This window comes from Micromonospora qiuiae (assembly GCF_016863555.1).
In the GTDB taxonomy this organism is placed as follows: Bacteria; Actinomycetota; Actinomycetes; order Mycobacteriales; family Micromonosporaceae; genus Micromonospora; species Micromonospora qiuiae.
In genome coordinates, this window is record NZ_BOPC01000027.1 from 1 (window position 1) to 57671 (window position 57671).

At 70.8% G+C, this 57671-nt stretch carries 51 protein-coding genes, 1 other RNA gene and 1 pseudogene (1 of these 53 running past the window's edge); 45 read left to right on the forward strand and 8 right to left on the reverse strand.

The window, feature by feature from the left end; translation table 11 throughout:
* Positions 1 to 147 precede the first annotated feature (147 nt).
* The 5 genes and pseudogenes from Vqi01_RS10490 (at position 148) to Vqi01_RS10510 (ending at position 5673) form a co-directional block, all read left to right on the forward strand.
* Positions 148 to 2658: a bifunctional FO biosynthesis protein CofGH gene (locus Vqi01_RS10490; RefSeq protein WP_204034549.1), complete on the forward strand. Its 2511-nt coding sequence runs from the start codon at positions 148 to 150 to the stop codon at positions 2656 to 2658.
* Positions 2659 to 2812: 154 nt separating this feature from the next.
* Positions 2813 to 3094 carry a hypothetical protein gene (locus tag Vqi01_RS10495; RefSeq protein ID WP_204034550.1) on the forward strand — a complete coding sequence of 94 codons (282 nt, stop codon included), beginning with the start codon at positions 2813 to 2815 and terminating at the stop codon, positions 3092 to 3094.
* Positions 3095 to 3192: 98 nt separating this feature from the next.
* Positions 3193 to 4586, forward strand: a pseudogene (locus Vqi01_RS10500) (DUF4331 domain-containing protein).
* Positions 4587 to 4601: 15 nt separating this feature from the next.
* Positions 4602 to 4946: a phospholipase gene (locus Vqi01_RS10505; RefSeq protein WP_204034551.1), complete on the forward strand. Its 345-nt coding sequence runs from the start codon at positions 4602 to 4604 to the stop codon at positions 4944 to 4946.
* 469 nt (positions 4947 to 5415) lie between these two features.
* Positions 5416 to 5673, forward strand: coding sequence for a WhiB family transcriptional regulator (locus tag Vqi01_RS10510; RefSeq protein ID WP_204034552.1), 258 nt, complete (start codon positions 5416 to 5418; stop codon positions 5671 to 5673).
* Between the two features lie 63 nt (positions 5674 to 5736).
* Here Vqi01_RS10510 and Vqi01_RS10515 read toward each other — a convergent pair whose 3' ends face one another.
* On the reverse strand, positions 5737 to 6186 hold the full coding sequence (locus tag Vqi01_RS10515; RefSeq protein WP_204034553.1) for a metallopeptidase family protein: 450 nt from the start codon (positions 6184 to 6186) through the stop codon (positions 5737 to 5739).
* Between the two features lie 151 nt (positions 6187 to 6337).
* Here Vqi01_RS10515 and Vqi01_RS10520 point away from each other — a divergent pair, with 151 nt between their 5' ends.
* The 14 genes from Vqi01_RS10520 to Vqi01_RS10580 all read left to right on the forward strand — a co-directional run bounded on the left by Vqi01_RS10520 (position 6338) and on the right by Vqi01_RS10580 (position 19796).
* Positions 6338 to 6706, forward strand: a complete 369-nt coding sequence (locus tag Vqi01_RS10520) for a DUF3499 domain-containing protein (protein ID WP_204034554.1) — start codon at positions 6338 to 6340, stop codon at positions 6704 to 6706.
* 636 nt (positions 6707 to 7342) lie between these two features.
* On the forward strand, positions 7343 to 8113 hold the full coding sequence (locus Vqi01_RS10525) for a helix-turn-helix domain-containing protein (RefSeq protein ID WP_204034555.1): 771 nt from the start codon (positions 7343 to 7345) through the stop codon (positions 8111 to 8113).
* Positions 8104 to 8298 carry a DUF397 domain-containing protein gene (locus Vqi01_RS10530; protein WP_204034556.1) on the forward strand — a complete coding sequence of 65 codons (195 nt, stop codon included), beginning with the start codon at positions 8104 to 8106 and terminating at the stop codon, positions 8296 to 8298. Before Vqi01_RS10525 ends, Vqi01_RS10530 begins: the two co-directional genes overlap by 10 nt.
* A gap of 130 nt (positions 8299 to 8428) precedes the next feature.
* Positions 8429 to 9601: a polyamine ABC transporter substrate-binding protein gene (locus Vqi01_RS10535; protein ID WP_204034557.1), complete on the forward strand. Its 1173-nt coding sequence runs from the start codon at positions 8429 to 8431 to the stop codon at positions 9599 to 9601.
* A 2-nt stretch (positions 9602 to 9603) separates the two neighbouring features.
* Complete coding sequence (locus Vqi01_RS10540) at positions 9604 to 10752, forward strand: ABC transporter ATP-binding protein (protein ID WP_204034638.1); 1149 nt, start codon at positions 9604 to 9606, stop codon at positions 10750 to 10752.
* Positions 10749 to 11654, forward strand: a complete 906-nt coding sequence (locus Vqi01_RS10545) for an ABC transporter permease (RefSeq protein WP_204034558.1) — start codon at positions 10749 to 10751, stop codon at positions 11652 to 11654. Before Vqi01_RS10540 ends, Vqi01_RS10545 begins: the two co-directional genes overlap by 4 nt.
* Complete coding sequence (locus Vqi01_RS10550; protein ID WP_204034559.1) at positions 11651 to 12445, forward strand: ABC transporter permease; 795 nt, start codon at positions 11651 to 11653, stop codon at positions 12443 to 12445. The genes Vqi01_RS10545 and Vqi01_RS10550 overlap by 4 nt, the downstream gene beginning before the upstream one ends.
* A gap of 53 nt (positions 12446 to 12498) precedes the next feature.
* Positions 12499 to 13164 (forward strand): response regulator transcription factor, encoded by a 666-nt coding sequence (locus Vqi01_RS10555; protein ID WP_204034639.1) that lies wholly within the window; start codon positions 12499 to 12501, stop codon positions 13162 to 13164.
* Positions 13161 to 14219: a HAMP domain-containing sensor histidine kinase gene (locus Vqi01_RS10560; RefSeq protein ID WP_204034560.1), complete on the forward strand. Its 1059-nt coding sequence runs from the start codon at positions 13161 to 13163 to the stop codon at positions 14217 to 14219. The genes Vqi01_RS10555 and Vqi01_RS10560 overlap by 4 nt, the downstream gene beginning before the upstream one ends.
* Before the next feature lie 98 nt (positions 14220 to 14317).
* The gene (locus Vqi01_RS30670; RefSeq protein ID WP_239098306.1) at positions 14318 to 15523 is read left to right on the forward strand and encodes an acyltransferase family protein; all 1206 of its coding nucleotides are present in this window, start codon (positions 14318 to 14320) and stop codon (positions 15521 to 15523) included.
* Entirely contained in the window at positions 15475 to 16509 is a 1035-nt protein-coding gene (locus Vqi01_RS30675; RefSeq protein ID WP_239098307.1) for a threonine ammonia-lyase, read from the forward strand. The genes Vqi01_RS30670 and Vqi01_RS30675 overlap by 49 nt, the downstream gene beginning before the upstream one ends.
* Positions 16506 to 17681, forward strand: a complete 1176-nt coding sequence (locus Vqi01_RS10570) for a D-alanine--D-alanine ligase family protein (RefSeq protein WP_239098308.1) — start codon at positions 16506 to 16508, stop codon at positions 17679 to 17681. Before Vqi01_RS30675 ends, Vqi01_RS10570 begins: the two co-directional genes overlap by 4 nt.
* Positions 17678 to 18340, forward strand: coding sequence for a M15 family metallopeptidase (locus tag Vqi01_RS10575; RefSeq protein ID WP_204034561.1), 663 nt, complete (start codon positions 17678 to 17680; stop codon positions 18338 to 18340). The genes Vqi01_RS10570 and Vqi01_RS10575 overlap by 4 nt, the downstream gene beginning before the upstream one ends.
* A gap of 16 nt (positions 18341 to 18356) precedes the next feature.
* Entirely contained in the window at positions 18357 to 19796 is a 1440-nt protein-coding gene (locus Vqi01_RS10580) for an aldehyde dehydrogenase family protein (RefSeq protein ID WP_204034562.1), read from the forward strand.
* Positions 19797 to 20334: 538 nt separating this feature from the next.
* Here the strand turns inward: Vqi01_RS10580 and Vqi01_RS10585 are convergent.
* Positions 20335 to 21567, reverse strand: coding sequence for an SUKH-3 domain-containing protein (locus Vqi01_RS10585; protein ID WP_204034563.1), 1233 nt, complete (start codon positions 21565 to 21567; stop codon positions 20335 to 20337).
* A 22-nt stretch (positions 21568 to 21589) separates the two neighbouring features.
* On the opposite strand from Vqi01_RS10585, the gene Vqi01_RS10590 reads away from it, so the two are divergent.
* The 16 genes from Vqi01_RS10590 to hpf all read left to right on the forward strand — a co-directional run bounded on the left by Vqi01_RS10590 (position 21590) and on the right by hpf (position 40035).
* Complete coding sequence (locus Vqi01_RS10590; RefSeq protein WP_239098309.1) at positions 21590 to 22060, forward strand: YbaB/EbfC family nucleoid-associated protein; 471 nt, start codon at positions 21590 to 21592, stop codon at positions 22058 to 22060.
* Positions 22060 to 22398 (forward strand): hypothetical protein, encoded by a 339-nt coding sequence (locus Vqi01_RS10595; protein WP_239098310.1) that lies wholly within the window; start codon positions 22060 to 22062, stop codon positions 22396 to 22398. Before Vqi01_RS10590 ends, Vqi01_RS10595 begins: the two co-directional genes overlap by 1 nt.
* A gap of 21 nt (positions 22399 to 22419) precedes the next feature.
* Positions 22420 to 25518 carry a toxin glutamine deamidase domain-containing protein gene (locus Vqi01_RS10600; RefSeq protein WP_204034565.1) on the forward strand — a complete coding sequence of 1033 codons (3099 nt, stop codon included), beginning with the start codon at positions 22420 to 22422 and terminating at the stop codon, positions 25516 to 25518.
* 202 nt (positions 25519 to 25720) lie between these two features.
* Positions 25721 to 26257 (forward strand): cupin domain-containing protein, encoded by a 537-nt coding sequence (locus Vqi01_RS10605; protein WP_204034566.1) that lies wholly within the window; start codon positions 25721 to 25723, stop codon positions 26255 to 26257.
* A gap of 124 nt (positions 26258 to 26381) precedes the next feature.
* Entirely contained in the window at positions 26382 to 27011 is a 630-nt protein-coding gene (locus tag Vqi01_RS10610) for a polyadenylate binding domain-containing protein (protein WP_204034567.1), read from the forward strand.
* 69 nt (positions 27012 to 27080) lie between these two features.
* Entirely contained in the window at positions 27081 to 28460 is a 1380-nt protein-coding gene (locus tag Vqi01_RS10615; protein WP_204034568.1) for a phosphomannomutase/phosphoglucomutase, read from the forward strand.
* Positions 28461 to 28522: 62 nt separating this feature from the next.
* Positions 28523 to 28705, forward strand: coding sequence for a Trm112 family protein (locus Vqi01_RS10620; protein WP_204034569.1), 183 nt, complete (start codon positions 28523 to 28525; stop codon positions 28703 to 28705).
* Complete coding sequence (locus Vqi01_RS10625; protein WP_204034570.1) at positions 28702 to 29898, forward strand: SIS domain-containing protein; 1197 nt, start codon at positions 28702 to 28704, stop codon at positions 29896 to 29898. The genes Vqi01_RS10620 and Vqi01_RS10625 overlap by 4 nt, the downstream gene beginning before the upstream one ends.
* The gene (locus Vqi01_RS10630) at positions 29895 to 30848 is read left to right on the forward strand and encodes a cation diffusion facilitator family transporter (protein ID WP_204034571.1); all 954 of its coding nucleotides are present in this window, start codon (positions 29895 to 29897) and stop codon (positions 30846 to 30848) included. Before Vqi01_RS10625 ends, Vqi01_RS10630 begins: the two co-directional genes overlap by 4 nt.
* A gap of 1 nt (position 30849) precedes the next feature.
* Positions 30850 to 32013, forward strand: coding sequence for a mannose-6-phosphate isomerase, class I (gene manA / locus Vqi01_RS10635; protein WP_204034572.1), 1164 nt, complete (start codon positions 30850 to 30852; stop codon positions 32011 to 32013).
* A gap of 292 nt (positions 32014 to 32305) precedes the next feature.
* Positions 32306 to 33832, forward strand: a complete 1527-nt coding sequence (gene ahcY, locus Vqi01_RS10640) for an adenosylhomocysteinase (protein WP_204034573.1) — start codon at positions 32306 to 32308, stop codon at positions 33830 to 33832.
* A gap of 364 nt (positions 33833 to 34196) precedes the next feature.
* Positions 34197 to 34886: an MtrAB system response regulator MtrA gene (gene mtrA / locus Vqi01_RS10645; RefSeq protein ID WP_013731734.1), complete on the forward strand. Its 690-nt coding sequence runs from the start codon at positions 34197 to 34199 to the stop codon at positions 34884 to 34886.
* Positions 34887 to 34898: 12 nt separating this feature from the next.
* Complete coding sequence (gene mtrB, locus Vqi01_RS10650) at positions 34899 to 36659, forward strand: MtrAB system histidine kinase MtrB (protein ID WP_204034574.1); 1761 nt, start codon at positions 34899 to 34901, stop codon at positions 36657 to 36659.
* Positions 36656 to 38455 (forward strand): LpqB family beta-propeller domain-containing protein, encoded by a 1800-nt coding sequence (locus Vqi01_RS10655; protein WP_204034575.1) that lies wholly within the window; start codon positions 36656 to 36658, stop codon positions 38453 to 38455. The genes mtrB and Vqi01_RS10655 overlap by 4 nt, the downstream gene beginning before the upstream one ends.
* Before the next feature lie 4 nt (positions 38456 to 38459).
* Positions 38460 to 39158, forward strand: a complete 699-nt coding sequence (locus Vqi01_RS10660) for a ComF family protein (protein ID WP_204034576.1) — start codon at positions 38460 to 38462, stop codon at positions 39156 to 39158.
* Positions 39159 to 39405: 247 nt separating this feature from the next.
* Positions 39406 to 40035 (forward strand): ribosome hibernation-promoting factor, HPF/YfiA family, encoded by a 630-nt coding sequence (gene hpf / locus Vqi01_RS10665; protein WP_204034577.1) that lies wholly within the window; start codon positions 39406 to 39408, stop codon positions 40033 to 40035.
* A gap of 102 nt (positions 40036 to 40137) precedes the next feature.
* On the opposite strand, the gene Vqi01_RS10670 is transcribed toward hpf, so the two are convergent.
* Positions 40138 to 41250, reverse strand: a complete 1113-nt coding sequence (locus tag Vqi01_RS10670; protein ID WP_204034578.1) for a GNAT family N-acetyltransferase — start codon at positions 41248 to 41250, stop codon at positions 40138 to 40140.
* A complete protein-coding gene (locus Vqi01_RS10675; protein ID WP_204034579.1) occupies positions 41247 to 42410 on the reverse strand; it encodes a GNAT family N-acetyltransferase in 1164 nt (387 codons plus the stop codon). The genes Vqi01_RS10670 and Vqi01_RS10675 overlap by 4 nt, the downstream gene beginning before the upstream one ends.
* 169 nt (positions 42411 to 42579) lie before the next feature.
* Here Vqi01_RS10675 and secA point away from each other — a divergent pair, with 169 nt between their 5' ends.
* Positions 42580 to 45513, forward strand: a complete 2934-nt coding sequence (gene secA / locus Vqi01_RS10680; protein ID WP_204034580.1) for a preprotein translocase subunit SecA — start codon at positions 42580 to 42582, stop codon at positions 45511 to 45513.
* Between the two features lie 434 nt (positions 45514 to 45947).
* Here secA and Vqi01_RS10685 read toward each other — a convergent pair whose 3' ends face one another.
* Positions 45948 to 46556 carry an Rv3235 family protein gene (locus Vqi01_RS10685; RefSeq protein WP_204034642.1) on the reverse strand — a complete coding sequence of 203 codons (609 nt, stop codon included), beginning with the start codon at positions 46554 to 46556 and terminating at the stop codon, positions 45948 to 45950.
* 115 nt (positions 46557 to 46671) lie between these two features.
* Entirely contained in the window at positions 46672 to 46899 is a 228-nt protein-coding gene (locus Vqi01_RS10690; RefSeq protein ID WP_204034581.1) for a helix-turn-helix domain-containing protein, read from the reverse strand.
* A gap of 176 nt (positions 46900 to 47075) precedes the next feature.
* Here Vqi01_RS10690 and Vqi01_RS10695 point away from each other — a divergent pair, with 176 nt between their 5' ends.
* Positions 47076 to 47594: a DUF6912 family protein gene (locus tag Vqi01_RS10695; RefSeq protein ID WP_204034582.1), complete on the forward strand. Its 519-nt coding sequence runs from the start codon at positions 47076 to 47078 to the stop codon at positions 47592 to 47594.
* Between the two features lie 9 nt (positions 47595 to 47603).
* Here the strand turns inward: Vqi01_RS10695 and Vqi01_RS10700 are convergent, their stop codons facing one another.
* On the reverse strand, positions 47604 to 48689 hold the full coding sequence (locus Vqi01_RS10700; RefSeq protein WP_239098311.1) for a hypothetical protein: 1086 nt from the start codon (positions 48687 to 48689) through the stop codon (positions 47604 to 47606).
* Positions 48690 to 48990: 301 nt separating this feature from the next.
* Between Vqi01_RS10700 and pruA the strand changes: the two genes are divergently transcribed.
* From pruA to Vqi01_RS10740, 8 genes are all read left to right on the forward strand, one after another.
* On the forward strand, positions 48991 to 50619 hold the full coding sequence (gene pruA, locus Vqi01_RS10705) for an L-glutamate gamma-semialdehyde dehydrogenase (protein WP_204034583.1): 1629 nt from the start codon (positions 48991 to 48993) through the stop codon (positions 50617 to 50619).
* Positions 50620 to 50830: 211 nt separating this feature from the next.
* Positions 50831 to 51346 (forward strand): PadR family transcriptional regulator, encoded by a 516-nt coding sequence (locus Vqi01_RS10710; protein ID WP_204034584.1) that lies wholly within the window; start codon positions 50831 to 50833, stop codon positions 51344 to 51346.
* A gap of 154 nt (positions 51347 to 51500) precedes the next feature.
* Positions 51501 to 52622 carry a peptide chain release factor 2 gene (gene prfB, locus Vqi01_RS10715; RefSeq protein WP_204034585.1) on the forward strand — a complete coding sequence of 374 codons (1122 nt, stop codon included), beginning with the start codon at positions 51501 to 51503 and terminating at the stop codon, positions 52620 to 52622.
* Between the two features lie 118 nt (positions 52623 to 52740).
* The gene (ftsE, locus tag Vqi01_RS10720) at positions 52741 to 53421 is read left to right on the forward strand and encodes a cell division ATP-binding protein FtsE (protein ID WP_204034586.1); all 681 of its coding nucleotides are present in this window, start codon (positions 52741 to 52743) and stop codon (positions 53419 to 53421) included.
* Between the two features lie 68 nt (positions 53422 to 53489).
* Complete coding sequence (gene ftsX / locus Vqi01_RS10725) at positions 53490 to 54365, forward strand: permease-like cell division protein FtsX (protein ID WP_204034587.1); 876 nt, start codon at positions 53490 to 53492, stop codon at positions 54363 to 54365.
* Positions 54366 to 54518: 153 nt separating this feature from the next.
* Positions 54519 to 54998, forward strand: coding sequence for an SsrA-binding protein SmpB (gene smpB / locus Vqi01_RS10730; protein ID WP_204034588.1), 480 nt, complete (start codon positions 54519 to 54521; stop codon positions 54996 to 54998).
* Between the two features lie 132 nt (positions 54999 to 55130).
* Positions 55131 to 55512: a transfer-messenger RNA gene (ssrA, locus tag Vqi01_RS10735) on the forward strand.
* Between the two features lie 90 nt (positions 55513 to 55602).
* Complete coding sequence (locus tag Vqi01_RS10740) at positions 55603 to 56547, forward strand: hypothetical protein (protein WP_204034589.1); 945 nt, start codon at positions 55603 to 55605, stop codon at positions 56545 to 56547.
* 55 nt (positions 56548 to 56602) lie between these two features.
* On the opposite strand, the gene mdlC is transcribed toward Vqi01_RS10740, so the two are convergent.
* Positions 56603 to 57671, reverse strand: the 3' portion of a protein-coding gene (gene mdlC, locus Vqi01_RS10745; protein WP_204034590.1) for a benzoylformate decarboxylase. 527 nt of this gene lie beyond the right edge of the window; 1069 of the gene's 1596 nt are visible here — the last part of the coding sequence; the start codon falls outside the window, past its right edge; its stop codon occupies positions 56603 to 56605.

Below are 57671 nucleotides of genomic sequence, written 5' to 3' on the forward strand. Positions count from 1 at the left end.
TGCCGAGCCGACCCAGGCCATTCCGCGCGCCGGCGCCGGCGGCGACGCCACCCAGCGCATCGACTTGAGCTGACCGCGAAATCCCGTATCGAGGGCGACCGCGCACGGGCCGATTGTGGGCCGGGCGGTAGCGCATAGGCTGGACGAATGGTTGATCGGAGCGAGCCGGCGCTGAACGAGGCAGGTGTGCGGCGAGCGTTGCACCGGGCCGCCACCGGGCGGGCGATCGACGTCGGCGAGGCGTCGGCGCTGCTGACCGCCCGGGGCGCGGCACTGGAACAGCTGTTCGACATCGCCGGAGCGATCCGCGACGCCGGCCTGCGGGACGCCGGCCGACCGGGCGTGGTGACGTACTCCAAAAAGGTCTTCATCCCGTTGACCCGGTTGTGCCGGGACCGTTGCCACTACTGCACGTTCGCCACCGTGCCGCACCGGTTGCCGGCGGCGTTCCTCGACCGCGACGAGGTGCTGGCCATCGCGCGCGCCGGTGCGGCCCAGGGGTGCAAGGAGGCGCTGTTCACCCTCGGCGACCGGCCCGAGGAGCGCTGGCCGGCGGCCCGGCGGTGGCTGGACGAGCGGGGGTACGAGTCCACCCTGGACTACCTGCGGGCCTGCGCGGTCGCGGTGCTGGAGGAGACCGGCCTGCTGCCGCACCTGAACCCTGGCGTGCTCTCCTGGTCGGAGCTGCATCGGCTCAAGCCGGTCGCGCCCAGCATGGGGATGATGCTGGAGACCACGGCGACGCGGCTCTGGTCGGAGCCGGGCGGCCCGCACTACGGCTCGCCGGACAAGGAGCCGGCGGTGCGGTTGCGGGTGCTCGACGACGCCGGCCGGGTCGGTGTGCCGTTCACCACGGGCATCCTGATCGGCATCGGCGAGACCCACGCCGAGCGGGTGGACGCGATCTTCGCGATCCGGCGGGCCATGCGGGAGTACGGCCACCTCCAGGAGGTGATCGTGCAGAACTTCCGGGCCAAGCCGGACACCGCGATGCGCGGGATGCCCGACGCCGAGCTGCACGACCTCGCCGCCACCGTGGCGGTGGCCCGGGTGCTGCTCGGGCCGAAGGCCCGCATCCAGGCGCCGCCGAACCTGATCGCCGGCGAGTACGACCTGTTGCTGCGGGCCGGCATCGACGACTGGGGCGGGGTCTCGCCGGTGACCCCGGACCACGTCAACCCGGAGCGTCCCTGGCCGCAGCTCGACGAGTTGGCGGCCCGTACCGCCGCGGCCGGGTTCACGCTGCGCGAGCGGCTGACCATCTACCCGGAGTACGTCCGGGCCGGCGAGCCCTGGCTGGATCCGCGCCTGCTGCCGCACGTCGGTGCGCTGGCCGATCCGGAGACCGGGCTGGCCGTGGAGGCGGCCCGGCCGGTGGGACGGCCGTGGCAGGAGCCCGACGAGACGTACGGCGGGCGTACCGACCTGCACGTCACCATCGACACCACGGGGCGTACAAAGGATCGGCGGGGCGACTTCGACCACGTGTACGGCGACTGGTCCGAGGTCGCCGGGAAGATCGGCCGGCAGGCGAGCGTCGGAATCGGCGACGCCGACCTGCGGGCCGGCCTGCGGCTGGCCGCCGAGGATCCGTCGGCGCTGCTGGAACCCCGGCATGCCGACGCCGCGCTGGCGCTGTTCGCGGCGGACGGCGCGGCGCTGGACGAGCTGTGCCGCACGGCCGACGAGCTGCGCCGGGACGCCGTCGGCGACGACGTCACCTACGTGGTGAACCGCAATATCAACTTCAGCAACGTGTGTTACGTGGGGTGCCGCTTCTGTGCCTTCGCGCAACGGGAACGCGATGCCGACGCGTACCGGTTGTCGGTGGAGCAGGTCGCCGACCGGGCCGAGGAGGCGTGGGCGGCCGGTGCCGGCGAGGTCTGCATCCAGGGCGGCATCGACCCGAAGCTGCCGGTGACCGTCTACGCCGAGCTGATCCGCGCGATCAAGACTCGGGTGCCGCAGATGCACGTGCACGCTTTCTCGCCCATGGAGATCGCCACCGCCGCGGCGAAGGCCGGCGTGTCGGTGCGGGAGTGGTTGACCGGGCTGCGCGACGCGGGGCTGGACACCATTCCGGGCACCGCGGCGGAGATTCTCGACGACGAGGTGCGCTGGGTGCTGACCAAGGGCAAGTTGCCGACCGCCGCCTGGGTCGAGGTGGTCAGCACGGCCCACGAGCTGGGCATCCGGTCCAGCTCCACGATGATGTACGGCCACGTGGACCATCCCGGGCAGTGGCTGGCGCACTTCCGGGTGCTGGCCGGCGTGCAGGACCGCACCGGCGGGTTCACCGAGTTCGTGGCGTTGCCGTTCGTGCACACCAACGCCCCGATCTACCTTGCCGGCATCGCCCGGCCCGGTCCGACCTGGCGGGAGAACCGGGCGGTGCACGCGATGGCCCGGGTGCTGCTGCACGGCCGGATCGACAACATCCAGTGCTCGTGGGTGAAGCTGGGCGACGAGGGCACCGCCGAGATGCTGCGCAGCGGCTGCAACGACCTGGGCGGCACGTTGATGGAGGAGACCATTTCGCGGATGGCGGGTTCGGACAACGGCTCGGCGCGTACCGAGGAGCAGCTGCGGGCGATCGCGGCGGCGGCGGGACGGCCAGCGCGTAGGCGTACGACTGCGTACGGTCACGTCGCCGCGTAGCGTCGAACCTTCGCCGGACGGCAGCCGTACCTGTCGATGCCGGCGGCGGTAGCGGCGAGGACCGCCGCCGGTCACCCTCGCGGGGGCCGGCGGCCGTCGTCCCGACCCCTGCCCGCCATCGCGGGCGCGTGCGCGCGCCGCCGGAAAGGTTGCCATGAGAACTGAGACGCGTAAGCGGCGCTGGCCGAAACTTACCCGCCGACAGACGTTGACGGCCGCGGCCAGCGCCACCCTCGGCGCCGCTGCGCTCGCCGTGCCCGGTCTGTCTGCCGCTGGCGATGGCGACAAGGGCGCGGCCGCCGGTCCGGACGAGACGATCATCGTGCATCTGCGCGACGCCCGGAACGGCACGATGGACGTGTTCGTCGGCGAGTCCCGCCTCCAGGTGCGTGACAAGGGCCTGGCGGACCGGCTGCGCAAGGCCGCGCGGCGTTAGCTTTCCGGCCCGCTCCGCCCCGCCCCTGGCCCGGCCCCGGCTCTCGGTGGCCGGCCAGCTATCCAATTCACCATTTCGCCCAGTGAGGTGGATTCGCCATGTCTTCACATCGTGAGGCGCCGGAGATCGCCAAGGATCCGGTCGCCGATTCGTCGGACCTCTACGCCTTCGTCACCCCGAACAAGCCGGACACGATGACGTTGATCGCCAACTACGTACCTTTGCAGCTGCCCTCGGGTGGGCCGAATTTCTTCGAGTTCGGTGACGACGTGCGGTACGAGATCCACATCGACAACAACGGCGACGGCGAGCCGGAGGTCACCTACCGCTTCGAGTTCACCACCGAAATCACCAACCCGAACAGCTTCCTCTACAACACCGGCCCGATCGAGTTGCTGGAGAGCGAGAACTGGAACCGGCGACAGTTCTACAGCCTGACCCGGATCGCCGACGGCCGGACGCGGCTGTTGGCCCGCAAGCTGCCCTGCCCGCCGAGCAACGTCGGTCGGCTCTCCATCCCGCGCTACGACGACCTGGTCCGTCAGGCCACCTTTTCGCTCTCCACCGGGGAGAAGGTCTTCGCCGGGCAGCGTGCGGACGGCTTCTACGTCGACCTCGGCGCGATCTTCGACCTCGGCACGCTGCGGCCCTTCCAGCAGCTGCACGTGGCCGGGCGAAAGCTTTTCCGAAATGCCGGCGAGCCGGTCAATGCCCTCGACCGGATGAACGTGCACAGCCTCGCCCTGCAGGTGCCGCTGAACAAGGTGCGGCGGCGGGCCAACCGCTACCACTGGCAGGAGCCGGCCTCGGTGATCGGGGTGTGGACGTCGGCGTCCCGCCGCCAGGTGAAGGTGCTCGGGGACAGGGCGGCGGGCGACACCGACGCCGGGCCCTTCACTCAGGTGTCGCGGTTGGGCAACCCGTTGTTCAACGAGGTCATCGTGCCGATGGCGCAGAAGGATCTGTGGAACACCCTGCCGCCGACGGAGGACAAACGGTTCGCGAAGTTCGTCGAACAGCCGGAACTGGCCGCCCTGCTGCCGGTGCTCTATCCGGGGGTCTTCGACAACCTCGCCAAGCTGAACAGGTCGAAGAAGGCCCGGGCCGACCTGGTCGCCATCCTGCTCACCGGCATTCCGGAGGGATTGATCAACGGTTTCAGCAACGCCACCGGTGACGTCCAGGCCGACATGCTGCGGCTGAACACGGCCATCCCGCCGGCTCGCCGCCCGAACCGGCTGGGGGTGCTCGGCGGCGATCTGGCGGGATACCCGAACGGGCGCCGAGTCACCGATGACGTGGTGACCATCGCGTTGCGGGCCATCGCGGGGCTGACCGTGCCGCTGGTGGACAGAAATTCACACCGGACGACGCGGCGGCGGCAGTGACCCCGGGGCTGACCGAGGCGGACGTGACCGCGCCCTTCCTGCGCAACTTCCCGTTCCTCGGTACGCCCTACGACGGGTTCAACAACCCGCCGGCACAGGCCTGAGTCGGAGACGGGAGCGTGACCGAGCACTCGCACGCCTACGGGCCGACGGGTAGCGGGACGGTGCTGCTCAACGTGGGTGGCGACACCGGTGCCCTGATCATCCATACCGGGCGACAGTTGCTCGGCCGGGAGATCGAGGTGAGCCGGGCCGACCGGGCGGGCGAGCCGCGTACGCATGCCGCGGTGCGGGAGCGTCAGGTTCGCGACGGCACCTTCCACAGTGCGGTCTATCCAGACCTTGCCGCCGGCTTCTATACCGTTTGGTGGGACGCCGACACGCCGGTCGGCGCGGTCACCGTAGCCGGCGGCGTAGTCGCCGAATTCATTTGGCCCACCAGCGCATATCCGGCTGCCGACTGACCGGCGAGGCCCGCCGACGACCGCGTCCCGTCCACTATGTGGGCGGGACGCGGTCGTTGTGCCCCCGCTCGGCGAGCAGGGCCGGCGAAGGCGGGTTAATCTTGCGGCTCAAGATCAACGGATCTTGACGGGTGGCTCTCCCGGGGGTTGGTGCCGGGTCCTACCGTGCCGGTGGGGCGCTCCGCCACGGGAGAAAACTCCGGCAACTCGCCGGGGAGGGCGTTACTCGGCCGGGGTCTGAATCGATAGGGCAAGGCGAGACGGGGTGGTCCGGGCCAATCGTCCGGGCGCGTGTCGGGAGGGCGACTCCAATATCAAGTTTGGCTTGACGGCGCACGCATTACACGCGTGTAATTTGAATGGGGTTGTTCGCACGGAACGCAGCAAAACGGGTCCGGACGGACAAACACGCCTTTCGCGTGGGGGGTTGCAGCGGCGATGACGCCGGTGCGCGACAAGGAGGCAATTGATGGACGGCCAGCTCGAGGCGGCCGACCTGCTCGGGAACGCGCCGGAGTGGCAGGAGCGGGCGCTGTGCTCGCAGACCGACCCGGAAGCGTTCTTTCCCGAGAAGGGCGGCTCGACCCGGGAAGCAAAGCGGATCTGCTCGCGGTGCGAGGTCAAGACGGAATGTCTCGAGTACGCCCTCGGCCAGGACGAGCGGTTCGGTATCTGGGGTGGGCTCTCCGAGCGGGAACGGCGCCGACTGAAGCGCCAGGCAGCCTGATTCGTCGGGCCGGGGCGGTTGGGGGACCGCCCTGCCCGACGAGGCGTGCCGCCGGAGGCGGCCTCAGGCCAACTCGTCCGGGTCCACGCCGAGCAGGTTCGCCACCTGCTCAATGATCACGTCGTGCACCAGGTCGGCGAGATCCTCCCGATCCATGGCCCGGAACTCCAGCGGCCGCCGGTACAGCACGATCCGGGGCGGCAACTCCTGGCGGCCGGGCCGGCCCGGAAGCAGCCGGGCCAACGGCACCTCGCCGTCCTCGAGCACGTCCGAGTCGTAGACGTTCAGTTCAGGCGGGACGTCCTCGACGGCGAACTCCACCCCGGCCAGCTCCTTGGCGAACCGGCGTTCGAGCGTCTCGACGGTGTCCAGCACGAGATCGTCGAAGATCTCCGCCTTGGTACGCGCCAGCGGCACGGTTGCCGGCACCAGCCGCCCGCGCAGGCCGCGACCGTGGCGATCGCGATGCACCCGCCGGTTGACTCCGGGGCGGCGGTTGTCCGGGATCGTCATGAGGCAAAGGGTAGCCCCCGGGCGGGACGGGGCCACAACAGCTCGGAACCACGGCGAGCCGCGCCGTGGCGGCGAGAATGTGATCACTCATACGGGCGTGTCGCAACGCGAACCAGTGCGCCCGACCCGGTAATGGAGATACCCTGCGCCCGTGAGGTCACCACGGCGCTGCTCCCGTAACGGCTGCCCCCGGCAAGCGGTCGCGACGCTGACCTATGTCTACAACGAGTCAACCGCCGTGGTGGGCCCGCTGGCAGCCTTCGCCGAGCCACACACGTACGACCTCTGCGAGCCCCACGCGCGCAGCCTCACCGCCCCTCGGGGGTGGGAGGTGGTCCGGCACGAGGGCGAGTTCGAACCGCCGCCGCCCACCACCGACGACCTGGTGGCGCTGGCCGAAGCGGTCCGGGAGGCGGCCCGCCCGACCCCCCGTCCGCCTCAGGACGACCAGAACCAGCCGCCGAACATGCCGGCCACCTCCCGCCGCGGTCACCTCCGCGTCATCCCCCCACCGCACTGACCCCGCCCCGCTTCTCACCGTCTCTCGGTGGGCCCTTTGGCGGGGCTGGCTCTGTCGAGCTGAGGGCGGGAGTGGGTCGGGGCGTGTGGTGGGGCTGGCCGTGTCGAGCTGAGGGCGGGAGTGGGTCGGGGCGTGTGGTGGGGCTGGCCGTGTCGAGCTGAAGGCGCGAACGGGTCGGGGCGTTTGGCGGGGCAATGACGAGCGGTCGGTCCGTCGGGTTGGGTGCGGTGCTGGCGGGGCGGTGCGTTGATCTCGGAGGCCACCAGCCCCGGGGTCATCGTGTGATGGCGTTAACGGTTCAGCTCGACAGGGGCAACAGGAGCGAGCGCCGCCGGGTACGAGCTGACCGGCCTGGTCCTCGGCGGCAGTGAGGTGCTGAGCCTCGCATCACGTCGACTGGCCGTCGGGCATCACGTCGACTGGCCGTCGGCGGTCGCCAGGGGTGGGGCTTGCCGGGGCCGGTCGTCCGGCGGCAGTGGCCGCCCGGGGCGTGTTCGGGGCGTTTCGGGGGCCTCTGTGGCGCACCTCGGATATGGCGAAACAGTCTCGGCGGCGACACGCCGGCGCGAGGCGGCAAGCGCCACTCAGAGTGGCTAGCGTGCGGCGGAGGGTGATGTCCATCGGGAGAGGTCGACGGTGAACGAAATACTCCGGTTGGCGATGGCGGACAAGGGCGAGACCGCCGAGTCGTTGGCGGCGAAGGTCGGGGTCGACCCGAAGACGGCGGGCCGGTGGCTGACCGACGATCGGATCCCGCATCCACGGACCCGGATCGCCGTCGCCACGGTCCTCGGGTGCGAGGCCAAGAAGCTCTGGCCGGAACCGTTCCGGCGGCGGGACCTGCCCTGGTTCCAGGAGTGGGCGGATCTGGAACAGAAGGCCAAGTCGATCCGGTCGTACCAGCCATTGCTCGTGCCGGGTCTGCTTCAGACCGAGGCGTACGCCCGAGCCGTGCTGGCCACCGGCGGCCTGCTGTCGCCCACGGAGGTGGAGGAGGTCGTCGCCGGGCGGTTGGCGCGGCAGCGGGTGCTTGAGCGCGACGTCCCGCTCCAGTTGATCACGGTGATCGACGAGGTGGTGTTGCGCCGCCAGGTGGGCGGCGACCGGGCGGTGATGGCCGGGCAGTTGACCCACCTGGCCGACCTGGGCGAGCGGGAGCACGTGCAGGTGCGGGTGATCCCGGCAGAAAACCCGTGGCACACCGGCCTGGCCGGGCCGTTCGTGCTGGCCCGCACGCCGGACGGGTCCGAGGCGGCCTACCTCGACAACCAACTGCGCGGTCAGGTGGTGACCGAGCGTGCCGATCTTGCTAGCCTCAATACGAGATGGGAGAGCGTCACCGGTGAGGCGCTGCCCCGTCGCCGGTCCATCGAGCTGATCAGGGAAGTGGCGACGACATGGAGATGACCGGCGCCCGCTGGCGCACCGCCACCCGCAGCAGCAACAATGGCGGCGACTGCGTCGAGGTGGCCGACAACCTGCCCGGCCGGGTCCTGGTGCGCGACAGCAAGGACCGCGACGGCGGCACCCTGACCTTCACCCCCGACGCCTGGCGCGCCTTCGTCGCCGCCCCGCGCCAGATCGGCCGTTGACCAACCCCGTTCCGGCGTAATGGCGGGGTCGCGTCCGCGTTGATGCCGCCGTTTCGGTGTTACGGAGTTGATCGAGCGGTCAGGCCCGGGCAGCATGTCCTGCCGGCGATAGTCGGTTAGGAGTCATGACATGCGGCGTGCCCTGCGGCCCCTCACCCGGCGTGGTCTGCTCACCGGGACCGTCGGCGTGGCCGCGCTGCTCGCCACCGGTGGCGCCGGCTGTGGCATCCCCGCCGCCCAACAGACCGGGGCCGGGTGCGTGAGCGAGGACCTGTCCGATACGGAGAAGAAGCTGGCCTTCTCCAACTGGCCGCAGTACCTGGACGTGGACGACGAGTCGAAGCGCCCCTCCCTGGACAGTTTCGTCAGCGCCACCGGCATCCAGGTGACCTACACCGAGGACATCAACGACAACAACGAGTTCTTCGGCAAGGTGCAGTACCAGCTTTCCACCTGCCAGAGCACCGGGCGGGACCTCATGGTCCTCTCCGACTGGATGGCGGCCCGGATGATCCGGTTGGGCTGGATCCAGAAGCTCGACCCGGCCAACCTACCCAACGTCGAGGCCAACCTGCTGCCGTCACTGCGCGATCGCCCCCTCGACGTGGGCAACGACTTCGCCGTGCCGTGGCAGGCGGGCCTGGCGGGGCTGGCGTACAACGGCCGGGTCACGAAGGAGATTCGCGGCGTCGACGAGCTGCTCACCCGCCCCGACCTGAAGGGCAGGGTGACCGTGTTGAGCGAGATGCGCGACACCATGGGGCTGCTGTTGCTGTCCAACGGCCACGACCCGGCCGCCTTCACCGAGGCGCAGTTCGACGCTGCGCTCGACAAGCTGCGCAGGGCCGTCGCCGCCGGGCAGATCCGCCGGTTCACCGGGAACGACTACGCACCCGACCTGGCCAGGGGCGACATCGCGGCCTGCATCGGTTGGTCCGGTGACATCATCCAGCTCGGCTTCGACGACGACCGGATCAGGTTCGTGGTGCCCGACTCCGGCGTGCTGCTCTGGTCGGACAACATGCTGGTACCGAAGAAGGCGACCCACCGGGCCAACGCCGAAGCGTTGATCAACCACTACTACGATCCGGCGGTCGCCGCCCAGCTCGCCGCGTACGTCAACTACATTTGCCCGGTGCAGGGGGCGCAGGAGGAGATGGCGAAGATCGATCCGGAGCTGGCGGTCAACCCGCTGATCTTCCCGGACGACGCCACCCTCGCCGCGGCCCGGGTCTTCATGGCGTTGGACGAGCAGCAGGAGCGCGCGTACGAAACCAGGTTCCAGCAGGTGATCGGAGCGTGACGATGGCGCGGGACGTCCCGGCCGGCGATCTGCGTCTGGTCGATCTCACCAAGAGGTTCGGCGCGTTCACCGCCGTCGACGACCTGAACCTGACCATCGGCCAGGGCTCGTTCTTCGCGCTGCTCGGCGCCTCCGGCTGTGGCAAGACCACCACCCTGCGGATCGTCGCCGGGCTGGAGGAGCCGACCAGCGGACAGGTGCTGCTCGGCGGCCGGGACATCGCCCGGCTGCGCCCCCACAAGCGGCCGGTCAACACGGTGTTCCAGAGCTACGCGCTCTTCCCGCATCTGGACGTCTTCGAGAACGTGGCCTTCGGGCTGCGCCGACGCGGCATCCGCCCGGTCGACGGGCAGGTCCGGCAGGCGCTGTCGCTCATGCAGTTGGACGGCTACGAACGACGCCGCCCGGCTCAGCTCTCCGGCGGCGAGCAGCAGCGGGTCGCGCTGGCCCGGGCGTTGATCAACCAACCGCAGGTGCTGCTGCTGGACGAGCCGCTCAGTGCGCTCGACCTCAAGCTGCGCCGCCGGATGCAGATCGAGCTGAAGCGGATCCAGAACGAGGTCGGCATCACCTTCCTGCACGTCACCCACGACCAGGAGGAGGCCATGACGATGGCCGACACGGTCGCGGTGATGAATGCCGGCCGGATCGAGCAGTTCGGCGCACCGACCGAGATCTACGAATTCCCGGCCACCGCGTTCGTGGCCAACTTCCTCGGCCAGTCCAACCTGATCGCCGGTGTCGTCTCCGGCGACAACGGTGGTGACATCCTGGTCACCGCGCACGGCGCGCGCTTCGCGGTGCCGTCGGCCCGGGCCCGCGCCGACCGGGGCGCGGTCTACCTGGGAGTACGCCCCGAGAAGCTGCACCTGGCCGACTCCGTCGACCAGGTGCCCACGGACAGCCAGTACCTCGACGGCACCATCACCGACGCCTCCTATGCCGGAGTGAGCACCCAGTATCTGTTGCGCGCCGGCGGCGGCACCGAGCTGAGCGCCTTCGTCGCCAACAGCGGCACCCAGCGGCGCTACGGGCCGGGTGACCGGGCAGTGGCCTACTGGAATCCCCGGCACGCCTTCCTGCTCGGCCGCCGCGCCGACGAGAACGACCGGATCACGCCGGTCCTGACCGAGCCGGTGGCTACGGCGTGAGTGCGTTCGCGCACCTACCCAGCGTGTCGGGGCAGCCGCCACCGGTTGCCCGCCCGGGGCGGCACCGGCTCCTGCCGTACCTGCTGTTGCTGCCCGGCGCGGCCTGGTTGTTTCTCTTCTTCGCCCTGCCGCTGGTCCAGCTCGCCACCGCCAGCCTCTACGACCCGAACGACACGCTCTCCACCGGGTACACGATGACCTGGGCGTTCGGCAACTACCCGGCGGCGTTGCAGGCGTACTGGCCGCAGTTCGGCCGGTCGTTCCTGTACGCCGGCAGCGCCCTGGTGCTGGCGCTGCTGATGGGCTACCCGCTGGCGTACGCGATCGCGTGCAAGGCCGGCCGGTGGAAGAACCTGCTGCTGGTCTGCGTGGTGGCGCCGATGTTCACCAGCTTCCTGGTGCGCACCCTGGCCTGGAAGACCATCCTGTCCGACAACGGCTGGGTCGTCGGACTGCTGCGCGACGTGCACCTGCTCGGTCCCGACGGCCGGCTGCTGGCCACCCCGGTCGCGGTGGTGCTCGGCCTGACGTACAACTTCCTGCCCTTCCTGGTGCTGCCGCTGTACGCGAACCTGGAGCGGCTCGACCACCGGCTGTTGGAGGCGTCCCGCGACCTGTACGCGAACGCCTGGCAGACCTTCCGCCGGGTCACCCTGCCGCTGTCGATGCCCGGCCTGATCGCCGGCACCCTGCTGTTCTTCATCCCGGCGACCGGTGACTACATCAACGCCGAACTGTTGGGCACCCCCAACGAGTACATGATCGGCAACGTCATCGACTCGGCGTTCCTGGTCCGGCTGGACTACCCACAGGGCGCGGCGCTGTCGCTCCTGCTGATGGCGGCGACCCTCGCGGTGGTCTTCGGCTGCCTGCGCCGCGCCGGTGCGGAAGAGCTGCTATGAGCATTTGGCGCTGGCTTGCCCGGCACTGGGTGATGGGGCTGGCGCTGCTGGTGCTCGGCTACCTGTTCCTGCCGATCGCCGTGGTCGCCGCGCTCTCGGTCAACCGGCCCGCCCACCGCTTGTCGTACGACTTCCACGAGTTCACCTTCGACAACTGGCGCAACCCGTGCGCCACCTCGGAGATGTGCGAGGCGGTGCTGCGCAGCGTGCAGATCGGCTTCGTCGCCACCGTGGTCGCCACCACGCTCGGCACCCTGATGGCGTTCGCTCTGGCCCGGCATCGGTTCCGCGGTCGGTCGGGCTTGAACGTGCTGATCTTCCTGCCGATGGCGGCGCCGGAACTGGTGATGGGCACCTCGCTGCTCGCCCTGTTCGTTGCCGGTGGGGTGCCGCTGGGCTTCTGGGCCATCGTCGTCGCGCACGTGATGTTCTGCCTGTCGTTCGTGGTGGTGACGGTGAAGGCGCGGCTGGCCGGGATGGACCGGCGGCTGGAGGAGGCCGCGATGGACCTGTACGCCAGCGAGTGGCAGACGTTCCGGCGGATCACCCTGCCGCTGGTGCTGCCCGGCATCGTCGCCGCCGCCCTGCTGGCCTTCTCGCTCAGCTTCGACGACTTCATCATCACGAACTTCAACTCCGGCACCACCGTCACGTTTCCGATGTACGTCTGGGGCGCTGCCCAGCGGGGCATCCCGCCGCAGGTCAACGTGATCGGCACGGCCATGTTCCTGATCGCGCTGCTGCTGGTGCTGACCAGCACACTGCGCGGCAGGCGCTTACGGAATCCTTAACCCCTGCCTGAGAACGTATGGCCGACGACGACGGAGAACGGGGAGCGGACACGGTGCGGGTGCTGGTGGCGGACGACGAACGGTTGCTGGCGGACACGGTCGCCGAGGGGTTGCGTCGCCTCTCGATGGCGGTCGACGTCTGCTACGACGGCGACGGCGCGTTGGAACGGATCGGGGTGAACCGCTACGACGTGGCGGTGCTGGATCGGGACATGCCCGGGCAGACCGGCGACGAGGTGTGCCGTAACCTGACCGACTCCGGCACGGGCACCCGGGTGTTGCTGCTCACCGCTGCCGCCGGTATCCGGGACCGGGTGGAGGGCCTCGGGCTGGGCGCCGACGACTACCTGACCAAGCCGTTCGCCTTCGCCGAGCTGGTTGCCCGGGTGCAGGCCCTGGGCCGGCGCTCCGCGCCGGCGCTGCCGCCGGTGCTGCAGCAGCACGGCGTGGAGTTGGACGTGGCCCGGCACGTCGTCCGGCGGGACGGGCACCCGGTCAACCTGAGCCCCAAGGAGTTCGCCGTGCTGCACGTGCTGATGCGTGCCGAAGGCCGGGTGGTCAGCGCGGAGGACCTGCTCGAACAGGCGTGGGACGAGTTCGCCGACCCGTTCACCAACGTCGTCCGGGTGACCGTGATGACGCTGCGCAAGAAGCTCGGCCAACCGCAGGTCATCCACACCGTTCCCCGGGCCGGCTACCGGATCGGTGACCCGGCGTGACTCCGCGCCGACGCATCGTGCTGGTCGGTGTGCTCACGCTGCTCGTCGGGTACGCCGCGCCGGAGCTGACCAGGTTGGCCGTCGGCGAGCTGTGGTGGTGGGGCCGGAATCTCTGCGATCGGGGGCTGGTCGCCTCCAGCCTGGTCTGCCGGGCGGCACCCGACGTCGGGGAGCTTGTCGTCGGGCTCGCCCCGCTGGCCGTTCTCGTGCTCGCGATGGTCGGCATCTGGGTCGCGGCCGTGTGGTGCCTGCGTCCGGTGCATGATCTCGCCGGGCCGATCGCGCACGTCGGGCCGCAGAACCTCGGCTACCGCATCCGGCCGCGCGGCAACGACGAACTCGCCCGGCTCGCCCGGTCCCTCGACGAGATGATGGAGCGCATCGCCGCCGGGTACGAGGGGCAACGGCGGTTCGCCGCGAACGCCTCACACGAGTTGCGTACGCCGCTCGCGGTGCAGCGGACGCTGATCGAGGTCGGCATGGCCCAGTCGCTCACCGGCGAGCAGCTCGAGCTGCTGACCAGCCAACTGCTGGCGACCAACGAGCGTAACGAGCGGCTCATCGAGGGGCTGCTCGCGCTCAGCGAAAGCGACCAGGGGTTGCGTGCCCGCCTGCCACAGCGGCTCGACGAGATCGTCGGCACCGTGCTCGCCGCCCATCAGGACCGGGCCACGGCGGCCGGGGTGACCGTGCAGAGCCACCTCGCGCCCCGGATCGTCATGGGCGAACGGGTGCTGCTGGAACGCCTGGTGACCAACCTGGTCGAGAACGCGATCAAGTACAACCGGCCCGGTGGCACGATCGCCGTCACGGTCGGTGACAACCCGGCGCTGACCGTGGTCAACACCGGCCAGGTGGTGCCGGCCGAGGCGGTGGCCGGGCTCTTCGAGCCGTTCCGTCGCCTGGCCCGTGACCGCACCAACCAGGCCGGCGGAGCCGGCCTCGGCCTGGCCATCGCCCGCTCGATCACCCAGGCGCACGACGGTCTGATCGCCGCCCGGCCGGCCGAGTACGGCGGGCTGCGGGTGGACGTCCAGCTACCCGACGCACCCTGACCCGGCCAGGACTCACGACCGATCACCCCGACACGGGACCGCGAACCGCGGCGACCCGGCCCTCGGCATGCCCGGAAGGCGACGAAGAGGAGAGCGCCATGACCACCCACGGCCACGCGACCGCGCCGCCGGCCACGACCGTTGGCCCGTCGGGCAGCAGCGCTTCGAGCGCCGGCAGCGGTACGGCCGATGGTCGGCTGGCCTGGGCGGACGTCGCCAAGGGCGGCTGCATCGTGTTGGTCCTGCTCTGGCACGTGATCATGAAGAACTATCTCCAGCTCGACTGGCGGCTGGACGTGCCGGTGGCGGGCGCCTGGGGGACGCTGGGCGAGCTACTGCTGCCGATGCGGATGCCGCTGTTCTTCACCATCTCCGGGATGTTCGCGGCGGCCGCCGTGCATCGGCCGTGGCGATCGGTCGGCCGCTCCCGGGTCGCCCGCCTGCTCTACCTGTACGGCGTCTGGCTACTGATCCACACCGCCGTGCTGGCCCTCGCCCCGGACTTCCCGACCGAGCGGGCGACCGGCCCGGGAGAGCTGCTGATCCAGCTGACCGTCACCCCGTCCAACCTCTGGTACCTGTACGCGCTGGCGCTCTACTTCACCCTGGCCAAGACGCTGCGCCGGGTCCACCCGGCGGTGTTGCTGGTCGCTGCGGGTGTGCTCAACGCCGTGGCGTCGGCCGGGCTGCTCGACACTCCGGGCAACCGGGCGGGGCTCTACCAGAACCTGGTGTTCTTCCTCGCCGGCCTGCACCTGCGGCGGTACGTCGAGCGCTGGGCGCGGGCGGTGAGCCTTCAGCGCCTGCTGCTGGCGGCGGTCGCGTACGCCGTGGTGCTGGTGGCCGTGACGGCGACCGGCACCGGCCGGCTGCCCGGGGTGGGGCCGCTGGTGTCGGTGGTCGCCGTCGCGTTCGGGATCGCTGTCGCGGTCCGACTCGTGCGCCGGCCCGCGATCGGCCAGCCCTTCGCCGCCCTCGGGCGCCAGACGCTGCCCATCTACGTGATCCACATGCCGGTGCTGGCACTGCTGCACCGGCTGGTCGCCGACCCGATCGCCAACCTGAGCGACCCCGCCCGGTTGGCGCTCTCCCTCGGCTATCCGTTCTCACTCACCGTCCTGGTGCTGGCGCTCAGCCTGGGCGTGCACCGGGTGCTGCTGGCGGTTCGGGCGGGGTGGCTGTTCGACCTGCCCAAGGGGCGTACCGCTATCCGGCCGGACGACGCACCGCCGAACGACTCGACGAAGGAGACGACATGTCCCGCACAGATCCACCCGGATCGGCCGGCACAGAGGTCGATGTGACAGCGGCTGCGCGATGGCTCGACGTCCGGGTCCTGCGTACCCCGCTGCTGTGCTCCCCGGCGATCGACCGGCTGGCCGGCGCCCGGGTGTTGCTGAAGGCGGAGAACCTGCAGACCGGTGGCTCGTACAAGATGCGCGGCGGGCTGTACGCGGTGGGCCGGCTCGCCGCGGCCGGACACCGCGGGGTGGTCGCGCAGAGCACCGGAAACCACGCGGTGGCGGTGGCGCTGGCCGCCCGGCGGTACGAACTGGCCGCCACCGTCGTGCTCCCGGTCGACGCGGCACCGACCAAGATCGCCCGAGTCCGGGCGGCCGGAGCCCGCGTGGTCCTCGCCGGCACCACGGTCGCCGAACGGTTGGCCGTGGCCAGCCGGATCAGCGACGAGACCGGCCACCCGGTCGTCGACGCGTACGACCACCCGGACGTGGTCGCCGGGCAGGGCAGCGCCAGCCTTGAGCTGATCGAGGACGCGGAGCGGGCCGGCAGCCCGGTGGATGTGCTGGTGCTGCCGGTCGGCGGGGGCGGCGGCGTGGCCGGTGCCTGCCTGGCCGCGGCCGGCCGACCGATCGAGGTGTACGGGGTGGAACCGGTCGGCTGCGACTCGCTGGCCCGCAGCCTGGCCGCCGGTCGACCGACCCCGGTCCGACCGGCCCCGACGATCGCCGACGGACTCCGGCCGGCCTGCGTGGGTGAGCTGCCCTTCGCCATCGTGCGGGACCGGCTGCGCCGGGTGATCCGGGTGACGGAGGAGGAGATCGCCGACGCGTTCCAGCTGCTCCTGCTGGAGCTGAAGGTGCTGGTCGAACCGTCCGGCGCGGCCGGCCTGGCCGGCGCACTGCGACTCGCGGCCGGCGATGCGTCGGGCCCGATCGACGGCGGGCGGCAGCGAACGGTCGGCGTGGTGCTGACCGGCGGAAACGTGGATGCGGAGCTGGTCGCCCGGTTGGCGACCGCCGCCCGGATGAGGGAAGAGGTGGCAGCGTGAGCGTGAGTCGGACGAACGACCCAGCGTCGCGGGGTGAGGGTGGTCGGAGTGGGCCGCTGCGGGTCGGCGTGTTGTTCGGCGGCCCGTCAGCGGAGCACGAGGTCTCCTGCGCCTCGGCGCTCGGTGTGGCCCGGGCGCTGACCGGGAACGGGTACCACGTGGTGGCCATCGGCATCACCCGCGACCGCGAGCTGCGGCTCGTGCCGGACGAGACGCTGGCCCGGATTCTCGACAGCAGCGCGCCAAGGCGGGCCATCGACGACCGGCTGGTGGTGACCGGGCCGATCGTGGAGCTGCGGGCCGGCCGACGGTCGGCGATCGCGCTCGTCACCGCCGTCGACGGGCCGGGTGCGGTGCACGCCGAGCTGGACGTGGTCTTTCCGGTGCTGCACGGCCCGTTCGGGGAGGACGGGGTGGTGCAGGGACTGCTCGAATCCCTCGGCGTGCCGTACGTGGGGTGCGGGATCCTCGCCTCGGCCGTCGGGATGGACAAGGTGGCGATGAAACGGGCGCTGCGGGCCGAAGGGGTGCCGATCACGCCGTACGTCTGGTTCGACGCGCAGACCTACCGGGCCAGCGAGGATCCCGAGAAGCTGGTGGTGGGGCTGCGCCGGCCGCTGTTCGTCAAGCCGGCCCGGATGGGTTCCTCGATCGGCATCAGTCGGGTGGCCGACGGGGACGACCTGACCGCGGCGGTCGACGAGGCGCTGCGGCACGACGACCTGGTCGTGGTGGAGCAGGGGGTGACCGGCCGGGAACTGGAGTGCGGGGTGCTCGGCGGCGCCGACCCGCAGGCGTCGGCGGTCGGCGAGGTCCGCGTCACCGGGGGCTGGTTCGACTACCGGCAGAAGTATCTGGGCGACGACGATCCGATGGTGGTGCCGGCCCTGCTGCCCGACGAGGTCGCCGAGCGGATTCGTGAGCTGTCGGTACGCGCGTTCGTGGCCATCGGCGGCTGGGGGCTGGCCCGGGTCGACTTCCTGTACGACGAGGCCGCCAACGAGCTGTATGTCAACGAGTTGAACACCATGCCGGGATTCACCGCGCACTCGATGTACCCGAAGGTGTGGGCGGCGGCCGGCGTCGGCTACCGGGAGATCGTGGACCGGCTGGTCGCGTTGGCCTTCGCCCGGCACGCTGATCGTCCGACCGGCCAGGGGGTCCCGCAGTGATCCTGCTCGGTGACCCACGAGTCGCGGCGGTACCCGGTGCCGACGACGGGGAACCCCTGGTGGACCTGCGCGATCTGCCCGAGCTGCGGTTGGACGATCGGGTCGCCGACCCGGCCGGGGCGTACGCGCGGCTGCGCCGGGGGGTGGTGGAGCGATTGCTGGCCGCGCAGCGCGCCCTGCCCGGCGGCCTGCGCCTGCTGGTCATCGAGGGGTACCGGCCGTACCAGGCGCAGCTGGACATCTTCACCGGCTACCGGAACGAGTTGCGCCGCCGCCACCCGGACTGGTCGCCGGAACGGGTGTACCGGGAGACCACCAAGTTCGTCTCGCCGGTCGAGGTGGCACCGCACAGCACCGGCGGGGCGGTGGACCTGACGCTCTGCACCGACGACGGCGCCGAACTGGACATGGGCACCGTCGTGGATGCCACCCCCGAAGCCAGTGGGAACGCCTGTTTCACCGCCGCGTCGTCGATCTCCGCCCGGGCCCGCCGGCACCGGCGGATCCTGGTGACCGCGCTGGCCGGCGCAGGTTTGGTGAACTATCCGACCGAGTGGTGGCACTGGTCCTACGGCGACCGGTACTGGGCGTTGCTCACCGGTGCGGCGCAGACCCGCTACGGGCCGCTGTCGCATAACTGCCTGTCAACTTCGCCGTGAGTTTAGGCTGCGGAACGTGGAGCCCACCCCGTTCTTCGTCGCCGGCCGTCGTACCCACGGATCCGGCGAAGTGACCGTCCACCACCCGTACGACGGTCGTCCGGTCGGTCGTACCACCCTCGCCACCGCCGCCCAGGTCGAATCGGCCGTGGCGGCGGCGGCCGAGGTGGCCGCGACGGCGGCCGGCCTGCCCGCCCACGCTCGCGCGGCGGCCCTGGACCACGTCTCGCGCCGGCTCGCCGAGCGGGCCGAGGAGGTCGCCGCCCTGATCACCGCCGAGAACGGCAAACCGGTCAAGTGGGCGCGGGCCGAAGTGAGTCGGGCGGTCTCCACCTTCCGCTGGGCGGCCGAGGAGGCACGCCGTTTCTCCGGCGAACTGCAACGGCTCGACACCGACCCTGCGGCCACCGGCCGGATCGCTCTGATCCGGCGGGTGCCCAGGGGCCCGGTGCTGGGCATCACCCCGTTCAACTTTCCGCTCAACCTGGTGGCGCACAAGGTCGCTCCGGCCCTCGCGGTCGGCGCACCCATCGTGGTCAAGCCGGCGCCGGCCACCCCGCTGTCGGCGCTGCTGCTCGGCGAGATCCTGGCCGAGACCGAGCTGCCCGAGGGAATGTTCTCGGTGCTGCCGCTGCCCAACGAGCGCGCCACCGAACTCGTCACCGATCCCCGGCTGCCGGTGGTCTCGTTCACCGGCTCCGGGCCGGTCGGCGCGGCCATCCGCAGGTCGGCGCCGGAGAAGCACGTGACGCTGGAGCTGGGCGGCAACGCGGCGGCGCTCATCTGCGAGGACTGGGCGGGCGACGAGGATCTGACCTTTGCGGCGCAGCGGATCGCCACCTTCGCCAACTACCAGGCCGGGCAGTCCTGCATCGCGGTGCAGCGGGTCTACGTGCACGAGTGGCTCTACGATGGCTTCCTGCCCCGGCTGGTCGCGGCCGTGCGGGAACTACGCACCGGCGACCCGACCGACCCGCTGACCGACGTCGGCCCGCTGGTCTCCGTCGACGCCGCCCGCCGGGTGGAAGCCTGGGTGGACGAGGCGGTTGCGGCCGGCGCCACCGTCGAGACCGGCGGCCTTCGGGACGGCGCGACCTACCCGCCCACGGTCCTCAGTGGAGTGCCGAAGGGCGCGAAGGTCTGCGCCGAGGAGGTCTTCGGTCCGGTGCTCGTCGTGGACCGGGTGGAGAACGACACCGCAGGCTTCGCCGCCGTCAACGACTCGGCGTACGGCCTCCAGGCCGGCGTCTTCACCCACCGCCTCGACGTGGCCTTCGCGGCGGCCCGGATCCTGGAGGTGGGCGGGGTGATCGTCGGTGACGTGCCGTCGTACCGCGCCGACCAGATGCCCTACGGCGGAATGAAAGGCAGCGGCGTGGGCCGCGAGGGCCTACGCAGCGCCATGGACGACTACACCCACCCCCGCGTCACCGTCCTCACCAGCCTGCAGCTGTAAGGGCAGCAGTTTAAGGAAGGGTGTAAGGAAGGGGTGTAAAGAAGGGGTGTAAGGAAGGGCACCTTTTTAACGCCTGGTGTATAGGAAGGGCCCCCTTTTAACCGCCTGGCCCGCCGGTGTCCTGGTCTTCTGTGGGGGCGGTTCGCCGCAGTTTGTCGTGTCGGGTTGGGGACCTGTCGAGCTGAGGGCGTGAACGGATCGCGGTGATTGGCGGCGGGTGGGTGGGGTGTGCCATGACGATGGCGGGGCTGCCGGTTGGCTGAGGGGTCGTGAGAGCAAAGACGGATCAGCTCGACAGCAGTCGATAGCGACATCGCTCGGCCCAGGATGCCGGTGGATGCGCCGGCAAAACAATGCGCCGGCTGATCGCGGAGACGCGCCTGATCAACCCGGTGTACCGCTGCTGGCCGGGCGCTCCCTGCTCGTTTTCTGGCGCGTGGCTGTCGGCGCACTCCAGCCGAACCTGGCGCGGCCGGCCTCACAATGCGGGCCGCGCACCCCCCACGATCAGCGACGAGCTTCTAACTCGAGAGGCGGGTCACCAGGTGCCGTCGTCGCGTACCCGGGCCGGGGCGCGACCGAGCAGCAGGGTGGTGAGCGCCTCGTCGATGTCCGCCCCGAGGAACCACTCGCCGGCCTGATCCAGCGCGAAGATCCGGCCCTGCTCGTCAACGGCGATGATGCTGTGCTGGTTTTCCGTGCCGATCGGGAAAAGCCGCGCCCCGATCACCGCCGCAAAGTCGGCAAGCGTGTCAGCGGTGTGCGCAACCTGCCGGGGCCGAATGTCGAAACGGGAAATCCATACCTGCTCACCTGGCCCGAGTCGGGCTCCGACGAGGCTCGGAAAAGCAGTGAGGGTGGACGCTACGGCAGGAAAAACGGAGTGTTCGTGAACCCTGCTGCGAACTGCGCTGACGTCGCGGATAGCTGACATCGCCACGACCTCGTCACCGAAGTGTGGTCGCCAGCCAGCGGCGACGAGAGCATGCGCCACCTCCGCCGGGAATCGGCCGGGCGACGGATCGGGCGCAGATTCGGGATGCCACGGTGCCGTCCAGCCACGGTCGGACCAAGGCAGGATGTTGAAGTGAACGAGGAAGTTGATGCAGGTGTCGCAGGGGCGCTCGGTGCGCCCACCGGCGGGGTCGCCGGCTTCGCGAACGAGGTAGCAGTCAAAACGCGCCTCGCTGAGCAACCCTGCCGCGTCGCTGACGTCCATCGGGGCGATGCATTCGGCGGCGCGGCGCTGGTCGTACTCGTATAGGACGTCGGAGACAACGATCAGTTCCGCGTGCCGGTCGCCGCCGCGGACCAGATGCCCCGGAGGCAACCCGTCTAGGTACGCGCGGACCAGTGGATGGTGGTTGAGCTCCACGTCTCCCTTGGCTCCGTGGGCGGTGAAAATGCGCCCTTCGATAGTCAGGTGCGCCGCAGTGGTCGGAGTGGGCAGCCTGCGGATCTCCCGCAGTAGTTGACTTGCCGGATCGACGGTGCGGGGCACCGGCGGGCCGGTGGGCCGGCTCCGGCGAAAGAGCTGCTCGACCATTTCAGGTGGGACCCGGGGCCACGTGCTCACCTCACCGGTCTCCTTGTCGACCACGGTGGTCGGCAGGTCACCGGGAAGCATTCTGACCTGTGTGGACACTGTCGAGGTGATGACGTACCCGAGGTCGAACTCGGTCACCATCGGCTGGCACTCGTGACCCAGGCGCAGTGAGTCGCGGCGGGCCCACACCGCCGCAATCTGCTCGGCCTGTTCGCGGTCAATCACAACCGGAAACCTACCGGACAACGTGAATCAGTGGCAGCCGGTATGGTTTGATTTACCGACGGTGACGGAAGGTGTGGCGTTGACCGACAACGTGAACCGTGCAGCCAATCGCGCCCTGCGAGCCCGGTTCGACGATGTGTTCGGGCAGTATCAGCAGCTCCGGTCTGGTTTGGACGAGTTGCAAACCAGGCTCGCCGAGCTGCGGGTGACCGAGCGCTCCGACGACGGGCAGGTCACGGCAACCGTCAACGCTCGAGGCGAGCTGGTGTCGGTGGAGCTGAGCAACTCGATCTACCGCGCTCGTGACGCCGAAGGGCTGAGTGCGAAGATCACTGCCACGGCACGCCGGGCCAGTGCCGCCGCGACAGCGGCAACCCAGGAACTCGTGGCGGGCTATCTGCCAGCCGGCTCCGGCACGGCTGACTTCCTGCGTACCGGCGACTTCGGCACCCTGCTCGGCCGGGCCGACCAAGTCCTGCGTCGGAGCGAGTGATGGCGGGGCAGCTCTGGCTCGATCCGGCGCGAGCCCGGCGTGCCGGCGCGGACCTGACCCGCGTCGGTGAGGCGGTGACAGGGCGTCGCGCAGAGGATGGTGCCGCGATAACGGCGGCGAGCGCCCGGCGGCCGTGGGGGCGCGACGATATCGGCGCTGCGTTCGAGCAGCAGTACCGCGGCTACGAGGAGATGGTGCTGCGGGTCTGGGCGGGAGTGGGCCGCAGGTTGGCGGAGTTGGGCTCGGACGTCGTCCGTTCCGTGGAGGCCAACCTGGAGACGGACGCGGCCAGCGCCGGCCGGTTCGAACGGGTGACCGAGCCACGCCCACCCCGCTGATTCCGGACCGGGAGGTCGTCGATGACCCTGTTGCCGAGCCCGATCCCGCACCCTTTGGACTACTCGCCCTGGGAGCTGCCGGGCTGGATCTATGAAGCGCTCGACTGGGTGATCGGCGTGGAGTGGCCGGAGGGCGACGAACGCGCCGTCTGGGAGCTGGCCGACCAGTGGTACGCGGTGAGCGGGGTCCTCGCCGGCCCGCAGACGGACGCGAATACCGCTGCCACGGAGGTACGCCAGGGGTATGGCGCGGTCGGGGCGGTGGCAGCCGCGTTCGACATCGCGTGGCAGCGGGTGGCTGATGGCGGCGAAGCCCCACTGCCGGTACTGCTCGCCGTCAGCCAGGACCTGGGTCGGGTGGTGGAGGAGTGCGGCTGCGACATCGAAGGCGCCAAGCTCGAAGTCTGGATCGAGCTGGGCATCCTGGTGATCGAACTGCTGGGGCTGGCGGTGGCGGCGGTGCTCACCGCCGGGGCCGCCTCACCGGCCGCCGCCGGGGCGATCGCCGCGACCCGGTTCCTGGTGCAGCAGATCTTCCGGCGGCTGCTGGCACAACTGGCTCGTAAGACCCTCAAGCAGGGCCTCAAGGAAGCCGGGGAACGGGCGGCGAAGCAGGTTGCCAAGGGCGGCGCGAAGGGCCTGGCGCGACGTGCCGCCCGGGAGGGACTGGAAGAGGCGGCCGAGGAGGCGGGAGTCAACCTGGCCACTCAGGCGTACCAGAACTCGACCGGTCGTCGACATGGCTTGGATATCACCGACGTGGCCACCAACGCGATCGGCGGTCTGGCCGGCGGTGCGGCGGCGCCACTGGCTGGCCTCGGCCGGCACGCCACCGGTCGCGGGGCCCGGATGGCCGAGCACGTCGGCCGGGAAATGACCGGCGAGGTGATTGCCGATCAGGCGGCGAGCCTCGCCACCGGACAGGGCCTCATCTCACTGAATGACGCCACCCGAGCAGCGGCGTCGGGTGCCCGCGGCTCGGCTACCGCCCAGAGTGATCACGTCCTACAGGCCCGGCTCGGCGGCCAACTGAGCGCCCTGGCCGGTCCGTCTTTCTCCGCGCCGATATCGCCTGGGCCGGCTCCTTCCGATCTACCGTTCGGCGCCGCTGCAACGGCGTATCCGCCTGCGGTTGATTCGGAGGTGTCAATCCTTCCCCAGCGGAGCCCGGTCGAGTCGCTGTCTGCGGGGCCGTCCGCTGCCTCTGTGCTGTCGGGCGGGCCCGCTGGACCCTTTTCTGGTCCGGATGGCGGTGTCGTCCCGGCTCCACCCACCGCGCCGCCTCAGGATGCGGGAGCGCTGCATCTAGCCAGCCCCGATCAGGGCGGCACACCAGACCGTCCCACGGAGTCGAGCCAGCGGCCGGAGCCGCACCAGCCCATCCGCGAGGCTGCCACGATTGAGCCACCACGCGTAAGCGAGCTGACCAGCGCAGCTCCCGCCGTGAGCCCGGTGACGACGATCTCGACGGACGGGCCCGTGGGCTCGCCGGGTCCGACGTTGTCCACAGCCGCTGCGCCGTCGGTCATACCGGCTGCGATTCCGGGCCCTGTCACCGGTGCGGAGATGACGGGCGCGGTGGGCGGTGGTGTGGCTGCCTTGACCGGCTCGGCCCAGGCCGCCAACCCGACGACAACGACCAGCATCGGCGGGCCAGTGACTGCGGGGGGCCCGGTGGCAGTCGGGCCGGCGGTGAACTCGGTGGCGGGCCTGCCGACGGCAGCGAGGTCGACGGAGGCCAACTCGCCCGCCGAAGCGCTACCTCGGCCGGAGCCGCCCCCTGCGCCGCCACGGTCCGCGCTGGTCGAAGCACTCGCCCCGAACCTTCGGATAGGGAACTCGCCGGGACGCGCCACCCCGCCGGCCTCGCCGCCGGGGGCCGGCGACTGGAACGGAGGCCGCTGGGCCGCTGAGCAGGAGGCCCTCGAACGGCGCCGCTACCGGGGCTACTACGAGTCGCAGCGGGTTCATTATGAGGACACTCGCCGGTTGCGTGAGGTCGCCCGGCTGAGGAATCAGGCGGAGGAGCACTATCAGCGGGCGGGTGACTTCAGCGCGTACGCTCGCCAACTCCATCAGGCGGGCCACCGTAGCGCGTCGGCGGGCTGGCAACGGGCGGCGGAGGAGGAGGCCCGCGCGTACGGCGAGTGTCTGGATCTTGCCGACGCGGTGCTGGCGGGTTCCGTCGTGCCGGACGTGGTGGCCGTCGATCGGCCGGAGGACTTTCACCGGATCAACGACGACGTCGGTGATCTCGCTCCTGGGGCGATCGGGACCGCGGACCGTTCGGCGCTGACCGGCGACGATCATCCGCCGCCGATCGATCGGTCCCGCCGGTACGGCCAGCCTGGCGGACTGCGTCCGCCACTCGCCCTGCACCAGTTGGACGTGGAGCGGCAGATGCCCCGGGACGGGGCCGGAAACGTGCTGCGTACGGCGGATCCCCGGGTGGGCGACTGGTTCGGGCTGATGAACGACGGGGGGCCGCAGGCCGACCCGACCCGAGGCATCAACTGCCTGGACTGCACGCTTTCGCTCTTCGACACCTGGGTGCATGGTCGTCCCCGGGTGGCGGCGCCGCGCACTTTCGACGCGTACCAGGCCGGTGACGTCAACCGGCCGCTCAACGGCGAGCAGGACGGCACCGCGCGGGTGGAGGACGTCACGGGCGGACGTTTCCAGCGACTCTGCGACGGCACCGCCACCACCCCGGCGGGGATGCAGCGGGCGCTGGACACGGGCTACCGCAACCTGCACGACCAACTCCTGCTGGGTGGCCACGGCAGTTTCGCCTTCGTCGTCAACCATCTGGAGCGGGGCGGCGCGCACATCTGGGTGGCGCTGAACCAGAACGGCACCGTGCTCTACGTCGATCCGCAGATCGGGCTGGTCAGCGACCGGCCGTTGTACCGGCACCACGGGGCCGCGTACCCGTTCAACGCTCTCGACGCGGACGTGCTGGTGCTCGACGGCGCCGCCCGACCGATGCCGCTGACCGGGTTGCGGCGGGGCTTGTACAGCCAGCGACCGGATCTGCCGGGCTATCCGTCCGCAGAGCAGCATCAGGGGTACGGCGAGCCGTACCTCAACCGCATGCACCTGCTCGACGGTTCCGGGTAGGCACCCCGCCGAAGCCCTCCGTGGTGGCCCTGGTGTTGCTCCGTCACCGCGGCGTTCGGGCTGCCATGAGCGCGAGCCTTGCTTCATCCATGAAGTGAGGCTGCTCTCACTCCTGGTTCAAGCTTGAACTGTCGGTCTATGCTTTGGCTTCAACTTTGAAGCTATTGATATTGGGCGAAGCCAGAGAGAAGTGGTGAGAGGCATGGATCAGCAACTGTCAGGGCCCGACAAGGACGACCCGATGTGGACTGCGGCGAGGGGTTTCGTGGTGCGCGAAGCCGAAGGAGCCCTCAGACTGATCAACGGTGGGCATGAGAAGACCCGCGTCAAGGTCACCGGGGATCAGACCGGTGGCCGGCTCAGTCTCATGAAGATGGGAGTCGCACCCGGATTCGGAAACCAGGCGCACGCCCACGGGGTCGAGGACGAGGCGTTCTACGTGGCGTCCGGTAAGTTCCTCTTCCTCAACGGCAACCGCACTTTCGAAGCCGGCCCCGGCGACTTCATCTATGTCCCGAAGCTCACCCGCCACGCATTCAAGAACATTGGCACGGAAGAGGCCGATCTTTTGGTCTTCTACACGCCGGCCGGGGCCGAGCAGTTCTTCCTGAAGAATGGCGATGAGCCCGACTCCGAGGGCAATCCGCCGCCAGCGTGGACGCCGGAGCGCTTCGCAGCACTCGCGGGTGAACTCGACGCCCACCACATGATCTTGCTGCCGAACGACGACTGGTCGTGAGGCGGAGGTCCGTTGGCCAGGGTGGCACGGCGCACATGCCGGGCGCTCGATGACCACCCTGGGGCGGGCTCCGGTAGTAGCCTGACCGGCGATTCCCCGCCCGGGGGAGGAACGGTGGGTGATCATGTCGGCACGTCGCCACGCGGCGCGGTTCGCGGCGGTCTGCGTACTGCTGGGTGGTGTGGTGCTGCTCGGCGGCGCGCCGGCCGTGGCGCTCGCTGCGGACGGCTCCGGTGGTCTCGCGCAGACGGCCAACGAGTCCTCCGGCGGGTCGCCGGTGATGTACTTCGGCATCGCCATGGTCGCCGCCGGGGCGCTGCTCATCGGGCTACTGATCCACCGTTCCCGCAAGGACCGGCGGCAGCGTCACGAACTGCCCGAGGTTCCGCTGCCGCGTAACCCGGGCGGCACCACCTATCGCTCCGCACAGGGCGCGGGCACGCCGCCGGTTCCGCCGGGTCAGGGCGTCGTCCCGCCGGTTCCCCGCGGCCCCGGTACCGTGCCGCCGATGCCACCCGGGCAGGTGTACGGGTCGGGGCGGCCCGCCACGCCCCGCGTCTACGGCGGCCCGCCCCAACCCCGCCAGTCGGGCAACGTGTACGGCGCGCGGCCGGCCGACCCCGGTGACCAGACCCGGGCGATGCCGCCCGACCCGCCCGCCGCGGGCTCTGCCGTCCCGCCCGAGCGGCCGGCCCCGCCGGCGGTCGGCGGAGCGGAGGAAGGCTCCGGTCCCATTCGGGACATCCCCGGCTGAGCCGGGGCGGGAGTTGTCCCTCCGATACGCTCAGCTTCGTTGGCGTCCTGCGGCCGAGGAGTGGAACCGGTGACTGATCTGTCCCAGATCGTGAAGGCGTACGACGTCCGTGGGACGGTGCCGGACCAGTGGGATGAGCGGGTTGCCGGCGCGCTGGGCACTGCCTTCGCCCAGATGCTCGACGGCGCCGGTGAGCCGGGTGAGGCGGTGCTGATCGGGCACGACATGCGGGCCTCCGGGCCGGGGCTGGCGGCGGCCTTCGCAGCCGGCGTACGCGCCGAGGGCCGCCCGGTGATCGAAATCGGGCTCGCCTCGACCGACATGGTCTACTACGCCTCCGGCGCGCTCGGGCTGCCCGGGGCGATGTTCACCGCCAGTCACAACCCGGCGCAGTACAACGGCATCAAGATGTGCCACGCGGGTGCCCGTCCGGTGGGCCAGGACAGCGGCCTGGCCGAGGTCCGCGACCGGGCGCAGGCCCTGCTGGACAAGGACGAGCCGCTCGGCGAGCCGAGCGCACCGACCGAGCGGCGGGATCTGCTCGCGGACTACGCGGCACACCTGCGCACCCTGGTGGACCTCTCCGGCATCCGGCCGTTGACGGTGGTGGTCGACGCGGGCAACGGCATGGGCGGGCACACCGTGCCCAGTGTGCTCGGTGATGCCGTCCTGCCGGCCCTGCCGCTGCGGATCGTGCCGTTGTACTTCGAGTTGGACGGCACGTTCCCCAATCACGAGGCCAACCCGCTGGACCCGGCCAACCTGGTCGACCTGCAACGCGCCGTGGTGGCGCACGGCGCGGACATCGGGCTGGCGTTCGACGGCGACGCTGACCGCTGCTTCGTGGTCGACGAGCGTGGTGAGCCGGTCTCGCCGTCGGCGATCACCGCGCTGGTGGCGGCCCGCGAGTTGGCCAAGCATCCCGGCTCGACGATCATCCACAATCTGATCACCTCGAACGCCGTGCCGGAAATCATCCGCGAGCACGGTGGCGAGCCGGTGGTGGCCCGGGTGGGCCACTCGTTCATCAAGGCCGAGATGGCCCGTACCAATGCGGTTTTCGGTGGCGAGCACTCGGCGCACTACTACTTCCGGGATTTCTGGTTCGCCGACACCGGCATGCTGGCCGCGATGCACACCCTGGCGGCGTTGGGCGAGCAGTCGTTGCCGCTGTCCACGCTGGCCGCCGAGTACGAGCGGTACGTCGCCTCGGGTGAGATCAACTCGACGGTGGCGGACCAGGCGGCCAAGATGGTCGAGGTGCGGGCCGCGTACCCGGACGCCGAGGCCGACGAGCTGGACGGGCTCACCCTGCGCTTCCCCGACGGTGCGTGGTTCAACCTGCGCGCCTCGAACACCGAGCCGCTGCTGCGGCTCAACGTCGAGGCACCGACTGCCGAGCGGATGACTTCGCTGCGCGACGAGGTGCTCGACCGGGTTCGCCGATAGGATCGCTCGCGCCGATCGGCACCGTCGATCGGTCAAGCCGCATACGTGGAAGGAGCCGCGCAGTGGCCCTCGACCCGCAGTTGCTGGAAATTCTCGCCTGCCCGGACACACACCATGCGCCGCTGAACTACGACGCGCAGGCCCAGACGCTGACCTGCACCGAGTGCGGCCGGATCTTCGAGGTCCGCAACGACGTGCCGGTGCTGCTGCTGGACGAGGCCCGCGGCCCTGCGGAGTCGTCGTGATCGATGGAACGGCCGGCGTCAGCGGCCACCGCCACGCCGACGATCGGCTGCTCGACGACCCGCAGGCGTTGGCCGAGCGGGATCCGGGCGGCATGCTGCGGCACACCGCCTCGGCCGGCGCTCAGGTTCGCGAATCCGCCACGTTGGCCGCCGAGGCGAACCTGTCCGTGCTCGGTGGCGAGGGCCGTCCCCGGGCGGTGGTCATAGCCGGTATCGGCACCGCCGGGCGTACCGGTGACGTGCTGGCCACGGTCGCCGGGCCGCGTTGCCCGGTGCCGGTCATCCCGCACCGTAGCGCGGGGGTGCCCGGCTGGGTCGGCGCGGCCGACGTGGTGATCGCGGTCAGCGCCTCGGGCCGCAGTCCGGAGGCGCTGGGAGCCGCCGAGGCCGCGCACCGGCGGGGTGCCCGGCTGGTCGCGGTGGGTGCCCCGGATTCGCAGCTTCAGTCGGTGGCGGAGCGGGCCCGCGCCCCCTTCATCCCGGTGCCCCGGCGGGCCCCGGCGCGGGCCAGTCTCTGGGGGCTGACCGTGCCGGTCCTGCTCGCCGCCCGGGCGCTCGGCCTGGTGAAGGTCAACGAGGCGGACCTCGCGGAGACGGCGGCCCGGCTGGACGCCGACGCCGATCGCAGCCGCCCGAGCGCCGAGTCGTTCGTCAATCCGGCGAAGTCACTCGCGTTGGGCCTGGCCGGGTCGATCCCGATCGTGTGGGGTTCGTCGCCGCTGGCCTCGGTCGCGGCCCGCCGCTTCGGCGACACCCTGTCGGCCAACGCCCGTTACCCGGTGGTCACCGGGGCACTCGGTGAGGCCGGTCGGGGGCGGGTCGGTCTGCTGGACGGCGTCTTCGGCGGCCTGGCCGAGGGAGAGCGGGACATCTTCGCCGATCCGGATGAGTCAGCGGGCGCGGAGACCCGGCTGCGGCTGGTGCTGCTGCGCGACGGCGGCCTCAACGCCGAGGACGACGCCGACGAGCCGCTCGCGGTCGAGGAGCGGCGTGCCGACGCGGTGCAGACCCTCGCCGAGCGGCGCGGCGTACGGTGCGACGTGGTCACCGCCGAGGGCGGTTCGGCGTTGGAGCGGCTGGCCTCACTGGTGGCGGTCCCGGACTTCGCGTCGATCTACCTGGCGCTGGCGCACGGCCTGGATCCGATGGCCGTGCCGGCGATCACGGAGATGAAGGAGCTGTCCAACCAGTGACCGCCCAGAGCGGCACCAAGGCGATCATCGCGGCGCTGCTGGCCAACTTCGGCATCGCCGTGACGAAGTTCGTCGCGTACCTGTTGACGAGTTCGTCGGCGATGCTGGCCGAGTCGATCCACTCGGTCGCCGACACGGGCAACCAGGCCCTGCTGCTGCTCGGCGGTCGGCGGGCCAAGCGGGTGGCCACCCCGCAGCACCCCTTCGGCTACGGCCGGGAGCGGTACGTCTACGCCTTCATCGTGGCGATCGTGTTGTTCAGCCTCGGTGGGCTCTTCGCGCTCTACGAGGCGTGGCACAAGTGGGCCGCCCCGCACGGGATCACCAGCTGGCAGTGGGTGCCGGTGACGGTGCTGGTGGTGGCGATCGTGATGGAGTCGTTCTCCTTCCGTACCGCCATCAAGGAGTCCAACCTGATCCGGGGCAGCGAGCCCTGGGCCAGGTTCGTCCGCCGTGCCAAGGCCCCGGAGCTCCCGGTGGTGCTGCTGGAGGACTTCGGCGCCCTGGTCGGTCTGGTCTTCGCCCTGTTCGGGGTGGGGATGACTCTGGCCACCGGCGACGGCCGGTGGGACGCGGCGGGCACCGCGATGATCGGTGTGCTGCTGGTGACGATCGCGATCGTGCTCGCCGTGGAGACCAAGAGCCTGCTGCTCGGCGAGGGGGCCGACCCGGCGGACGTCGCCGCCATCGAGCGGGCGGTCGCCGCCGGCCCCGAGGTGGAGCGGATCATCCACATGAAGACGCTCTACCTGGGCCCCGAGGAGTTGATGGTGGCCGCGAAAATCGCGGTGCCGCGCTGCGAGAGCGCCGAGGACGTGGCCCGGGGCATCGACGCGGTCGAGGCGCGGATCCGCGCCGCCGTGCCGGTCGCCCGGGTCATCTACCTGGAGCCGGACATCTACCATGCCGAGGTCGAGCCGGCGGAGGCGTCCGGCCGACGGGAGAGCTGACGTGGAAGCGCTGTACGGGCCGATCAAGGACTACGCCTGGGGGTCCCGTTCGGCGATTGCCGAGCTGCAGGGCCGACCGGTGCCGAGCGACGGGCCGGAGGCCGAACTCTGGTTGGGATCGCATCCGGGCGCGCCGGCCATTGTCGAGCGCGACGGGTCGCGGGTCGCGTTGAGCGAGGTGATCGCCGCCGACCCGGACGGCTGGCTCGGCCGGCGGGTGATCGACCGGTTCGGCTCGCGGTTGCCGTTCCTGTTCAAGGTGTTGGCCGCGGAGGCCCCGCTGAGCCTGCAGGCCCACCCCGACGCCGAGCAGGCCCGGGCCGGCTACGCGGCGGAGCAGGCCGGGAGCACAGGGCACCGCAACTATGTCGACCCGTTCCACAAGCCCGAGCTGCTGGTGGCGCTCGGGCCGATGGAGGCGCTCTGCGGGTTTCGGGATCCGGCCAGCTCGGCGGCGGTGCTCGCCGGGTTCGGCGTGCCGGAGCTGGGGCCGGTGCTCGACGCGCTGAGTGCCGGGCCGGCGGGGCTGGCCGAGGCCGTACGGCTGCTGCTGACCTGGCCGGCGGCGGAGCGTGCCGGGCTGATCGCGGCGGTACGGGCGGCGGCGGTCGCCGGGTCGGACGCGGAACTGGTGGCGTCGCTGGCCGAGGCTTACCCGGCCGATCCGGGGGTGCTCGTCGCGTTGCTGCTCAACCGGGTGCGGTTGGCTCCGGGCGAGGCGATCTGGATGCCGGCCGGGAACCTGCACGCGTACCTGCGTGGCACCGGCGTCGAGGTGATGGCAGCCAGTGACAACGTGCTGCGCGGCGGGCTGACGCCGAAGCACGTGGACGTGCCCGAACTGCTCCGGGTGCTTCGCTTCGAGGTGCTCGACCAGCCGGTGGTGCCGCCCCGGCGGGTGGCCGACGGGCTGGTGACGTGGCCGGTGCCGGTGGAGGACTTCGCGTTGCATCGGGTGACGGTGGCCGCCGATCGGCCCGAGGTGGCGCTGGCGGTGCCGGGGCCGCGGGTGGTGCTCTGCACGTCCGGGAAGGTCACCGTGGACGATGGCGCGGGGTCGGTGACACTCACCACGGGAGGCGCCGCGGTCGGCTCGGCGGACGCCGGATCGCTGATGGTCACGGGTGCGGGGACGGCGTACGTCGCCACCACCGGCCTGGACTGAGCCGGACGATGGCACGTGCCACGCCACCACGCCGCGCCGACAAGTCCGACTTTTCCGGAATAGCTTGACTCGCCCCTTGCTCTGTGTGACTCTATGGGTGCGCAGCGTTGTCGCGACGAAATGTCCGAGAACGTGCGGGGGAACCAAACCGGGGGGATGCACGGGGCGGGCGGAGATGGGCGGGAGTCCACCACCGACCGCCCCGTGCGCTGTGCGCGACTGCCCCGCGCGCGCAGCGGTGGCGCGCGTAAGGTGGATGGTCGCGCAGCACCATCGTCCGACAGGAGCTTTCATGACCAGCACCCTCCCGGCGTCCGCCAGCGGCACGTCGTCCGAGGCCCGGCCGCGCACCCTCGCAGAGGGCGACTACAAGGTGGCGGATCTGTCGCTCGCCGAGTTCGGGCGCAAGGAGATCCGGCTCGCCGAGCACGAGATGCCCGGGCTGATGGCGATCCGCCGCGAGTTCGCCGAGGCGCAGCCCCTCGCCGGCGCGCGGATCACCGGTTCGCTGCACATGACCATTCAGACCGCCGTCCTGATCGAAACCCTCGTCGCGCTCGGCGCACAGGTCCGCTGGGCGTCCTGCAACATCTTCTCCACCCAGGACCACGCCGCCGCCGCGATCGTCGTCGGCCCGCACGGCACCCCCGAGGCGCCCGCCGGCGTCCCCGTGTACGCCTGGAAGGGCGAGACGCTCGAGGAGTACTGGTGGTGCACTGAAATGGCTCTGACGTGGCCTGACGGCTCGGCTGGCGATGACGGCGCAGCCATCGGTGGCCCCAACATGATCCTCGACGACGGTGGCGACGCCACCCTGCTCGTGCACAAGGGTGCCGAGTTCGAGAAGGCCGGTGCGGTGCCGCCGGTCGAGTCCGCCGACTCCGAGGAGTACGCCGTCGTCCTCGGCCTGCTGCACCGCTCGCTGGCCGCCGACGGTCAGCGCTGGACCCGGATCGCCGCCGGCATCAAGGGCGTCACCGAGGAGACCACCACCGGTGTGCACCGCCTCTACGAGATGCACCGCAACGGCACCCTGCTCTTCCCGGCCATCAACGTCAACGACTCGGTGACCAAGAGCAAGTTCGACAACAAGTACGGCTGCCGGCACTCGCTGATCGACGGCATCAACCGGGCCACCGACGTGCTGATCGGCGGCAAGATGGCGGTCGTGCTCGGCTACGGCGACGTGGGCAAGGGCTGCGCCGAGTCGCTGCGCGGCCAGGGCGCCCGGGTCGTGGTGACCGAGGTGGACCCGATCTGCGCGCTCCAGGCGGCGATGGACGGCTACCAGGTCGCCACCCTGGACGACGTGGTGGAGCAGGCGGACATCTTCATCACCGCCACCGGCTGCTTCAACGTCATCACCAACGAGCACATGGCCCGGATGAAGCACCAGGCCATCGTCGGCAACATCGGCCACTTCGACAACGAGATCGACATGGCCGGTCTGGCCAAGCGCTCGGACGTCACCCGGGAGAACATCAAGCCGCAGGTCGACCTCTGGAAGTTCGACGACGGCCACGCCATCATCGTGCTCTCCGAGGGCCGTCTGCTGAACCTGGGCAACGCCACCGGTCACCCGAGCTTCGTCATGTCGAACTCGTTCGCCAACCAGACCATCGCCCAGATCGAGCTGTACACCAAGACCGCTGAGTACCCGATCGGCGTGTACGTGCTCCCCAAGCACCTGGACGAGAAGGTCGCCCGGCTGCACCTGGACGCGCTCGGCGCCAAGCTGAGCACCCTCACCGAGGAGCAGGCCGCCTACCTCGGCATCTCCCCGGAGGGCCCGTTCAAGCCGGACCACTACCGCTACTGACCGAGCCCGCCGGACCCGGGTCGACCCCTGCGCGGTCGGCCCGGTCCGGCAGGTCCGGCCAGGGGTTGGCGTGTCCCGGCCCAAGACACCGTATGGGCGAAATGGCGGTATCCCGCAGGGGCGTATTTACCGCAACGTCGCCGAAACGGAGTCGATCAACCAGCGCGGCCAGGGTGGGGGCGGTGGCGCGCGGCGGCGCGGCCAGGAATCATGGTGACACGCGTGACCCGCCGGGTGGATTCCCGCCGTCGGGCGGGCTCGCGATGGTGTCACCCAGCGTGCCGGGCGCGACGAGCGTGGCGGCAGTAGCGTGCCGGGTGACGCCGAACCCCACCTAACTTGACGGGATGGAAGCATTAACCCCATGAGAGCCCGGGTACTGGTGGTCGACGACGACCCCGCGCTCGCCGAGATGCTCGGCATCGTCCTGCGCAGCGAAGGTTTCATGCCGTCCTTCGTGGCGGACGGGGAACGGGCACTGGCCGCGTTCCGTGACAACCGGCCCGACATCGTCCTGCTCGACCTCATGCTGCCCGGGATGAGCGGCATCGACGTGGCGCGGGCGATCCGGGCCGAGTCGGGCGTGCCGATCGTCATGCTGACCGCCAAGAGCGACACCGTCGATGTCGTGCTCGGCCTCGAGTCGGGGGCCGACGACTACGTGGTGAAGCCGTTCAAGCCCAAGGAGCTGGTGGCCCGGATGCGGGCCCGGCTGCGGCGGGGCGAGGACGCGGCGCCGGAGCTGCTCACCATCGGCCCGCCCGGCAACCAGATCGCCATCGACGTGCCGGCGCACACCGTCAGCCGCAACGGCGAGGAGGTGAAGCTGACCCCGCTGGAGTTCGACCTGCTGGTCGCGCTGGCCCGCAAGCCGCGTCAGGTCTTCACCCGGGAGGTGCTGCTGGAGCAGGTCTGGGGGTACCGGCACGCGGCGGACACCCGGCTGGTCAACGTGCATGTGCAGCGGCTGCGCGCCAAGATCGAGCCGGATCCGGAGCGGCCGGAAATCATCCTCACCGTGCGGGGCGTGGGTTACAAGGCGGGCACCGGATAGCCTGGTCGCACTGTGACCACCTCCCCGATTCCGGATCTCGACACGACGTCCCGCCGACGCGGCGCCGGACGGGAGCTGTGGCGTGGGCTCAGCGGTCGGGGGGCCCGGCTGCTCGCCGGCCTGCATCAGACCTGGCGGCGCTCGTTGCAGGTGCGTGTGGTGACCATAACCCTGGTGGTGTCGAGTCTGCTGGTCGGCGGGTTCGCGTACCTGATCGCTGACAAGATCACCAACATCCTGCTGGACAACGCCAAGACCGACGTCCGGCTGCGGCTGACCAGCGGCGCGGAGTACGCGGCGAAGCAGTTCAGCCTCTACAGCCAGCCTCAGGAGGCGCAGCTCCAGGAGACCATCGACGGCACGGTCAACTACCTCGCCGGCGGTGACCCGCAGCAGACCAGCGGAGTGGTGGTGGCGCTCACCGCCGACGGCTCGGGCGAGATGATCGAGCCTCGCAGCTCACCTGCGGTGGCCTTCCAGCCGCTGATCAGCCCGGAACTGCGGGCCGCGGTGGCCGGCGGCAACGTGGCCAACCAGATCCGTACCGGCCGGCTCGGCGACAACGGCAGGACGACGAAGTACCTCGTCTACGGCTCGCCGGTGCCGACGCGGTTCGGTCAGGTGGAGCTGTACTACTTCGTACCACTGACGCTGCAGGACACCACGGCCGGTCAGGCGCGGGCCACCGTGGTGGCCACCGGGGTCGCTCTGGTGCTGCTGCTCGGTGTGCTCGCCGCGCTGGTGACCCGGCTCGTGGTGACCCCGGTGCGGGTGGCCGCCCGCACCGCCCAGCGGCTCTCGGCCGGGCTGCTCGACCAGCGGATGGCGGTCAACGGCGAGGACGACCTGGCCCTGCTCGCCGCCTCGTTCAACCAGATGGCCACCAACCTGCAACGGCAGATCCTCCGCTTGGAGGAGATGTCGCGGTTGCAGCGCCGCTTCACCTCGGACGTCTCGCACGAGCTGCGGACCCCACTCACCACGGTACGGATGGCAGCCGACCTGATCTTCGCTGAGCGGGACGAATTCGACCCGGCGGTGGCCCGCAGCGCCGAGCTGCTCCAGGCCGAGCTGGACCGGTTCGAGGAGCTGCTGACCGACCTGTTGGAGATCAGCCGGTTCGACGCGGGTTTCGCGGTGCTCGACGCCGAGCCGGCCGACCTGGTGCCGATGGTGCACCGGGTGGTGGACCGGCTCGCCGGGCTGGCCGAGCGGGTCGGGGTCGCGGTCGAGCTGGACGTCCCGGCCGCCCCGGTGATCGCCGAGATCGACCCGCGGCGGGTCGAGCGGGTGCTGCGCAACCTGGTCGGCAACGCCGTCGAGCACGGCGAGGGCCGGCCGGTGCGGATCACCCTCGGCATGGACGAGACCGCCGTCGCGATCACCGTTCGCGACCACGGCGTGGGGCTCAAGCCCGGCGAGGAGAAGCTGGTGTTCAACCGCTTCTGGCGGGCCGACCCGTCTCGCGCTCGGCAGACCGGCGGGACGGGGTTGGGGCTGTCGATCAGCCTGGAGGATGCGCGGTTGCACGGTGGCTGGCTCGAGGCGTGGGGCGCACCGGGGCAGGGCGCCCAGTTCCGGCTCACGCTGCCGGCGCGGGCCGGTGACCGGCTCACCACCTCGCCGCTGCGTCTGGTGCCGGCGGACGCCGCGCCGCCGTTCGCCGAGGCGGCCGGCAGCGGCCTGCTGGCCATCGGTCCGAGCCCGGCGGATGCCCTGGCGAGCGCCCCGGCACCAGCCGAGCCGGAGCGGCGCGCGGAGGTGGGTTCGTGAGGCGTCGGCTGCTCGGTGGCGTGCTCAGCGGCGCGCTGGTGCTGGCGGGTCTGGGCGGCTGCGGCATCCCCGATCGCACCGAGGTCCAGATCGAGCAGCGTGGACCAGCCGCGGAGACCAGCTGGTCTTCGGGGCGGGGCAGCGAGCCACCCACCCGGACGGCCAGCGGCAGCGACGCCGAGGCGTTCGTGCGAAATTTCCTGGCCGCGGCGGCGGGTGAGCCGGACCGGGCGTACGACCGGGTCAAGCAGTTCATCGCGCCGGTCGACCGGGTCGGGTTGCAGGAGAAGCAGGGCAGCGAGGTGGCGCTGTCGGTGGTACGCCTCACCGACGACCCGGTGATCGAGCCGGACGTGGACAGCATGAAGGTCACCATCACGGTGCAGCAGGTCGGGCTGCTGCGGGCCAACGGCATCCTGGTGCCGCCGCTGGCCACCGAGACGACGTACGAGTTCCGGCTGGTCAACGCCGGCCCGGCGGGCCAGGACGACATCGGTTTCTACGTCAGCGACCCGCCGAACCTGCTGCTGCTCAGCGACGATGCGCTGCGCCAGTACTACCAGGCCAAGTCGATCTACTTCTGGAACTCCGACCGCACCCGGCTGGTGCCGGACCAGCGCTATCTCTCCTCGGCAGTGCCGCCGGAGCGCCGGGTGAGCGAGGTGGTCCGGTGGCTGACCGCCGGCCCGTCGGAGTGGCTGCGGATAGGCGTCTCCGGCCTGCCGGACCGGACCGAAATGATCAACAATGCCACCGGTTCGGACGGCCGGTGGGAGGTCAACCTCGACATGCCCGGCGCCGACGACCAGCGTCTCGACCAGCTCGCCACCCAGCTGGCCTGGTCCCTGAAGGACATGGACCTGGACGGCACCCTGGAGATAAAGATCCTCAACCAGCCCCGCAAGGTGGTCGATCTCGGAGAGCAGCGGTCGACCAACCAGTTGTACGGCTTCGACGAGAGCGCCCAGCGATTCTGCGTCTACGAGGGGGCGATCCACGCGCTCGCCGTGGGCAACGAGAGACCCGGCATGGTCCCGGTGGCCGCCGAGGCGAACCGCGACGTGGTCTCCGCGGGGCTGCGTCGTGCCGGCGGGGACGTGCTGGCCGCGCTGGTGCTCGCCGGGGAGAACGGCCGGCAGCGACTCGCCGTCGGCCGCGGCCAGGAGCTGGTGGAGACCTTGATCACCAGCGAATCCGCGCACACCACCATGGGGCGGCCGGTCTGGATCCGTACCGACAGCGGTCCCCCTGCCGGGCTGGTGGTCGCCGACGGTGCCCTCTACCGCTTCGACGCCCATGCGGTGCTGCGACCGGTGTCGTTCGGGCTGCCCGGCCGGGTCAGCGCGGTGGCGGCCGCCCTGGACGGGCACCGGATCGCCGTGATCGTCGGCGGTGCGCTGCACGTCGCCGCGATCAGCTGGGAGGGCGGGGTGCCCACCGTCGGCCCGGTCCGGAGGCTGGTCATCTCCCTGCGCAACCTGACGGCGGTGGACTGGGCGGGAGAGAGCCGGCTGGTGGTGGCCGGCTCGGCCGGCCGGCCGGCGATCTACGACGTCAGCGTCGACGGCGCGTTGGAGACCCGGCTGCGGGACGACACCGGCGCCGCAGCCACCCAGCTGAGCGCAGTTCCCGCCCAGCTCTCCCCGCTGGCCGGTTCGTTCATGTACGAAGCCAACGGTGTCATCTACGGCAGCAACCCCTTCCAGCGGCTGGGGCGGGAACACGTCCAGGACGTCACCCCGCCGCCGGCGGGGGTGCGTGCGGGCTACCCCACCGCCCCCTTCTTCCTGTACTGAGCGCATGCTGGGCGGGCTGTGGACGGATCTGGCCGACCTGGTGCTGCCCGCCGAGTGCGCCGGGTGCCGGGAACAGCGGCCGGGGCTGCGACGCGCCATGTGCCCGGAGTGCGTGCGCGTGCTTGGCGCGCTGCGTCCCGGACCGGTGCGGCCGGTGCCGGCCCCGCCGGGATTGCCGCCCTGTTACGCCCTCGGGGCCTACGGCGGGCCGCTGCGGGAGAGCCTGCTGGCGTACAAGGACCACGGCCGGCACACCCTCGCCCGGCCGCTGGGGGAGTTGCTCGCCGAGGTGGTGGCGGCGGCGGTCGGTACGGCGGGTCCGGTGCTGCTGGTGCCGGTGCCGGACACCCCGGCCGCCGCCCGCGCCCGCTACGGCGATCACCTCGGCCGGATGACCCGGCACTGTGCACGCCGGCTGCGCACGGCGGGGTGGCCGGTACGGGTGCGCCGACCGGTACGCGCGGCACCCCGGCCGGATTCGGTCACGCTGGACAGCGCCGGCCGGGCGGCAGCGGCCGGGAACGCGTTTCGCGTCCGGCCGGGCACCGGTCCGGTGCCGTCGGGCACGACGGTGGTCCTGCTGGACGACATCGTCACCACCGGGGCCACCCTCGCGGCGATCAGCCGGGTGCTGGCCGCGCAGGGGTTGCCCCCGTCGCTGGCGGCGGTGCTGGCCGCGACACAGAAGAGGCACCAACGGTGACCGTACGTGTTTCCGTTTCACCCCTTCGTGTATGAGCTGCGGAAAACACCCGGCGGTTCGGGCAACTGGGGGTGACGGCGGGGCGAACAGGAGTTAGCGTTTGCCTGTCGGGGGTAGGAGAGCCAGCTCACCCGCCCCCGGTGGTGAGAGGAGGCGTAGCCGTTCGACCGGTCGACGCCGAGCGGGACCCTTCCCGGGCGTGCGGCCGGATTTCTCGGATCGAAGACCGTCCGAACGAGGAGGTCACGTGGACATCGTGGTCAAGGGCCGTAACGTCGAAGTGCCGGACCATTTCCGGGTACACGTAGCAGACAAGCTCGCAAAGATCGAACGTTACGACCACAAGCTGATCCGTGCCGACGTCGAACTGTTCCACGAGCGCAATCCGCGCCAAGCCGACCACTGCCAGCGGGTGGAGATCACCTGCTACTCCCGGGGCCCGGTGATCCGGGCGGAGGCTTGCACCAGCGACTTCTACAGCGCCCTGGACGCGGCGATCGCCAAACTCGACGCCCGGCTGCGTCGCGCCGCCGACCGGCGTCGCATCCACCGTGGCCGGCCGCCACTGTCGGTCGCCGCCGCCACCGCCGGCCTACCGGTGACCGACCTGCCCGCCCTGGCCGCACCGGCTGGTACCGCCACCGCCGTCGCCGAGCGGCCCGAGGACGACGAGTACGACGAGCACGACGACCAACCGTGGCACATCGCGCGGGAGAAGATTCACCCCGCCGAACCGATGACCGTGGACGACGCGCTGTTCCAGATGGAACTCGTCGGCCATGACTTCTACCTGTTCCAGGACAAGGAATCCGGCCGGCCGAGCGTGGTCTACCGGCGGCACGCCTACGACTACGGCATCATCTCGCTGGCCCTTTGAGCGGCGGCGCCGGCTCGGGTGCAGGTCCGACCCGAGCCGGCGGCCCCGGCCGTGCCGGTTCGCTGGCGGCCCCGGCCGTGCCCGTTCGCCGGCCTTCGATCGTCAGCCCGTCAGTTCGCCGGGGAGCAGACCGAACACGGTGGAGTCGGCGCGGGCACCGTCGGCGCCGGGCAACCGCCCGCGCAAGAGCCCTTCGCGCCGGAAACCGGCCCGCTCCAGCACCCGCTGCGAGGCGACGTTCTCCGGCAGGGTCCCGGCCCACAGCCGGGCCAGGCCGACGTGCTCGAAACCCCAGCGGGCGAGCAGCCGTACGGTGCGGGTGGCGTAACCCCGCCCGCGGGCGTGCGGGAACAGGCTGTAGCCGAGCATCCCCTGGTTGGCCGGCTGGTCGAGGGTCAGCGCGCAGTTGCCCGCGATGGTTCCCGACACCGCGTCCAGGATGACCACCGAAGCGGTTCTGCCGATCAGCCACTGGTGCTGCGCGCTCTGGCAGTAGTGGTCCATCGCCTCGCGGGTGGGTGGCTCCGGCGGCACCCGGCTGGCCACCACCTCCACGCTGGTGTGCAGGCGGTGCATCTCGTCAGTGTCGGAGGGACCGAGGGCGCGCAGCACGACCACGCCGTCGGTCAGCCGCCCGTCGGGCAGATCGGGCAGCGGACGCGGGGCCGGTCCGGGCGGATCGTCGGCGAGGCGTACCCAGACGGCCGTGTCCCGCCGCCCGCCGCCGCGCACCGAGCTGGCGGCCCGGCGTACCCCCTCGGGCCGGAATCCGGCGGCCAGCGCGACCCGCTGGCTGGCCGCGTTCTCGACGCTGGTGAGCAGTTCCAGCCGGGCGGTGCCGGTGACGAAGGCGTGCCCGGCCAGTGCCCGGGTGGCGGCGGTGGCCACGCCCCGGCCACGCGCCCACGGCACCACCCAGTAACCGATCTCGGCCTGGCCCCGGTGCGTCACCGGGTTGCTCAGTCCGACGGCGCCGAGCAGCCGGTCGGTGTCCGGGTCGGCAATGGCGAACGCCGCGCCGCCGGCGGCGAAGGCGGCCGGCGCGCCCTCGGTGACCCACCACCTGGCGTCGGCCTCGGTGTACGGGTTGGGTAGGCCGTCGATGAACCGCTGGATCAGCGGATCGGCGCAGCCGGCGGCGATGTCGGGGACGTCGGCCAGCCGGAACGGCCGTAGCCGTACGCCCTGGCCCTCGATGAGGGGCTCCGGGTTCATCTCGGCACCCCGCTCGTCAGGTCCTCGGCGAGCAGTGCGCCGACCCAGGCGTCGATCCGGGCACCCCGGTGGTTGAGGGCACCCCGGGCGGTGCCCTCCATGGTGAAGCCGGCCTTTTCGGCGACCCGGCGGGAGGCAACGTTGCCGACGTGCGCCCGCCATTCGATCCGGGCCAGCCCGAGGGTGGCGAAACCCCAGGCGGCCAGCGCGGCCAGGGCCGCCGGCTGGTAGCCGCGGCCACGGGCGTGCGGCGCGGTCATGAAGCCGACGTCCGCCAGCAGCGGATCGGTGGATGACAGTCGCAGGTCGATCGAGCCGATGAAGCGGTCCTGGTCGTCGGCGATCACGCAGCACGCCTCGGTGCCGCTGGCCCAGGAGTCTCGGCAGTGGGTCAGGAAGGACTCGGCGTCCGACCGGTCGTAGGCCTCCGAAACGGTGGTCCAACGCAAGGTGTCCGGATCCTGGCAGGTGATCACCATCGCGTCGAGGTCGCGCTCCTCCATCGGGCGCAGGCGCAGCTCGCGCCCTCCGATGGTGGCGAAGATGGTGGGCTGTGGCCGGCCGAAGACAGCCGCCTGGCGGGCCAGGAGCGTGCCCGGCCCGGCCGGACCCACCTCACCGGGCGCCGGCACGTCGCCGGGCAGCAGCGAGCCGAACCACTCGTAACTGCCGCACCCGGGGTCGGCGGCACGCAACCGCCCCTCGACCCGGAAGCCGGCCCGGAGGGCGACCAGCCGGGAGGCGTGGTTGCCCGCGAGGGCTCCCCAGAGCAGCCTCCGCAGCCCCAGTTCCGCGAAGGACCACCGGGCCAGGGCGCGGGCGGCACGCACCGCGATGCCGCGTCCGCGTGCCCAGGGGGCCGTCCAGTAGCCGATCTCGCTCAGTTGATGGTTGTAGTCGATCGAGATGAGGCCGCACGAGCCGAGCAGGTCGCCGGTGGCCGCGTCGCAGACCGCGAAGGGCGCGCCGGTGCCCTGCGCCCAGGCGGTCGGGGCGAACTCGGTCACGAAGGCACGGGCATGTTCCGGCCGGTACGGGCGGGGCAGGGTGGTCCAGCGCTGAATGTCCGGATCCTGGCAGGCGCGGTACACCGCGTCGGCGTCCTCGGCGCGCCACGGGCGTAACACCAGGCCGGCCTCGTTGATCTCCACGGGGTTCACCGACCCATCGTGCCGGATCGTTCGCCCACGGCGTAACTGGAAAACCGGGGCCTGGGCCCGGCTCGGGCAGGTTATGTCGGTTTCGCGGTGACCGACCCCCGCCACCACTGACCATCCTGCCGATGGAGCGCCTACGATGGTTCGAGACTGTCTAGGGGAGCGTTGATCCGTGTCGATTCTGGAAAAGGTCCTCCGTGCGGGCGAGGGGCGCATGCTGCGCCGACTCAAGGCGATCGCCGCCGCCGTCAACTCGATCGAGGACGACTACGTCAACCTCACCGACGACGAGCTGCGGGGGATGACCGATCAGTTCAAGGAGCGGCTGGCCGACGGCGAGACCCTCGACGACCTGCTGCCCGAGGCGTTCGCGGTGTGCCGCGAGGCCGCCGCCCGTGTCCTCGGCCAGCGCCCGTACGACGTGCAGGTGATGGGTGGCGCGGCGCTGCACTTCGGCAACATCGCCGAAATGAAGACCGGTGAGGGCAAGACCCTGACCTCGGTCATGCCGGTCTACCTCAACGCGCTCTCCGGCAAGGGCGTGCACGTGATCACGGTCAACGACTACCTGGCTGAGCGGGACGCCGCCTGGATGGGCCGGGTGCACGAGTTCCTCGGCCTGACCGTCGGCGTGGTGCTGCCCAACCGTCCCGCCACCGAGCACCGTGCGGCGTACGAGTGCGACATCACCTACGGCACGAACAACGAGTTCGGCTTCGACTACCTGCGCGACAACATGGCCTGGTCGAAGGACGAGTTGGTCCAGCGCGGCCACAACTTCGCCGTCGTCGACGAGGTCGACTCGATCCTGATCGACGAGGCGCGTACCCCGCTGATCATCTCCGGCCCGGCCGAGCACTCCGCCCGCTGGTACGGCGAGTTCGCCGCCGTGGTGGCCCGCCTGCAGGCAGGAAAGGACGGCGAGGGCGACTACGAGGTCGACTACGCCAAGCGCACCATCGCGGTCACCGAGCGCGGCGTGGCCAAGGTCGAGGACCGGCTCGGCATCGAAAACCTCTACGAGTCGGTGAACACCCCGCTGGTCGGCTACCTGAACAACGCCATCAAGGCCAAGGAGCTGTACAAGCGCGACAAGGACTACATCGTCAGCGACGGCGAGGTCCTGATCGTCGACGAGTTCACCGGCCGCATCCTGCACGGTCGCCGATACAACGAGGGCATGCACCAGGCGATCGAGGCCAAGGAAGGGGTGGAGATCAAGCAGGAGAACCAGACCCTGGCCACCATCACCCTGCAGAACTACTTCCGCCTCTACGACAAGCTTTCCGGCATGACCGGTACCGCCCAGACCGAGGCGGGCGAGTTCAACAAGGTCTACAAGGTCGGCGTGGTGACCATCCCGACCCACCGGCCGATGATCCGGCAGGACCGGCCCGACGTGATCTACAAGACCGAGAAGGCCAAGTTCAACGCCGTGGTGGAGGACATCGCCGAGCGGCACGAGCAGGGGCAGCCCGTCCTCGTCGGCACCGTCTCGGTGGAGAACTCCGAGATCCTGTCCCAGCTGCTTCGCCGTCGGGGCATCCCGCACTCGGTGCTGAACGCGAAGTTCCACGCCCGGGAGGCGGAGATCGTCGCCCAGGCCGGTCGCAAGGGTGCGGTCACCGTGGCCACCAACATGGCCGGTCGGGGCACCGACATCCTGCTCGGCGGCAACCCCGAGTTCCTGGCCGCGAGCGAGTTGCGTCAGCGCGGCCTGGACCCGGTGGAGAACGCCGAGGAGTACGACAAGGCCCTGGAGGAGGTCCTGCCGAAGTGGAAGCAGGCCTGCGACGCCGAGGCCGAGGAGGTGGCCACCGTCGGCGGGCTCTACGTGCTGGGCACCGAGCGGCACGAGTCCCGGCGGATCGACAACCAGCTGCGTGGGCGCTCCGGCCGGCAGGGCGACCCCGGTGAGTCGCGCTTCTACCTCTCGCTCCAGGACGAGCTGATGAAGCGGTTCCGCTCCGGTGCGGTCGAGGCGGTGATGGACCGCTTCAACATTCCGGAGGACGTGCCGATCGAGTCGAAGATGGTCACCCGCCAGATCAAGAGCGCCCAGGCTCAGATCGAGGGGCAGAACGCCGAGATCCGCAAGAACGTCCTCAAGTACGACGAGGTCATGAACAAGCAGCGCCAGGTGATCTACGCCGAGCGGCTGCGCGTACTCAACGGCGAGGACCTCTCCGACCAGGTCCGCAACATGATCAACGATGTGGTCGAGGCGTACGTGCGGGGGGCCACCTCCGAGGGCTACGCCGAGGACTGGGATCTCGATCAGCTCTGGACCAGCCTCAAGCAGCTCTACCCGGTGGGCGTCACCGTCGAGGAACTGGAGGAGGAGGTTGGCGGGTCGCGGGGCGGCATGGACGCCGACTTCCTGATCTCCCGGCTCAAGGAGGACGCGCACGCCGCGTACGACCGGCGCGAGGAGCAGCTCGGTGCCGAGGGCACCCGCCAGTTGGAGCGGATGGTGCTGCTCCAGGTCATCGACCGCAAGTGGCGGGAACACCTCTACGAGATGGACTACCTCCAGGAGGGCATCACGCTGCGGGCGTACGCCCAGCGTGACCCGGTGGTGGAGTACCAGCGCGAGGGCTTCGACATGTTCGCCACCATGATGGACGGCATCAAGGAGGAGACGGTCGGCTTCCTCTACAACCTCGAGGTTCAGGTCAACGAGCCGGAGCCCGAGGCTGAGGAGGTCCAGCTGCTGGAGAAGCCGGTGGAGATCCGGGCCAAGGGCCTGCGCCAGGCTCCGCAGCAGCAGGGCTTGCAGTACTCCGCGCCGACCATCGACGGCGAGGCCGGTGCCGGCGCGATCGCCGTGCGGCGCGACGACCAGCGGGCCCCCGCACTGGGCATCGGCGGCCCGGAGCCGAGCGCCCCGGCCGGGCCGGGACGGACCGCCCCGGCGGCGCCGCAGCGCGCGGCCAACGGCCGGCTGCGTGGCTCGGGGGTGGCGTCCAGCACGGCCCGGCAGGCAGCGGCGCCGGGGCAGGCGACCGCCAGCAACGGGCCGTCCCGCAATGCGCCGTGCCCCTGCGGCTCGGGTCGCAAGTACAAGCGTTGCCACGGTGCCCCGGGAGGCACCTCGGCCAGCTGAGCGAGACCGGCCAACGAAACCGGCAAACAGGACTGGCGGGGCTCGGACGGGCGCGGATGCCTGGTGCCCGACCGCGCCGCTGCTCTGGCGTGCGCAAACGTGGTGCTGCCCGAGGTCGTGGACGGCGCGAATCGGGATGCTCGGCCGGTAGGGCGGCGCGGGTTGCGGCATGTCGGGGTATCCCATCCGGTGGGCGGCGCGGGTTGCGGCATGTCGGGGTTTCCGGGCCGGTTGAGGCCGCGAATTGCGGCATCCTGTGCGGGGCCGGACGGCGGCCGGTCCCGTGCCGGCAGGCAGTGGCGTGGTCCGGTGACCACGCTCCGCCGCGTTGCTCGCCCATCCGACGCAGCATCGGTGACGTGATCGACTCCGTTTCGGCGGAAGGGCGCCAACCGCCCCCAGCGGATAGCACCATTCCGCCGATCTGGTGTCGGTCAGAGGACGCGTAGGTCGGTGCAGAGCCAGTTGCCCCGTCGATGTTCCAGGCGTAGCGCCATGGCCCAGCTGCTGCCGGCGGCCCCGCTGAGCACCGCAGCGGCCTCGATGGCGGCGGGGCGAGGCTCGCAGACGCGAAGCTGCCGCAGCCGGAGGCCGGGACGGGACGAGCGGCGCCGGGCCGGGGCACTGCGGGTGGTGGCGCGGGCCAGCTCGGGCAGCAGCTGGGCGGAGCGCGTCGGGTCGAGTTGACGCCGCAACTGAACCGGCGACCGGAAGCCGTTGAACACCTCCAGGCAGCTGGCGACGAAGCGGTGGGCGACCCGGGTGGCCGCCGGGGTTGCGGTGACCAGGGCGTCGGGCGGTAGCTGCTGGGCTGGGGCGGGTCGGGCAGGCAGTGGACGAGCGGTGCCGCGCCGGGTGGCCGGTCGGTCGGCCTCACGACGGGCGGACCACTGCTCGGCGGCGAAGAGATCGAGGGCGAGCTGGTCGTTGCCCGGAGCGGGCCAACCGCCGCTTGCCTCGTCGGTGAAGGGAGGGTCGAACGCGGGCGCCGGCCGCAGGCGCACGGGTGGGCGATCCGGCCCGGGTCGTCGGGGGTCGATCATCACGCTGCCCCTCATTTCTCGCCTGTTGCCTTGCGTTTGCCTTCGTTTGCCTTCGGCAAGGCTGATTCTCGGGCATGACAGAGCCGTCGGTCAATGGCGGTGTGAGATGGAGCGGCTACTCGGGGTCGCGCTCGGCCAGCGGGTTGCCGCGTACCCACTCGGCGGTCTCCGCGTACTTGCGCTGGATGTACTCCTCCAGCCGGGCGCGCTCCACGCGCCACTGGCCCCGGCCGCCGATCTTGATCGCGGGCAGTTCGCCGCTGCGTACCATGTGGTACACCTGCGAGTCCGAAACGTTCAGCTCGGTGGCCACGTCGGACAGGAGCAGGAATCTCGGCTCCACGAGAACTCCCCGGGTTGACGTCGTTTGCCTCAGTTTGCCATCACCCGGGCACGCTCGGGTGCGCCGGACTTTGATCGGAGCGGGCGCGAGGTGTATGACGGTCAGGGCGTATGGCGTGGTCGTACGCTCGGCCGGCGAAGCTGCCGGCGGGTGGAGCGGATCGGGGGAGACCAACGGTGACCGACCAGCTTGTCCGGGTGTACCTGCCGGCAACCGTGCCGATGCTGGCCAGGCTGCCCGAGCACGGCCTCGACGCGGCGCAGGCGCACGCCGTGACCCCGGCGCTGCGCGAGTGGTACGCCGAAGGCGACGAGGAGGAACTGGAGTATGTCGCCTTCACCCGGGCCGCGCAGGACGCCCTGCAACTGATCCGCCACGACCCGGCCGCGCCGCGTCGCCGGGTGGTGGTCTCGGCGGACCTGCCCGCGAGCGCACTCGACCGGGGCGACGGCGAGTTGGGCTCCAGCGTGGTGGGGTTGCATCGGGCAGTGCCCGCCGCCGCCGTGGCGGCCATCCACGTCGACGGCGCGGACGCCGTGCCGGCCGTCGTCGCCGCCGCAGAGGCGGTGATGGAGGCGTTGGCCGGCGACCCGGACGCGCAGTTCACCGTCGACGGTGCCGAGGATCACGAGCTGGAGTGGTACGACCCCAGCGAGCTGGACCAGCTGCTGCGCGCCGCCTTCGACCAGGACTGACGGCGTCGCTCAGCGAACGGCGCTGCCGCTGCCCGACTCGTCGGCGCTGTCGCTGCCCGACCGGTCGCCGTCGGCGCTGTCGGTGGCGGTCCCGTCGGCGTCGGTCGGCTCGGAGGCCTCGTCATCAGGGGACGGGGCGAGCGTGCGACCGAAGGTGATCAACGCGGTCAGGGCACCGACGAACAGCACCCAGATTCCGTTGTCCACCCGTGAGGTGCCGAGCGAGGTCTGTGCCACCGCGTCCGCCTCGCTGAGGGCTGCGGCCAGGTCGATCAGAGAACGCCCGCCGACCCGGATGATCACCTCGGCGAGCAGGAGCAGCAGCCCTGGCCCCGCGCCGGCGATCAGATATGCCGGCCAGCGCGCTCCGGACCCGCCGTCCCGCACGGCTCGCCGCCGGGCCCAGCTGAGGTAGCCGAAGGCCAGGGTGCCGGCGACGAGACCGGCGAGCAGTGACTCGGTGCGGGAGACCCAGGTGGCCGCGGTGACCAGCGACTGCTGACTGTCGCCGGCGCCGAAGAGGTTGAACAGGGGGTCCCGGGCCACGCTGAAGGCCACGACGAAGAGCAGTGTGCCGAGCGTCGAACCGGCGACGGCGCCGACCACCGCGCCGTTGCGGGCGCCGGCCAGCGCGCCGCCGATGATGGCAGCGGCTGCGGTGGTGCCGGCGATCGTGCGGGTGGTCGTGTTGTCGGCGTAACCGAGGTCGATCGCGAGCGCGGCGGCGAGCCCGACCAGCAGGCCGGCCGCGACCGCCGCCACGAAACGCAGGGTCACCCCGTCCCGGCGTCGGGCCATCAACTCGCCGGCAGTCAGCCCGACCGCGGCACCGGCCACCAGCGCCGCCGAGATCACGCCGGGCAGCGCGAAGGCCGACAGACTGACCGCAGTCACCCCGGCGGTGGCCGAGTTGATCGCTTCCCGGGTCGACCAGAGCATCGCCGCCAGCCAACCCACCGCCAGCAGCGCCAGCGCGCCCGGAGCCCGTGCCGGCTGCCCGCCCGACTCGGCGGGGGCGGTGGTCGTCGTAGCCGGGTCGACGGGCTGCGGCCGGTCGGGCTGCGCGGCGGTCGACCCGCCGGGCTGGTTGCTCATCGTCTGCCTTTCGCTGCCGGGCCCGACGGCCTGGCCCGGGCACTCACCGGCAACCCAGCGTACGCGCTCCTGGCGGGCCGGGGCCCGAGCCCTGCTGGCCGCCGGGTGCGCCTGTCTTTCTTCGGCTGTCGACAGGAGTTGTCGGACGAATCAACGATGGCGATGGCGGACGGCTTCCCGATCAACGGTGGCTGAGCGGCGAGGGTCCTGTCCGATCACGCTGAGCGTGGGAGGATTGGCCAGTGTCCCACCACCGTGGGGCCGGTTTCGCCACCGCCGTCGAGATCAGCCAGGAGCCCTGATGGACGCCGTGTTCTCCGTACCCGAGCCACGTAACGAGCCGGTGCGCAACTACGAGCCGGGCAGCACCGACGCCGAACGGCTCCAGCGGCGGCTCGCCGAACTGGCCGCCGATCGAATCGACCTGCCCATGACCATCGCGGGCGAGCAGCGGATGGCCGGTGGCGAGCCGATCCGGGTGGTGCAGCCGCACCGACACGCGCACGTGCTCGGGGTCACCGGGCACGCCACCCACGACGACGCCCGCGCCGCGGTCAAGGCGGCCAAGGGCGCCGCCCCGATGTGGCGGGCGTTGCCGTTCGAGGAGCGGGCAGCGATCTTCCTGCGCGCTGCCGAACTGCTCTCCGGGCCCTGGCGGGACACCCTCAACGCGGCGACCATGCTCGGCCAGTCCAAGACCGTCGTGCAGGCCGAGATCGACTCCGCCTGCGAGTTCATCGACTTCCTCCGGTTCAACGTGCACTTCGCCCGCAAGCTTCTCGCCGAGCAGCCGATCTCCTCGCCCGGGGTGTGGAACCGGCTCGACCACCGGCCGCTGGAGGGCTTCGTCTACGCCGTCACCCCGTTCAACTTCACCGCGATCGCCGGCAACCTGCCCTCGGCGCCAGCCCTGCTGGGCAACACCGTGGTCTGGAAGCCGGGCCCGACCCAGCAGTTCGCGGCGCACTTCACCATGCGGCTGTTCGAGGCGGCCGGCCTGCCGCCCGGCGTGATCAACATGGTCACCGGCCGGGGCGAGCAGGTCTCCGACGTGGTGCTGGCCGACCCCGACCTGGCCGGCATCCACTTCACCGGCTCCACCAAGGTCTTCCAGCACCTGTGGCGCACGGTGGGGGAGAACATCGCGGGCTACCGGGGCTACCCCCGACTGGTCGGCGAGACCGGCGGCAAGGACTTCGTGGTGGCGCACGCCAGCGCCGACGTCGACGCCCTGCACACCGCGCTGATCCGCGGCGCCTTCGAGTACCAGGGCCAGAAGTGCTCGGCGGCCTCCCGGGCGTACGTCCCCCGGTCGATCTGGGAGGGTGGCCTGCGCGACCGGCTGGCCGCCACCGCCGACGGCCTCGCCTACGGCGACGTCACCGACTTCCGAAATTTCGGCGGTGCGGTGATCGACGACAAGGCGTTCTCCCGACACACCGCCGCGTTGGAACTCATCTCCTCCGACGAGAGTTGCCGGATCATCGCCGGCGGCACCGCCGACGACTCGGTCGGCTGGTTCGTCCGCCCGACGATCTTCGAGTGTGGCGATCCGACGCACGAGACCTTCACCACCGAGTACTTCGGCCCGATCCTCGGCGTGCACGTCTTCGACGACGCCCGCTTCGACGAGGTGGTCGCCCAGGCCGAGTCGATCGCGCCGTACGCGCTGACCGGGTCGATCTTCGCCACCGACCGGCGGGTGGTCGACGCGGTGGCCGAGAAGATGCGGTACGCGGCCGGCAACTTCTACATCAACGACAAGCCCACCGGCGCGGTGGTCGGGCAGCAACCCTTCGGGGGCGCCCGCGCCAGCGGCACCAACGACAAGGCCGGCTCCTGGCACAACCTGGTCCGCTGGACGTCCCCCCGCACGATCAAGGAAACCTTCGTACCCCCCACCGACCACACCTACCCCCACATGCGGTGAAGGTGTAAGGAAGGGCCCCTTGTTAACGCCTCGTGTATAGGAAGGGCCCCTTGTTAACAGCGCCCACCCCGCCCAGAGCCGGCGGGGTGGGCGGTGGAGGGGCGGTGGGGGATCGACCGTCGCGCGCCGACAGTGCACATAGGAAACCCCAATGGGTGGCGAAACGGTGAAATCCTGGACGCCGGCCCAGCAAAGTGGCAGCGTGAGGGGCATGGCGGAATCCGGAGTCAACCCCACAGCGGCTGCCCTGCTCGGGCTGCTGCACGAGGGCCCCATGACAGGTGGCCAGTTGATGGCCGCCGCCGAGCGCCGGTTGGCGCCGTACTGGTCGATGACCCGCAGCCAGGTCTACCGTGAGTTGCCGGTGCTGGCCGAGCGGGGTTTCGTCCGGCTGGGCAAGCCCGGGCCGCGGATGAGTCAGCCGTACGCGATCACCGCAGCCGGTAAACGGACATTCTCCCGCTGGTTGGCGGAGGACCCGGGGCGGGACACCATCCGCAACCCGATCGCCCTGCGCGTCGCCTTCGGGCAACTGCACTCGCCGAACCAGCTGAAGAACCTTCAGGCCGCGGCGAACGAATACCACACCGAGGCCCTGTCCCGGGTCCGGGAGCAGGTCAAGAACGCCAAGAAGGAAGGCGCCACGTACGACGCGAGCGCGCTGGAGTTCGCCGTGGCGTACCACAGAGCTGCCCTGAACTGGCTGAAGAACGCCCCGGTCGGCTGATCGTCGCCGCCGCGGACCACCGGCGCGTACGCTCGCCGATCCCGGCTCGGGCCCCGTCGTCCGCGCCCACACTGCGCCCGGATGATGTCGGTTTTCGCCCCGGACCGCGGGGCTGGCAAGCCCACTCGTCTTCCGAGCAGTACGCTTGTCTGTCGTGACCGCTGCCGACTACGCCGAACAGCTCAAGGAACTCGACGCCACCCTGCGCAGGATCGAGGCGGTGCTCGACCTCGACCGCCTGCGCGCGGACAAGGCCCGCCTAGAGCAGGAGGCGTCCGCCCCGGATCTCTGGGACGACCAGGCCCGCGCCCAGCAGGTGACCTCGCAGCTGTCGTACGTCAACGGGGAGATCGACAAGCTCGGCAGCCTGCGCTCGCGGCTGGACGACGCGTACGTGCTGCTGGAGTTGGCCGAGGCGGAGTCCGATTCCGGGGTGCTCACCGAGGTCGAGGCGGAGATCGCCGGGCTCGGCAAGGCCATCCAGGAGATGGAGGTCCGCACCCTGCTCTCCGGCGAGTACGACTCCCGGGAGGCGCTGGTGGCGATCCGGGCCGGCGCGGGTGGCGTGGACGCGGCCGACTTCGCCGAGATGCTGCTGCGGATGTACCTGCGCTGGGCCGAGCGGCACGGCTACCCGACCGAGGTCTACGAAACCTCGTACGCCGAGGAGGCGGGCCTGAAGTCGGCCACCTTCGCGGTCAAGGTGCCGTACGCCTACGGCACGCTCAGCGTGGAGTCGGGCACCCACCGCCTGGTCCGGATCAGCCCCTTCGACAACCAGGGGCGGCGGCAGACCAGCTTCGCCGGCGTCGAGGTGCTGCCCGTGGTGGAGCAGACCGACCACATCGACATTCCTGAGAACGAGATCCGGGTGGACGTCTACCGCTCCTCCGGCCCGGGCGGTCAGAGCGTCAACACCACCGACTCGGCGGTGCGGATCACGCACGTCCCGACCGGCATCGTGGTGACCTGTCAGAACGAGAAGTCGCAGCTGCAGAACAGGGCGTCCGCGCTGAGGGTGCTCCAGGCCCGGCTGCTGGAGCGCAAGCGGCAGGAGGAGCAGGCCAAGCTTCAGGGGCTCAAGACCGACGCCGCGGGCTCGTGGGGCGACCAGATGCGGTCGTACGTCCTGCATCCTTATCAGATGGTGAAGGATCTGCGTACGGAGCAGGAGACCGGTAACCCGAGCTCGGTTTTCGACGGTGAGCTGGACTCCTTCATCGAAGCGGGTATCCGGTGGCGTAAGCAGCAGCAACTCGCCGACAACGGTGCGTGATCGATCGTGGGCGGAGTGCGTCGTCGATCTCTACCTGACGTGCTGATTCGATGACTCGTTCCGCATCGGCGGGGCGTAGGACTTGGCACGGCAATTACACCGCGTAGACTCACGACCCGTGATTCAGCTTGAGCAAGTGACGAAGACGTACCCGAAGGCGTCCCGGCCTTCGCTCGACAACGTGTCCGTGTCGATCGACAAGGGCGAGTTCGTCTTCTTCATCGGTCCATCCGGCTCCGGCAAGTCCACGATCATCAAAATGCTGCTGCACGAGGTGACCCCCAACAAGGGCCGGGTCATTGTGAACGGCAAGGACGTCACATCGATGCGGTCCTGGAAGCGCCCGCACTTCCGGCGCTCGATCGGCTGCGTCTTCCAGGACTTCCGGCTGCTGCCCAACCGCACCGCGTACGAGAACGTGGCCTTCGCGCTGGAGGTGATCGGCAAGACCAAGGCGGTGGCCCGCCGGGTCGTGCCGGAGGTGCTGGAGCTGGTCGGCCTCGGCGGCAAGGAGCACCGCTACCCGCACGAACTCTCCGGTGGCGAGCAGCAGCGTGTGGCGGTGGCCCGGGCGTTCGTGAACCGTCCGCTGATCCTGCTGGCCGACGAGCCGACCGGAAACCTGGACCCGGACACCTCCATCGAGATCATGCGCCTGCTGGACCGGATCAACCGCACCGGTACGACCGTCGTCATGGTCACGCACGACTCCAACATCGTGAACCAGATGCGACGCCGGGTCATCGAGATCGAGAGCGGTCGCATCGTTCGCGACCAGGCCCGCGGCGTCTACGGGTGACGAGGGCGAACCACCGCACCCCGATCTGACGACAACACCTCACGCCGGAGAGCCGGAGGAAAATCCCGATGCGGATGAAATACGTCCTGTCCGAGGTACTGGTCGGACTGTGGCGCAACGTGACCATGACCATCGCGATGATCATCACGATGGGGGTCTCGCTGACCATGCTCGGTGCCAGCGGCCTGATCTACACCAAGGTCGCTGACATGAAGGAGCTGTACTTCGAGAACATCGAGGTCTCGATCTTCCTGAAGACCGACGTGACCGAGGAGGAGCGCACCGACCTCGCCACCCGGCTGGAGGCCGACCCGCTGGTCTCGCAGGTCACCTACGTCGACAAGGAGGAGGCGTTCAAGCGCTTCCAGGAGATGTTCCGTGACTCCCCTGACCTGCTGAGCGCGGTCAAGGCCGACCAGCTACCCGAGTCGTACCGGCTCAAGCTGGTGAACCCGGAGGAGTACAAGACCATCTCCGACCAGTACGCCGCGGTCGGTGGGGTCGACCAGGTGGTCGACCAGAGCCAGGTGCTCGACAAGATCTTCAACCTGTTCACCGCTGGGCAGAACGTCGCGCTGGCCGCCGCGGTCGCGATGGCCGTGGCCGCACTGCTGCTGGTGGCCAACACGATCCAGGTCGCCGCGTACAGCAAGCGGCGCGAGGTCGCGGTCATGAAGCTGGTCGGTGCCTCCAACTGGTTCATCCAGGCGCCGTTCGTGCTGGAAGCGGTGGTTGCCGGCCTGATCGGCTCGATCCTCGGCCTCGGTGCCCTGGTCGCGCTGAAGAAGTTCCTCTTCGACGACGCGCTCAGCGCCCTGCAGGGCCTGTTCGCTCCGGTGAGCTGGGGCGAGGTGTTCCTGACCTTCCCGGTGATGGCGGGCGTCGGTGGCCTGATCAGCGCGGTCACCGCCTGGGTCACCCTCCGCTTCTACCTGCGGGTCTAGCTTCGGTACGGCTGAGTCGTCACTTGTGCTGCGGTAGGGCCCTTCCGCGCCGGAATAATCGGCGCGGAAGGGCCCTTGTCGTTCGGGTAGCATGATCTCCGCTCTTCCGCCGGTCGCCGCCGGTGCGAAGCGCTCACGAAGGGGGGCGCGGCAATGCCACGGGAAAAGGGGCGCAAGGTCGTCGCCTCCAACAGGAAGGCCCGTCACGACTACGCCATTCTCGACACGTACGAGGCGGGCATGGCGTTGACCGGCACCGAGGTGAAGTCGCTGCGGGCGGGACGGGCGTCGCTGGTCGACGCGTTCGCCCAGGAGCGGGACGGCGAGGTGTACCTGCACGGCATGCACATCCCGGAGTACACCCAGGGCACCTGGACCAACCACGAGCCTCGGCGCACCCGCAAGTTGCTGCTCAAGCGGCTGGAGATCGATCGGCTGATCGGCAAGACCCGGGAGAGCGGGCTGACTCTGGTGCCGTTGCAGGTCTACTTCTCCGACGGTTGGGCCAAGGTGGAGATCGGCCTGGCCAGGGGCAAGAAGGCGTACGACAAACGCCAGGACCTCGCCAAACGGGACGCTGACCGGGAGATGGCCCGGGCGGTGGGCCGGCGAGGCAAGGGGATGCGTGACTGATTTGCCCTGATTGCGCCCCGGTGCCCGATCCGATCGGCGTGCTGGTTCGGCGAGTCGGTCCGGGCTCGGGATGAATCCGGTTGCGGCAGGCGTTAGGCTTGTCGGTGCCGTCGGAATCCGGCGGCCTGTCGAGGGGGTGACTGGTTTCGACTTCGTACGTTGAGGCAGGGGAAGCGAGCCGAGGAAGCCGACGTCGTCTCGAGAATCGTTCGTCGGAAAACAATAAGCGCCGAGGACAATCGCGTTCGCGGTGACTTCGCTCTCGCCGCCTGAGGCGAGTAGCGAGTCTGTCGGCCTGGGAGCGCCTTCGACCCAGTTAGCCGGCATCAGCTAGAAGGCTGGCCAACCGGACCCGGTCGCGGGGTCCGTGCGGCGAGATCAATCAGCGACTGGGCCCGTCACACCGACTCGCTCGCGTGATCGGAGGGGCCGAGTAGAGGCACAGCGAGCTGCGCTCGGAGAAGCCCTGACAAGGCGGCGAAGGACCCGGGTTCGATTCCCGGCACCTCCACCACTTGGCCTGCGCGCCCCGGTCACCCGATCGGGGCGCGCAGTCGTCTCTCCGCTCGGGGAACCTGGCTGGTCGGCGGCCCGTCAGACCGGCATGCGTCGTACCGTTCTGTTGGGCTTGTCCCTGATGCTGACCGTTGCCGGTTGCGCTCCTGCGAGCACCGGCCCGGCACCCCGTGACCGCAGCGATCCCCACGAGGCGTTCGACCGGCGGGCGACCGCGGTGGCCGAGGCGTGGCGACCCGGCCCGGAATGGACCGGCGGCTACCTGCCGCTACAGGAGCCGACGATGCTCATCGGCGACGCCGACTTCACGCCGGCGGCCAAGACGGCCTTCCTCGCCGGCTGGTACCGGAAGCAGGTCGACCTGCCGACCACTCGGCCCGCCGAGGGCACGATCCGGTTCCCGGACGGGAAATTGGACGTACCACTGGTCAGCGCTGTCGAGGCGTACCGCCAATTGAGCCAGGGTGACCCACCACCCTGCCCGGTCGGGCCGAAGGACCCGGCCACGCCGCCACCGGCCGCCCCGGGCGACGGTGGGCCGGACGAACCGGTGAGCAGCCGGCCGCAGGGCGGCTGCACCGCGCTCACCGTCACCGGCGTCGACTTGGGCGTCGCGCCCGTGCGCACCAGCCGTGGCGAGGCGCAGGTGCCCGCCTGGCTCTTCACCGTCGAGGAGATCGGCGCCGTGGTGGCGCGGATCGCGGTCGCGCCGCATGCGGTCGCTGCCGCCCCCGAGCCGGTGGCGCCGTCCGAGCCCGCGCCTCGGGGCCTGGTCAGCGCGCAGGACATCGAGGCCGTCGACGGAGCGAAGCTGACCTTCCGGCTCGGCGTGGGCAGCTGCGACACCGGGATCACCCCACTGGTGCAGGAGCACGAGCACGTGGTGGTGGTCGGCGGAACGGTGGTACCGCCCACCGGGATGTGCGACGCCGCGCTCAAACTCGAGCCGGTCGCGGTGACGCTGACGGCTCCCCTGGGTGCCCGCCCGGTCCTGGAGGTGCTCAACGGCACACCGCTGCGGCTCGCACCGTAAAGCGTTAGGAAGGGGCCCTTCCTATACACCAGGCGTTAAAAGGGGGCCCTTCCTTTCACAGAATTGGGGGGATGTCGGGGCGGATGGGGGCCGGGAGCACCGTGGGGCCGTCGGCGCGCAGCGCCGTGGCGAGGGCCGCGCCGAGCTGCTCGGGTGTGTCGACCACCGTCGTGGCGCAGCCGTAGCCGCGGGCGACCGCGCTGATGTCGATGCCGGGCAGGTCCAGGCCGGGCACGCCGGGCGTGTGCTTCAGCTCGGCGAAGGCCTTGAGGATGGTGTACTGCTGGTTGACCGGAACCACGACCACCAGCGGCAGGCGCAGCTGGGCGGCGGTCCACAGGGACTGCACCGAGTAGTGGAAGGACCCGTCGCCGATCACCGCGACCACCGGCCGGTGTCGGCCGGTGTCCCGCTGGGCCAGCGCGACACCGACGGCCGCCGGCAGGCCGTAGCCGAGGCCGCCGCTGGCCATGGTGAAGTACGACCCGGGCCGGTTGAACCGCAGCTGGCGGCGCAGCGCGGACAGGTTCGACGGCGATTCCTGCACCAGCACCCCGTCCTCGGGCCAGTACCGGGCCAGCGCGGCGAAGAGCGCGTCGGCGCTGAGCGGGACGGAATCCTCCACCGGCGGCGGTTCGGCGCGGGCCGGCGGTGGTGGTCGGTCCGCCGACGGCACCAGTTCGGCCAGCGCGGCGAGGGTGAGCCCGGCGTCACCGAGCAGGCTGTCGCCGACCGGGGCGCGGGCCGCCTCGTCGGGGTCGTCGGTGACGTGCAGCAGCCGAGTGCCGTCGGGCAGGGTGTCGCCGGGCACGTGCGGGTAGTAGCGGAACACCGGAGCGCCGACGACCAGCACCGTGTCGTGTCCCCGCAGCTGCTCGGCCAGCGGGCCGATCGCGAAGGGCAGCACGCCCCGGAAGTGTGGATGGTTCTCGGGAAAGGGGGTGCGCTCGGACGCGGGTGCCGACCAGACCGGCGCATTCAGCCGCTCGACCAGGGCGATCGCGGCCTGCCAGGCACCGGCCCGGTCCACGGCCGCGCCGAGCACCACGGCGGGTGCCCGGCTGGTGGCCAGCGCCGCGGCGAACCCGCGCAGCCGCTCCGGGTCGGGCGCGAACCGGGTGGCC

What these genes read in the sequence shown, in the direction of transcription:
- Vqi01_RS10490 (WP_204034549.1), top strand. Translation starts at nt 148, where the DNA reads ATGGTTGATCGGAGCGAGCCGGCGCTGAACGAGGCAGGTGTGCGGCGA.
- Vqi01_RS10495 (WP_204034550.1), top strand. Translation starts at nt 2,813, where the DNA reads ATGAGAACTGAGACGCGTAAGCGGCGCTGGCCGAAACTTACCCGCCGA.
- Vqi01_RS10510 (WP_204034552.1), top strand. Translation starts at nt 5,416, where the DNA reads ATGGACGGCCAGCTCGAGGCGGCCGACCTGCTCGGGAACGCGCCGGAG.
- Vqi01_RS10515 (WP_204034553.1), bottom strand. Translation starts at nt 6,186, where the DNA reads ATGACGATCCCGGACAACCGCCGCCCCGGAGTCAACCGGCGGGTGCAT.
- Vqi01_RS10530 (WP_204034556.1), top strand. Translation starts at nt 8,104, where the DNA reads ATGGAGATGACCGGCGCCCGCTGGCGCACCGCCACCCGCAGCAGCAAC.
- Vqi01_RS10535 (WP_204034557.1), top strand. Translation starts at nt 8,429, where the DNA reads ATGCGGCGTGCCCTGCGGCCCCTCACCCGGCGTGGTCTGCTCACCGGG.
- Vqi01_RS10540 (WP_204034638.1), top strand. Translation starts at nt 9,604, where the DNA reads ATGGCGCGGGACGTCCCGGCCGGCGATCTGCGTCTGGTCGATCTCACC.
- Vqi01_RS10550 (WP_204034559.1), top strand. Translation starts at nt 11,651, where the DNA reads ATGAGCATTTGGCGCTGGCTTGCCCGGCACTGGGTGATGGGGCTGGCG.
- Vqi01_RS30670 (WP_239098306.1), top strand. Translation starts at nt 14,318, where the DNA reads ATGACCACCCACGGCCACGCGACCGCGCCGCCGGCCACGACCGTTGGC.
- Vqi01_RS30675 (WP_239098307.1), top strand. Translation starts at nt 15,475, where the DNA reads ATGTCCCGCACAGATCCACCCGGATCGGCCGGCACAGAGGTCGATGTG.
- Vqi01_RS10595 (WP_239098310.1), top strand. Translation starts at nt 22,060, where the DNA reads ATGGCGGGGCAGCTCTGGCTCGATCCGGCGCGAGCCCGGCGTGCCGGC.
- Vqi01_RS10600 (WP_204034565.1), top strand. Translation starts at nt 22,420, where the DNA reads ATGACCCTGTTGCCGAGCCCGATCCCGCACCCTTTGGACTACTCGCCC.
- Vqi01_RS10605 (WP_204034566.1), top strand. Translation starts at nt 25,721, where the DNA reads ATGGATCAGCAACTGTCAGGGCCCGACAAGGACGACCCGATGTGGACT.
- Vqi01_RS10610 (WP_204034567.1), top strand. Translation starts at nt 26,382, where the DNA reads ATGTCGGCACGTCGCCACGCGGCGCGGTTCGCGGCGGTCTGCGTACTG.
- ahcY (WP_204034573.1), top strand. Translation starts at nt 32,306, where the DNA reads ATGACCAGCACCCTCCCGGCGTCCGCCAGCGGCACGTCGTCCGAGGCC.
- mtrA (WP_013731734.1), top strand. Translation starts at nt 34,197, where the DNA reads ATGAGAGCCCGGGTACTGGTGGTCGACGACGACCCCGCGCTCGCCGAG.
- Vqi01_RS10660 (WP_204034576.1), top strand. Translation starts at nt 38,460, where the DNA reads ATGCTGGGCGGGCTGTGGACGGATCTGGCCGACCTGGTGCTGCCCGCC.
- Vqi01_RS10670 (WP_204034578.1), bottom strand. Translation starts at nt 41,250, where the DNA reads ATGAACCCGGAGCCCCTCATCGAGGGCCAGGGCGTACGGCTACGGCCG.
- Vqi01_RS10685 (WP_204034642.1), bottom strand. Translation starts at nt 46,556, where the DNA reads ATGATCGACCCCCGACGACCCGGGCCGGATCGCCCACCCGTGCGCCTG.
- Vqi01_RS10700 (WP_239098311.1), bottom strand. Translation starts at nt 48,689, where the DNA reads ATGAGCAACCAGCCCGGCGGGTCGACCGCCGCGCAGCCCGACCGGCCG.
- pruA (WP_204034583.1), top strand. Translation starts at nt 48,991, where the DNA reads ATGGACGCCGTGTTCTCCGTACCCGAGCCACGTAACGAGCCGGTGCGC.
- Vqi01_RS10710 (WP_204034584.1), top strand. Translation starts at nt 50,831, where the DNA reads ATGGCGGAATCCGGAGTCAACCCCACAGCGGCTGCCCTGCTCGGGCTG.
- ftsX (WP_204034587.1), top strand. Translation starts at nt 53,490, where the DNA reads ATGCGGATGAAATACGTCCTGTCCGAGGTACTGGTCGGACTGTGGCGC.
- smpB (WP_204034588.1), top strand. Translation starts at nt 54,519, where the DNA reads ATGCCACGGGAAAAGGGGCGCAAGGTCGTCGCCTCCAACAGGAAGGCC.
- Vqi01_RS10740 (WP_204034589.1), top strand. Translation starts at nt 55,603, where the DNA reads ATGCGTCGTACCGTTCTGTTGGGCTTGTCCCTGATGCTGACCGTTGCC.